Source organism: Pseudarthrobacter polychromogenes (assembly GCF_014644495.1).
GTDB classification, from domain to species: domain Bacteria; phylum Actinomycetota; class Actinomycetes; order Actinomycetales; family Micrococcaceae; genus Arthrobacter; species Arthrobacter polychromogenes.
This window is the reverse complement of record NZ_BMKU01000017.1, coordinates 1-57,671: the sequence shown is the minus strand read 5'-3', so window position 1 is coordinate 57,671 and position 57,671 is coordinate 1. Positions and strand designations below refer to the sequence as shown.

The 57,671-nt window shown below is 64.8% G+C and carries 48 protein-coding genes; 29 read left to right on the top strand and 19 right to left on the bottom strand.

The window, feature by feature from the left end; all coding sequences use genetic code 11:
• Positions 1 to 172: 172 nt before the first annotated feature.
• Positions 173 to 1,177, top strand: coding sequence for a M10 family metallopeptidase domain-containing protein (locus IEX43_RS18990; protein WP_229666545.1), 1,005 nt, complete (start codon positions 173 to 175; stop codon positions 1,175 to 1,177).
• Between the two features lie 32 nt (positions 1,178 to 1,209).
• On the opposite strand, the gene IEX43_RS18985 is transcribed toward IEX43_RS18990, so the two are convergent.
• Both IEX43_RS18985 and IEX43_RS18980 read right to left on the bottom strand, forming a co-directional pair.
• Positions 1,210 to 2,565 carry an ammonium transporter gene (locus IEX43_RS18985; RefSeq protein WP_188813600.1) on the bottom strand — a complete coding sequence of 452 codons (1,356 nt, stop codon included), beginning with the start codon at positions 2,563 to 2,565 and terminating at the stop codon, positions 1,210 to 1,212.
• A 123-nt stretch (positions 2,566 to 2,688) separates the two neighbouring features.
• The gene (locus tag IEX43_RS18980; RefSeq protein ID WP_188813598.1) at positions 2,689 to 3,393 is read right to left on the bottom strand and encodes a TetR/AcrR family transcriptional regulator; all 705 of its coding nucleotides are present in this window, start codon (positions 3,391 to 3,393) and stop codon (positions 2,689 to 2,691) included.
• Between the two features lie 171 nt (positions 3,394 to 3,564).
• Between IEX43_RS18980 and glnT the strand changes: the two genes are divergently transcribed.
• Together glnT and IEX43_RS18970 are read left to right on the top strand one after the other, a co-directional pair.
• A complete protein-coding gene (gene glnT, locus IEX43_RS18975) occupies positions 3,565 to 4,926 on the top strand; it encodes a type III glutamate--ammonia ligase (RefSeq protein WP_188813596.1) in 1,362 nt (453 codons plus the stop codon).
• A gap of 8 nt (positions 4,927 to 4,934) precedes the next feature.
• Complete coding sequence (locus IEX43_RS18970) at positions 4,935 to 5,930, top strand: alpha/beta fold hydrolase (protein ID WP_229666544.1); 996 nt, start codon at positions 4,935 to 4,937, stop codon at positions 5,928 to 5,930.
• Between the two features lie 16 nt (positions 5,931 to 5,946).
• Here IEX43_RS18970 and IEX43_RS18965 read toward each other — a convergent pair whose 3' ends face one another.
• The 5 genes from IEX43_RS18965 to IEX43_RS18945 form a co-directional block, all read right to left on the bottom strand.
• Positions 5,947 to 6,309 (bottom strand): alpha/beta fold hydrolase, encoded by a 363-nt coding sequence (locus IEX43_RS18965; RefSeq protein WP_188813592.1) that lies wholly within the window; start codon positions 6,307 to 6,309, stop codon positions 5,947 to 5,949.
• 80 nt (positions 6,310 to 6,389) lie between these two features.
• Positions 6,390 to 6,863 carry an SRPBCC family protein gene (locus IEX43_RS18960; RefSeq protein WP_188813590.1) on the bottom strand — a complete coding sequence of 158 codons (474 nt, stop codon included), beginning with the start codon at positions 6,861 to 6,863 and terminating at the stop codon, positions 6,390 to 6,392.
• Between the two features lie 184 nt (positions 6,864 to 7,047).
• Complete coding sequence (locus IEX43_RS18955) at positions 7,048 to 8,571, bottom strand: tripartite tricarboxylate transporter permease (protein ID WP_188813589.1); 1,524 nt, start codon at positions 8,569 to 8,571, stop codon at positions 7,048 to 7,050.
• Positions 8,571 to 9,218 carry a tripartite tricarboxylate transporter TctB family protein gene (locus tag IEX43_RS18950; protein WP_188813580.1) on the bottom strand — a complete coding sequence of 216 codons (648 nt, stop codon included), beginning with the start codon at positions 9,216 to 9,218 and terminating at the stop codon, positions 8,571 to 8,573. Before IEX43_RS18950 ends, IEX43_RS18955 begins: the two co-directional genes overlap by 1 nt.
• Complete coding sequence (locus IEX43_RS18945) at positions 9,215 to 10,195, bottom strand: Bug family tripartite tricarboxylate transporter substrate binding protein (RefSeq protein WP_188813578.1); 981 nt, start codon at positions 10,193 to 10,195, stop codon at positions 9,215 to 9,217. The genes IEX43_RS18950 and IEX43_RS18945 overlap by 4 nt, the downstream gene beginning before the upstream one ends.
• A 242-nt stretch (positions 10,196 to 10,437) precedes the next feature.
• Here IEX43_RS18945 and tcuA point away from each other — a divergent pair, with 242 nt between their 5' ends.
• Together tcuA and IEX43_RS18935 are read left to right on the top strand one after the other, a co-directional pair.
• The gene (gene tcuA, locus IEX43_RS18940; protein ID WP_188813576.1) at positions 10,438 to 11,931 is read left to right on the top strand and encodes an FAD-dependent tricarballylate dehydrogenase TcuA; all 1,494 of its coding nucleotides are present in this window, start codon (positions 10,438 to 10,440) and stop codon (positions 11,929 to 11,931) included.
• Positions 11,932 to 11,990: 59 nt separating this feature from the next.
• Positions 11,991 to 12,677 (top strand): GntR family transcriptional regulator, encoded by a 687-nt coding sequence (locus tag IEX43_RS18935; RefSeq protein WP_229666543.1) that lies wholly within the window; start codon positions 11,991 to 11,993, stop codon positions 12,675 to 12,677.
• 201 nt (positions 12,678 to 12,878) lie between these two features.
• Here the strand turns inward: IEX43_RS18935 and IEX43_RS18930 are convergent, their stop codons facing one another.
• On the bottom strand, positions 12,879 to 13,919 hold the full coding sequence (locus IEX43_RS18930; protein WP_188813567.1) for a metallophosphoesterase: 1,041 nt from the start codon (positions 13,917 to 13,919) through the stop codon (positions 12,879 to 12,881).
• Between the two features lie 30 nt (positions 13,920 to 13,949).
• The gene (locus IEX43_RS18925; protein ID WP_188813566.1) at positions 13,950 to 14,810 is read right to left on the bottom strand and encodes a phosphatidylinositol-specific phospholipase C/glycerophosphodiester phosphodiesterase family protein; all 861 of its coding nucleotides are present in this window, start codon (positions 14,808 to 14,810) and stop codon (positions 13,950 to 13,952) included.
• 264 nt (positions 14,811 to 15,074) lie between these two features.
• Between IEX43_RS18925 and IEX43_RS18920 the strand changes: the two genes are divergently transcribed.
• The gene (locus IEX43_RS18920; RefSeq protein ID WP_188813563.1) at positions 15,075 to 16,061 is read left to right on the top strand and encodes an aldo/keto reductase; all 987 of its coding nucleotides are present in this window, start codon (positions 15,075 to 15,077) and stop codon (positions 16,059 to 16,061) included.
• Between the two features lie 58 nt (positions 16,062 to 16,119).
• On the opposite strand, the gene IEX43_RS18915 is transcribed toward IEX43_RS18920, so the two are convergent.
• The 5 genes from IEX43_RS18915 to IEX43_RS18895 all read right to left on the bottom strand — a co-directional run bounded on the left by IEX43_RS18915 (position 16,120) and on the right by IEX43_RS18895 (position 21,468).
• Positions 16,120 to 17,253: a PQQ-dependent sugar dehydrogenase gene (locus IEX43_RS18915; protein ID WP_229666542.1), complete on the bottom strand. Its 1,134-nt coding sequence runs from the start codon at positions 17,251 to 17,253 to the stop codon at positions 16,120 to 16,122.
• 67 nt (positions 17,254 to 17,320) lie between these two features.
• Entirely contained in the window at positions 17,321 to 18,592 is a 1,272-nt protein-coding gene (locus tag IEX43_RS18910; protein WP_229666541.1) for an MFS transporter, read from the bottom strand.
• 50 nt (positions 18,593 to 18,642) lie between these two features.
• Entirely contained in the window at positions 18,643 to 19,206 is a 564-nt protein-coding gene (locus tag IEX43_RS18905) for a cyclophilin-like fold protein (RefSeq protein ID WP_188813562.1), read from the bottom strand.
• A gap of 166 nt (positions 19,207 to 19,372) precedes the next feature.
• Positions 19,373 to 20,269 (bottom strand): helix-turn-helix transcriptional regulator, encoded by an 897-nt coding sequence (locus IEX43_RS18900; protein ID WP_188813560.1) that lies wholly within the window; start codon positions 20,267 to 20,269, stop codon positions 19,373 to 19,375.
• Between the two features lie 71 nt (positions 20,270 to 20,340).
• Complete coding sequence (locus IEX43_RS18895) at positions 20,341 to 21,468, bottom strand: alpha/beta hydrolase (protein ID WP_188813558.1); 1,128 nt, start codon at positions 21,466 to 21,468, stop codon at positions 20,341 to 20,343.
• A gap of 224 nt (positions 21,469 to 21,692) precedes the next feature.
• Here IEX43_RS18895 and IEX43_RS18890 point away from each other — a divergent pair, with 224 nt between their 5' ends.
• Positions 21,693 to 22,166, top strand: coding sequence for a GNAT family N-acetyltransferase (locus IEX43_RS18890; RefSeq protein WP_188813556.1), 474 nt, complete (start codon positions 21,693 to 21,695; stop codon positions 22,164 to 22,166).
• A gap of 285 nt (positions 22,167 to 22,451) precedes the next feature.
• Here IEX43_RS18890 and IEX43_RS18885 read toward each other — a convergent pair whose 3' ends face one another.
• A complete protein-coding gene (locus IEX43_RS18885) occupies positions 22,452 to 23,309 on the bottom strand; it encodes an amidohydrolase family protein (protein WP_188813554.1) in 858 nt (285 codons plus the stop codon).
• Positions 23,310 to 23,384: 75 nt separating this feature from the next.
• On the opposite strand from IEX43_RS18885, the gene IEX43_RS18880 reads away from it, so the two are divergent.
• From IEX43_RS18880 to IEX43_RS18865, 4 genes are all read left to right on the top strand, one after another.
• Entirely contained in the window at positions 23,385 to 24,131 is a 747-nt protein-coding gene (locus tag IEX43_RS18880; protein WP_188813552.1) for a GntR family transcriptional regulator, read from the top strand.
• Between the two features lie 3 nt (positions 24,132 to 24,134).
• Positions 24,135 to 25,406 (top strand): SLC13 family permease, encoded by a 1,272-nt coding sequence (locus IEX43_RS18875; RefSeq protein WP_188813550.1) that lies wholly within the window; start codon positions 24,135 to 24,137, stop codon positions 25,404 to 25,406.
• A 124-nt stretch (positions 25,407 to 25,530) separates the two neighbouring features.
• Entirely contained in the window at positions 25,531 to 26,085 is a 555-nt protein-coding gene (locus IEX43_RS18870; RefSeq protein WP_229666540.1) for a hypothetical protein, read from the top strand.
• Positions 26,082 to 28,943, top strand: coding sequence for an ATP-binding cassette domain-containing protein (locus IEX43_RS18865; RefSeq protein WP_188813547.1), 2,862 nt, complete (start codon positions 26,082 to 26,084; stop codon positions 28,941 to 28,943). Before IEX43_RS18870 ends, IEX43_RS18865 begins: the two co-directional genes overlap by 4 nt.
• Positions 28,944 to 29,038: 95 nt before the next feature.
• Here the strand turns inward: IEX43_RS18865 and IEX43_RS18860 are convergent, their stop codons facing one another.
• Positions 29,039 to 31,918 (bottom strand): FAD-binding and (Fe-S)-binding domain-containing protein, encoded by a 2,880-nt coding sequence (locus IEX43_RS18860; protein WP_188813545.1) that lies wholly within the window; start codon positions 31,916 to 31,918, stop codon positions 29,039 to 29,041.
• Position 31,919: 1 nt separating this feature from the next.
• Positions 31,920 to 33,674 (bottom strand): L-lactate permease, encoded by a 1,755-nt coding sequence (locus tag IEX43_RS18855; RefSeq protein WP_188813544.1) that lies wholly within the window; start codon positions 33,672 to 33,674, stop codon positions 31,920 to 31,922.
• A 139-nt stretch (positions 33,675 to 33,813) separates the two neighbouring features.
• Here IEX43_RS18855 and IEX43_RS18850 point away from each other — a divergent pair, with 139 nt between their 5' ends.
• The gene (locus tag IEX43_RS18850; RefSeq protein WP_188813542.1) at positions 33,814 to 34,506 is read left to right on the top strand and encodes a GntR family transcriptional regulator; all 693 of its coding nucleotides are present in this window, start codon (positions 33,814 to 33,816) and stop codon (positions 34,504 to 34,506) included.
• A gap of 110 nt (positions 34,507 to 34,616) precedes the next feature.
• Complete coding sequence (locus IEX43_RS18845) at positions 34,617 to 35,441, top strand: alpha/beta fold hydrolase (protein WP_188813540.1); 825 nt, start codon at positions 34,617 to 34,619, stop codon at positions 35,439 to 35,441.
• A 23-nt stretch (positions 35,442 to 35,464) separates the two neighbouring features.
• Here IEX43_RS18845 and IEX43_RS18840 read toward each other — a convergent pair whose 3' ends face one another.
• Complete coding sequence (locus IEX43_RS18840) at positions 35,465 to 36,697, bottom strand: saccharopine dehydrogenase family protein (RefSeq protein ID WP_188813538.1); 1,233 nt, start codon at positions 36,695 to 36,697, stop codon at positions 35,465 to 35,467.
• Between the two features lie 156 nt (positions 36,698 to 36,853).
• Between IEX43_RS18840 and IEX43_RS18835 the strand changes: the two genes are divergently transcribed.
• The 15 genes from IEX43_RS18835 (at position 36,854) to IEX43_RS18765 (ending at position 52,130) form a co-directional block, all read left to right on the top strand.
• Entirely contained in the window at positions 36,854 to 37,912 is a 1,059-nt protein-coding gene (locus tag IEX43_RS18835) for an Ldh family oxidoreductase (protein ID WP_188813536.1), read from the top strand.
• A gap of 31 nt (positions 37,913 to 37,943) precedes the next feature.
• Positions 37,944 to 38,993, top strand: a complete 1,050-nt coding sequence (locus tag IEX43_RS18830) for a sialic acid TRAP transporter substrate-binding protein SiaP (RefSeq protein WP_188813534.1) — start codon at positions 37,944 to 37,946, stop codon at positions 38,991 to 38,993.
• Positions 38,990 to 39,604, top strand: coding sequence for a TRAP transporter small permease (locus IEX43_RS18825; RefSeq protein ID WP_188813532.1), 615 nt, complete (start codon positions 38,990 to 38,992; stop codon positions 39,602 to 39,604). The genes IEX43_RS18830 and IEX43_RS18825 overlap by 4 nt, the downstream gene beginning before the upstream one ends.
• An 8-nt stretch (positions 39,605 to 39,612) precedes the next feature.
• On the top strand, positions 39,613 to 40,893 hold the full coding sequence (locus tag IEX43_RS18820) for a TRAP transporter large permease (protein WP_188813530.1): 1,281 nt from the start codon (positions 39,613 to 39,615) through the stop codon (positions 40,891 to 40,893).
• Positions 40,894 to 40,919: 26 nt separating this feature from the next.
• Positions 40,920 to 42,224: an enolase C-terminal domain-like protein gene (locus tag IEX43_RS18815; RefSeq protein WP_188813528.1), complete on the top strand. Its 1,305-nt coding sequence runs from the start codon at positions 40,920 to 40,922 to the stop codon at positions 42,222 to 42,224.
• A gap of 19 nt (positions 42,225 to 42,243) precedes the next feature.
• Positions 42,244 to 43,731: an aldehyde dehydrogenase (NADP(+)) gene (locus IEX43_RS18810; RefSeq protein ID WP_188813526.1), complete on the top strand. Its 1,488-nt coding sequence runs from the start codon at positions 42,244 to 42,246 to the stop codon at positions 43,729 to 43,731.
• Positions 43,728 to 44,927, top strand: a complete 1,200-nt coding sequence (locus IEX43_RS18805) for a fumarylacetoacetate hydrolase family protein (RefSeq protein ID WP_188813524.1) — start codon at positions 43,728 to 43,730, stop codon at positions 44,925 to 44,927. Before IEX43_RS18810 ends, IEX43_RS18805 begins: the two co-directional genes overlap by 4 nt.
• A complete protein-coding gene (locus IEX43_RS18800; RefSeq protein ID WP_188813515.1) occupies positions 44,920 to 45,633 on the top strand; it encodes a GntR family transcriptional regulator in 714 nt (237 codons plus the stop codon). The genes IEX43_RS18805 and IEX43_RS18800 overlap by 8 nt, the downstream gene beginning before the upstream one ends.
• Before the next feature lie 37 nt (positions 45,634 to 45,670).
• Positions 45,671 to 46,423 carry an SDR family NAD(P)-dependent oxidoreductase gene (locus IEX43_RS18795; RefSeq protein WP_188813513.1) on the top strand — a complete coding sequence of 251 codons (753 nt, stop codon included), beginning with the start codon at positions 45,671 to 45,673 and terminating at the stop codon, positions 46,421 to 46,423.
• A gap of 37 nt (positions 46,424 to 46,460) precedes the next feature.
• Entirely contained in the window at positions 46,461 to 47,312 is an 852-nt protein-coding gene (locus tag IEX43_RS18790) for a fumarylacetoacetate hydrolase family protein (protein ID WP_188813511.1), read from the top strand.
• 60 nt (positions 47,313 to 47,372) lie between these two features.
• On the top strand, positions 47,373 to 48,398 hold the full coding sequence (locus IEX43_RS18785) for a zinc-dependent alcohol dehydrogenase (RefSeq protein WP_188813510.1): 1,026 nt from the start codon (positions 47,373 to 47,375) through the stop codon (positions 48,396 to 48,398).
• An 11-nt stretch (positions 48,399 to 48,409) separates the two neighbouring features.
• Positions 48,410 to 49,162: an SDR family oxidoreductase gene (locus IEX43_RS18780; protein WP_268238379.1), complete on the top strand. Its 753-nt coding sequence runs from the start codon at positions 48,410 to 48,412 to the stop codon at positions 49,160 to 49,162.
• A 67-nt stretch (positions 49,163 to 49,229) separates the two neighbouring features.
• Positions 49,230 to 49,907 carry a bifunctional 4-hydroxy-2-oxoglutarate aldolase/2-dehydro-3-deoxy-phosphogluconate aldolase gene (locus IEX43_RS18775; RefSeq protein ID WP_229666539.1) on the top strand — a complete coding sequence of 226 codons (678 nt, stop codon included), beginning with the start codon at positions 49,230 to 49,232 and terminating at the stop codon, positions 49,905 to 49,907.
• Positions 49,904 to 50,866 carry a sugar kinase gene (locus IEX43_RS18770; protein WP_229666538.1) on the top strand — a complete coding sequence of 321 codons (963 nt, stop codon included), beginning with the start codon at positions 49,904 to 49,906 and terminating at the stop codon, positions 50,864 to 50,866. Before IEX43_RS18775 ends, IEX43_RS18770 begins: the two co-directional genes overlap by 4 nt.
• 76 nt (positions 50,867 to 50,942) lie before the next feature.
• Positions 50,943 to 52,130, top strand: coding sequence for a hypothetical protein (locus IEX43_RS18765; RefSeq protein WP_188813506.1), 1,188 nt, complete (start codon positions 50,943 to 50,945; stop codon positions 52,128 to 52,130).
• Positions 52,131 to 52,171: 41 nt separating this feature from the next.
• Here the strand turns inward: IEX43_RS18765 and metH are convergent, their stop codons facing one another.
• The gene (gene metH, locus IEX43_RS18760; RefSeq protein ID WP_188813504.1) at positions 52,172 to 55,834 is read right to left on the bottom strand and encodes a methionine synthase; all 3,663 of its coding nucleotides are present in this window, start codon (positions 55,832 to 55,834) and stop codon (positions 52,172 to 52,174) included.
• 543 nt (positions 55,835 to 56,377) lie between these two features.
• Here metH and IEX43_RS18755 point away from each other — a divergent pair.
• Entirely contained in the window at positions 56,378 to 57,331 is a 954-nt protein-coding gene (locus tag IEX43_RS18755) for a DUF6414 family protein (protein ID WP_188813502.1), read from the top strand.
• Positions 57,332 to 57,671: the final 340 nt, after the last annotated feature.

Genomic DNA, 57,671 nt, shown 5'->3' with positions numbered 1-57,671 from the left:
TAGCCGGCTGTCCCCCAACAGGGAAGCGATCAGTCCAACTGGGACAGGAGTAGCGGCGCAAAACTACCATGCTCTGCAACGCTCCAACCCACCTGTGGCGGGGGCTGGAACCAGCCATTATGCTGAGCAAACCTATCTCAGGGATGGGTTTGGGGGCACAAGGGGGCAGCCGGTGGTACCGGATTTCGGCAAGAAGGATTTTCCAGGCACGCTTGTTGGTGGACGGAACATCCCGGGCGTCCGGCGTTCGCCGAGCGGGCGCATCCCCCAGTGGGCGATCGATGAGGCCCTCGGGAAGCTGCAGGATCCCGAGCCCTGGCGTAGAGTCACTGCACCAAAGGCAGGGAAAAGACGCGGCTACCGCAGGATCAAACAAGCAGGGACCCGCAAGTGGAGGTCGCGGTCAGCAACGGTCCTGGGCCTCGCGCTCGTTATCGGGCTTTACTTCACTCCCACACTTTTCGACCGGTTTGTCCTGTCCGCTGCACTGCCCCACCTGCCCGGATCAGATGTGCCTCCACCGGGGATCGAAGCTGCTTCGTCTCCGCTCGGCGTCCCGCCTGCCACCACCGGGTCTACCGCGTTCGTCCTGCAGGAGTCTCCTGACCCTGACCGACCATTTGTGGCCTACGACCCGTGCCGCCCGGTCCATTACGTGGTCCGCCCGGATATGGCACCACCGGGTACGGAGCAGCTCATCCAGGAGTCCGTAGCCGCGGTTTCTGCTGCTACCGGACTGCAGTTCGTCTACGACGGGCCTACCTCCGAGGCGCCGTCATTAGACCGCGACGCATACCAGCCTGACCGGTACGGCAAGAAGTGGGCGCCGATCCTGGTTGCGTGGTCCACACCGGGCGAAGCGCCGGAACTGGAAGGGAGGGTTGCGGGGACCGGCGGCAGTTCGTCGATCCAGGTGCCAGGCGAGCCCTACGTGTACGTCAGCGGCCAGGTCCTCCTCGACGCACCGGGCCTCGCGGAAACGCTCGCCTATCCCGACGGGCCGGCCCTGGTTCGGGCTGTCATCATGCATGAGCTGGCGCATGTCGTCGGGCTGGACCACGTCAACGACCCCACCCAGCTGATGTACGAAGAGAACAGCGGGCAGCTGGACTTCGGCGCCGGCGACCGCGCCGGCCCGGCATTGTTGGGGACCGGCGAGTGCGTCCCGCGGATCTGACAGCGGGCTGATCCGCCGGTCCCCCACAGGTTTTAGCGGGCGGTTGGCGCCGGCTTCTCCTCAACCGCTGCTTGGCCCACCAGATGGTGCAGCTGTTCGGCGTGGCCGCGCGGGGCGTGAGCCTTGTCTTCACCGTTTTCGTAGGCGTTCTCGGCGTGGAGGCTGATGTCGAGTCCTTTCGCCTCCACCGGCGCCGCAACCCGGATGCCCATGGTCAGGTCAAGGACCTTTGCGATCACCCACGTGACCGAGAAGGTGTAGGCGAAGACTGCCAGGATGGCCAGGGCCTGGCGGCCGAGGAGCTCGAAGCCCCCTCCGTAGAGCAGCCCTGCCCCGCCGCTGGGTGCCTCCGGAGTGGAGAGGATGCCGATCAGGAGGCCGCCCACCACACCGCCAATGAAGTGCAGTGCCGTGACGTCGAGGGCATCGTCGAAACCGAGCTTGTACTTGAGTGCAACGGCGAAGTAGCAGACTGCGCCGGCGGCTCCGCCAATGGCCAGGGCAGCGAGCGGGGTGACGGCACCGCACGACGGCGTGATGGCCACGAGGGCGGCGATGGCGCCTGAGGAGGCACCAAGGGTGGTGGGGTGGCCGTCCCGGATCTTCTCTACGAGGAGCCAGACGACGACGCCCGCGCAGGTGGCGGCGACGGTGTTGAAGACTGCCACGGCGGCATTGTTGTCCGCAGCGCCCAGCCCGCTACCGTCGAATCCAATCCATCCCGTGAAGAGGAGCCCGACGCCCAGGAGGGTCAGAGGCAGGCTGTGGGCCTTGGGCTGCACGGGCCACGTGCGGCGCTTGCCGAGCACAAGAGCCAGGGCCAGCGCGGCCACACCTGAGTTCACGTGGATGGCCGTGCTGCCGGCGTAGTCAATGGCGCCCAAAGTGTTGGCGATCCAGCCGCCCCGGACCGAGCCGTCCGCCGAGTCGAACGCGAACACCCAGTGCGCCACCGGGAAATAGACCAGGCTCGCCCAGATCCCGGCGAAAGCCAGCCAGGCGCCAAACTTCATCCGGTCTGCCGCCGCTCCTGCCACGATGCCGGCTGTCAGCCCCGCGAACATCAGGTGCAGAGCCGCCAGCGCGAGGGGCGGCAGGGCGGCGTCGTCAGGGGCGGTCAGAAGCTGGCCCAGCCCGGCGAACTCCAGCGGGTTACCCAGCAGGCCCAGCCCGCCGATGGAATTTCCGAAGACGGCGGAGTAGCCGAAGGCGATCCAGAGAACGCCAACGACGCAGAAGGAGCCGAACACCATGAGCATCATGTTCATGGCAGTCTTGCGGCTGACCATTCCGCCGTAGAAGAGCGCCAGGCCGGGCAACATCAGCGCGACTGCAATGACGGCGGTGAGCACCCACGCCGTATTGCCGGCGATAGTGGCAGTGTCCATACGAATCTCCAAGGCTAGGTGACGGGCACGCCGCCCGGGGAGCGGGGCACCAGCGTTTCGATACGCTATCTAAATTCTTGGAGCCGACGTTTTCGATGCCATATCGAATTCGTTTCGGATGGATTAACTTTCGGCAGAAGGGTTCCACCCGGCAGTAAGATCCGCAGCCTCCGCCCGGACAGCGGCCAACTTGCCAGGGGCCGCCAGCAGCCGGGCGAGGGTGGTGTCTGCGCTGAGCCCGGAGACCTGTTCTGCGGAATACGAGCGCAGGCCCGGCAATGGCTGGCGATAGTGACGCTGGAGGCCCTCGTTCAGACCCAGCGCGGCCGTGGCGGCATCTTCGGACTCAACAGCCTGGAACTCGCCCGACTCGACACCCTGCCGGACAATTGATGCCGTCAGCCCGTGCAGCGCGGCGTAGTCGTCAAAGAATGCGCCGAAGTTCTGGGGCTGGGACCGCGCCACCCGCTCGAACTCGTAGAAATCCAGGGGCGCCGAGCACAACTGCATGGCATCGGCGTGCAGGACGGCATACAGCCGGGGTGCGGCCGGACCGGACCGCCCCTCCAGCGACGCAGCCAGGGCCAGGGAGCTGCGGTTTTCCTCGAGCAGGGCCTGGAGGATGTGCTCCTTGCGGGCAAACCAGTAGTAGAGCGAGGACTGCCGCAGCCCGGCACTGCGGGCAATTTCACTCATGGTGGTTTCCGCGTACCCTTTTGCCACGAACAGCGCGGTGGCCTCACGGATGATGTCCTGCCGCGGGGAACCCGTGGGGGCGCCGCTCAGCCGCGGCCGGCCTGCAGCCGATGGTGCAGCATCCTTTGTCATCTCATACCCCTGCTCCCGCTTTTCCTGAACCTACCCCAGAGCTTATCTGCGAATGATTTACGGGCGTGAAACAATTTCGACACTCTATCGAAATTGCCGGTGGACAGACTTTCAATAACTTATCGAAAAGGCGTCGGCCAGGATGCCGAAGCGAACGAACAAGGAGACACCATGAGTGTGGAATCAGCACAGGCCGCAGTTGAGACAGTGCAGCAGAAGCTCCGGGAAGCTGGGGTCAAATACGCAATGTCGAGCTTCGTCGACCTGCACGGCAACATCAAGACGAAGTTCGTTCCGCTCTCGCACCTGCCGCAGATGGCCGCCGGCTCGGAACTGTTCACCGGCGCCGCACTGGATGGCCTCCCCCAGGACATCAGCGACGAGGAGCTCTCGGCCATTCCCGACCTGGACAGCGCCGTACAGCTGCCCTGGCGCAAGGAGGTGGCCTACTTCGCCAGCGACCTCTACACCGAGGGCAAGCCCTTCGAGGCGGCCTCACGGAACATCCTGAAGCGGCAGCTTGAAGCCGCCAAGGAGCTGGGATTCACCTTCAATCTGGGTATCGAGACCGAGTTCTTCGTCCTGAAGGACACCCCCGGGGGCCCTGTTGAGGTCAGCGACCGGGACAACCTCAGCAAGCCCTGCTACACCGCCCCGGCAGCGCTGGACAACTTCGACTGGCTCACCGAGATGGTCGAGGCAATGAACGACATGGGCTGGGGCGTCTACTCCTTCGACCATGAGGACGCCCAGGGACAGTTCGAGATCGACTTCAAGTACTCGGATGCCCTCACGATGGCGGACCGTGCAGTGTTCTTCCGGCTCATGGCCAACGAGATGGTCCGCAAGCACGGGTACTTCGCCACGTTCATGCCGAAGCCCTTCGCCGACCGGAGCGGCTCCGGCGCCCACTTCAACATGTCCCTTGCCGACGCGGAAACCGGCGTCAACCTTTTCGAGACCGACGACGACCCCCGCGGCTGCGGCATCTCGGAACTGGGGTACAAGTTCATCGCCGGCGTCCTGAAGCACGCACCCGCCATCTGCGCCGTCATCGCCCCCACCGTCAACAGCTACAAGCGCCTGGTCCGCAAGGGCAGCATGTCCGGCTCCACGTGGGCGCCTGTGTTCGTCAGCTATGGCAACAACAACCGCACCAACATGATCCGCGTGCCCCTGGCGGGCGGCCGAGTGGAGTGCCGCGCAGCGGACATCAGCTGCAACCCCTATCTCGGTGCTGCCATCATCCTCGCGGCAGGGCTGGAAGGCATCCGCGAGAACCTCGATCCCGGGGCGCCGCACACCGAGAACATGTACAACTACACGGAAGCAGAGATCCTGAAGAACGGCCTGGGCCTGCTCCCCCGGAGCCTTGGCGAGGCCGTCGAGGAGTTTGCGGCGGACAGCCTGTCCCGCGATGTGTTCGGCGAGTCGATGTACAACGCCTACATCGATTACAAGGGGCAGGAGTGGGACGAATACCAGGCCCACGTCTCCGAATGGGAGACCAAGCGGTACCTGAAGTTCTTCTAAGGGGTCCCGTGCACCAGGAATTCGCACTCGGCAGGTTCGGGCTGGTCTCCGGCCCGGACCTGCCGGACGCCAAGCTCGCCTATAAGACCTACGGGGAACTCAACGAGGCACGGGACAATTGCGTACTCCTCCCCTCTTACTACACCGGCACGCACGCAAGCTACGAACCCTGGATCGGCCCGGGCAGGATGCTGGACCCGGAACGCTGGTTCATTGTCGCCGTCAACATGTTCGGCAACGGACTCTCCACCTCCCCCTCCAACGCCTCCCCCGGGATCAGGGGTGCGGCTTTTCCGGATGTCGACATCGCGGACAACGTCATCGCACAGCATCGCCTGCTCACTGCTCTTGGGGTCCGCCACATCCGCATGGTCGCCGGCTGGTCCATGGGTGCCCTGCAGGCGTACGAATGGGCTGTCCGTTACCCAGGGATGGTCTACGGCATCCTTCCGATTGCCGGGGCAGCCCGGTGCTCACCGCACAACTTCGTGTTCCTGGAGGGTGTGAAAGCGGCGCTGGCCGCTGACCAGGCGTACGACGGCGGCCGGTACAGTTCCCCGCCTGTCCGCGGCCTGCGGGCCTTTGGGACGGTGTATGCCGGCTGGGCGTACTCCCAGGAGTTCTTCCGAAAGGGAATTTACCGGGAACTCGGCTACCGCGACGTTGACCATGTGCTGGACGACTGGGCGGACGATCACGAACACATGGATGCCAACAACCTGCTGACGGGACTGGGCACGTGGCAGCGGGCCGACGTCGGGTCGTCAGCACGGGGCGGGTTCGAGGCGGCACTGGGGCGGATCCGGGCGCGCTGCATCGTTATGCCCAGCACCTCCGACCTCTATTTCCCCGAAGCGGACAGCAGGATCGAAGCCGATATGATCCCCGGCGCAGAATTCCGCCCGCTCCAATCCAACCTTGGGCACATCGCCGGACGGCCCGGAATCCGCGGGGCGGAAACGGATCAGATCGGCGATGCCATGCGACAGCTTCTTGATGGCTGACGAAATGCCAGTACTACTACCCGTGGGCGAAGAACTCCGAAAGATGGAAAATCAGCGTCCGGGGCGCCCTGTCCAGCGCACCGTGATCCGCTCCAGGCACCGCCGTGCAGCGGCCGTCGAACAACTGGGCGGAGATGGCCTGGGCTATCACCGCATAAAATTCGTCGCTGTCGGAGCCGTAGAGCACAAGCACGGGAACGGAAATTCCGGCGTAGCGCTCTGCGGGAGGCCGGTGGGCGTCAAGCAGGGCCAGTTCATTCACCGCGCTGTGCACTGTGCTTTTCCACGCTCGGCCCTTGCGCGGGGAAATCGCCAAGGCATGGACCACCGCCTGGAAGGCAGGGTCCGGAAGCGGTCTCTTGCTGAGTTTGATGGCCATCGTCGGATGTTTCCACTGTGTGCTGTCGCATGACTGGCTGCGACGGCGGGAGGCACCCGCCGTCGTCCGCTTTCTGTTTGTTAGAGCTGCCCGGCGGGGCCGCTGTCCTTGACTTCACCTCGCCAGGCACCGGTTTCGGTGCCGCGCGATTCGATGAATTCCTTGAACTTCCGCAGGTCGGCCTTAACCTGCATCTCGTCGATCTGCAATGCGGCGCCCGCTTTTTCAGCGGCGGTTTCCGGCGCCCATTCGAAATGGACTTTGACCTTCGTATGGTTGGCATCCAGCGGCGTGAACCTGATGATGCCGGCATGGGACTTGCCGTCGGTGCTGCGCCAGGCGATCCGGTCGTCAGGCTCCTGGTCAACTATTTCGGTATCAAACTCCCGCTGTACGCCGCTAACCTTGGTGACCCAGTGGTTGGTGGCGTCAGTCAGCTGAGTTACGGATTCCACACCGGACATGAACTGCGGAAAGGATTCGAACTGGGTCCACTGGTTGTATGCGGTCCGCACCGGTACTGCTACTTCAACGGTCGCTTCTACGTGTTCCATCTGCTGCCTCCTCATGACGGACGGCCGCAACAGCGGACCGGCAGAGCTTGCCATCCTGCCAGTCAGGCAGCCGCCACTCCTGCACGATAAGTCCGGCGGCTGCCTGTGTCCAGAGCTTCGGGATTCGCAGGCATTGACTTCGCTGTTGGGCCGTTGCAGCGGCCGGGACCTACGGAGCCACTCGCTATGGAACCAACACTGCCTGGCGGTTGGCCCGCCGGTGGCGGAGATGCTGGATGGCGCTGAGGACCAGGGCGGCGGCCAGGACCGCATAGAGGGTGACGGTGATGGGACTGCCAACCAGGATGCCGAGATCCCCTTCGGATACTGCCAGGGCGCGGCGCAGTTCGGTTTCTGCCATGGGCCCCAGGATCACTGCGATCAGTACGGGTGCCAGCGGAATGTTGTAGCGGCGCATCATGAATCCAATAAGGCCGATGGCGATGAGGAGCCACAGGTCCAGGATTGCTGAGCTTACTGCGTAGACGCCGAGCATTGAGAAGACTGTGATGCCGGCGTAGAGGTAGTGCTTGGGGATGCTCAGGAGTTTGGCCCAGACGGAGGCGAACGGCATGTTGATCATCACCAGGATTACCAGGCCGATGAAGAGTGAGGCCAGCAGGGCCCACACCAGGTCGCCGCTTCGTTCGAACAACAGAGGTCCGGGCTGCATTCCGTATTGCTGGAACGCAGCCAGCATGATCGCTGCGGTGGCCGACGTTGGCAGTCCAAGCGCCAGGAGGGCGCCCATGGCTGTACCTGCGGTGGCGTTCGCTGCCGCCTCCGGTGCGGCGAGGCCGCGGATGGAGCCGGTCGTGCCGAATTCGGGGTCGTTGCGGCGTTTCGCCAGCTGTTTTTCGGTGCCGTAGGCCAGAAAGGTGGGGACTTCTGCACCGCCGGCGGGTATCAGGCCGAACGGGGCACCGAACGCGGTTCCCCGGAGCCAGGCGGGAAGGGCTTTCCTGAAGTCCGCCAGGTTCAAGCGGGCCCTGCCCTTGGCTTCGATCTGGGTGGCGGCGGGGTCGCGGTGTATGCGGGATGCAATGTGGAAGACCTCGCCGAGCGCCAGGAGACCGACAGTGATGACGATGACGGAGATGCCGTCGAAGAGCTGGGGCATGCCAAGGGTGAACCGGGAGGTGCCGCTGGGGCCGTCAATGCCGACCAGGGCCAGGGCGAGGCCGATGCCCAGGGCTGCGATGCCGCGGATCACGGACTCGGAAACGACGGCTGAGATGGCCAGGAATGCGAAGACTGCGAGGGCGAAGTATTCGGCTGGGCCGAAGACGGTGGCCATCTTGACCAGGGTTGGGGCGAAGAACACCACGAGGGTGGTGGCTATCAGGCCTCCGATGAAGGCTCCGATGGCGCAGGTTGCCAAGGCCTTGGCGGCCTGTCCGCTTTTGGCCATGCGGTGACCTTCGAAGGTGGAAGCCATGGCAGAGGAGTTGCCAGGGGTGTTGAGCAGGATGCCAGAGGTGGAGTCACCGAAAAGTCCGCCGAAGTAGATGCCGGCGAACATGATGAACGCCGCTGTGGGTTCCAGTGAAAAGGTGACGGGCAGCAGGAGTGCGACTGCCATTGCTGAACCGAGTCCGGGAAGGACACCGACGGCGGTGCCCAGGACGGCGCCGATCAGCACCCACAGGAGGTTAATGGGGGTCAGGGCGTTGGCGAAGCCGCCCATAAGGAGTTCGAGTTGTTCCATCAGAGTATCCCTCCTATGAAGCCGGAGGGCAGGCTGAGGCCCAGTCCGGCGCCGAAGGCCAGTTGAGTTATTGAGGAAAAGAGCAGGCCCACGCCGGCATCGAAGTACGGGCGGCGGCTGCCGAGGGCGTGGGCAACAACCCAGAACAGCATCGCGGCACTCATGATCCAGCCGAGCGGGTTCAAAACCAGGACAAAGGCCACGACGCCGGCCAGCATCAGGCCGACGGTCCGCCAGTCCGTGTAGGTCTTCCAGGTTCTGGCGGGTGTCCGCGATGGTCCGTCGCTAAAGGCAGCGTCTTCCTCCTTGCCCAGGTGGCCCAGGTCGTGCAGCATGTCGGCGGAGAACTGGCCGTGTCCGGGGTGGATGGAATGGTCAGGTACTTTCGGTGAGCGGAGGATCTGGATGGCCAGCAGGGTAGCCACCAGGTAGAGGACGATGCAGACCAGGATGGGGAAGAACTGCGGGCCGGGTGCCGACTTGCCCTGCACTTTCATCGTGACCGTGCCTACGGTGAGGAAGATGGCCAGGGCGTAGAGTACGGCGACGACAATGAATTCGCTGCGGCCCGTTCCGAAGCCGGGCCTGGGGTTGCTCCGCGTCTCCTTGGCGGATCCTGCTTCTGGCTGGTGCTGGGTGATGCTCATAGGCCGAGGTCCTTTACGATTTCTTGGGCCGTTGCAACTTCGTCTTTGATGAACTGCTCGAATTCTTCGCCGGTTGAAAAGGTGTCCGTCCAGCTGTTGCGCTTGAGGGCTCCCTGCCAGTGGGCCGTGCTGCGCATCTCGGCGACGATCTCGATGAAAGCCGCCTTCGTTTCGTCCGTGGTTCCGGGTGCCGCTACGAATCCCCGCCAGTTGGACATTGACGCCTCAACACCTTGTTCCTTGAACGTGGGAACATCTACGCCCTCGAGCCGCTCGTCCGAAGAGATGGCCAGGGCGCGAACGGTTCCGGCCTCGATCTGGTCCCGGACCTCGTTGTAGCCGGACATGCCGGCGGCGGTGGTGTGGGACAGCAGGGAAGTGAGCGCCTCACCACCTCCGGAGTAGGCGATGTAGTTCACGTCCTTGGGATCGATGCCCACGGTCTTGGCCACCATGGCGCTAAGGAGATGGTCGATCGAGCCCAAGGACCCGCCGCCGATCGAGGTTGCCCCCGGATCCTTTTTCCAAGCTTCCAGGAAGTCATTGAGCGTCTGGAACTTCGAGTCCGCAGGGACTACCAGGGCCGCGTAATCATCGGCCATCCTGGCAATGGGGACAACGTCCGCCATGGACTCCGGGTTGTCGCCGAGCTCGATGGCCCCCACCATCACGCCGCCAGTCACCAGGAGCGCATCTTCGCGCCCCGGCGTCTGCACGAACTGGCTCAGGCCAATTGTTCCGCCGGCTCCCGGGACGTTGACCACCTGGACGTTGTTGACGACGCCGCCGCTCTTGAGCGCCTGCTGCCCTTCACGGGCAAATCCGTCCCAGCCACCACCAGGTGCAGCAGGGGCGATCAGGGCCAGTTTGTTCTTTGCGGTGCTGGTTTCGCTGGCGGTGCCGGCATTGATGAACGCAAGCGCAGCGATCACGGCTACGGCGGCGCCGAACAAAGCATTGCGTAGGGGCTTTTTCATATCTCTCGTTCCGTAACGACGTTGTTGGGCGGTGCGAAAAGTAGTGTGCCGTGAGCCGCCTCAGCTGTGGAAGCCGCGCAGAGGACTGGCACGTATTCGTCGGAATACCTTTGTACACAATGAAGTACAGTTATACATGTGATGACTGTCACCGGCAAGTCCTCACCAGCAATTACGCCTATTGCGCAGTTGCATACGTTTGTATACAGTTGGATTCACTGATCCACTGAAAGGACTTACGAATGTCTATTGGTAATGAAGCCACGCCCGCGAGCACGGACAAAGTCGACGTGATCGTGGTGGGCGGCGGAAACGCCGGATTCACGGCAGCGCACGCAGCCGCTGTCCGGGGGCGGAAAGTCATTCTGCTCGAAAAGGGCAACGAGGACATGGCGGGCGGGAACAGCTTTTACACCGCCGGTGCAACCCGGATCGCCCACAATGGGCTCGCTGATCTCCTGGACTGGGTGGAGCCGGATGAGCGGCACCGGTGCACCGAAGTTCCGCCCTACTCGGCAGACGAATACGCCGCTGACCTGGCCAAGGTCACCGAAGGCCGAAACGACCCCGAACTGACGAAGGTTCTGGTCGAGGAATCCCAGCCAACGCTTCGCTGGCTCAACAGCCTGGGCCTGAAGTACCGCCTGATGTACGAACGCCAGGCCTTCGAACGCCCGGACGGCTCCTTCCTCTTCTGGGGCGGCCTGCACGTGGGCAACGTGGGCGGAGGCGAGGGACTGATCGCAGACCACACCCGGGTAGCGGCCGAGCTGGGGATTGATGTCCGCTACGGCCACGCAGCGCAGAACCTCATTGTCGAGAACGGACGCGTTACCGGCGTCGTCACAAATTCGCCCTTGGGTGAACTGTCATTGCGCGCCGAATCAGTCATTCTCACGGCAGGAGGTTTCGAAGCTGATCCCCAACTGCGCAGGGAGTACCTTGGGGAAGGCTGGGAAAACGCCAAGGTCAGGGGCACCCCGAATAACACGGGTGACATGATCGCTGCTGCGCTACAGGTCGGTGCCGCCAAGGGCGGCGACTGGAGCACGTGCCACAGTGTGCAGTGGGACGCCTTTACCGCCACGAACGAGAGCAACCGGGAACTTACCAACAGGCTTACCCGTCAGAGCTACCCGTTCGGAATCATCGTGAACACCGAAGGCAAGCGTTTCCTGGACGAGGGCGCAGACTTCCGGAACTACACCTACGCCAAGTACGGCAAGGAAATCCTGAAGCAGCCCGGATCCGTTGCCTACCAAATCTTTGATGCAAACCTCCGTCCCATGCTGCGGACCGAAGAGTACGACATGCCAGGCATCTCCGTGGAAGTTGCGGACACCCTGGAAGAACTGGCAACCAAGATCGGCATCGACCCCGAAAAACTGTCAAAGACCGTGAGTGACTTCAACAACTCAATCGACCGCGGCATCACCTTCGATCCCAATATCAAGGATGGTCGCGCCGCCGCCACAGAGCCGGCAAAAAGCAACTGGGCTGCCCCGATCGAAACTGGCCCCTTTTACGCCTACGGTGTCACGTGCGGAATTACGTTTACGTTTGGCGGCATCAAATCCGACACCCACGGCCGGGTTCTCGACAGCGAGGGAAAGCACATCGAAGGCCTGTACGTGGCGGGCGAAATGCTCGGCGGCCTCTTCAGCGCCAATTACCCGGGAGGCAGCGGGCTTGCTGCGGGATGTGTTTTCGGACGACGGGCCGGCGTTCTCGCGTAAAGTTCCCTATAAGAGAAGCGCCCAGCAGTAGCCATTCCAATGCCTCAAGGACCAGCCACGTGACGGACACAGCAACCGCCCGCATCGACGGAGAAAGCATCTTCCAGACCCTGCGGAGCGAAATCCTGTCCGGAGTCCACCAGCCTGGTACTGCTATTCGGGAAACATCGCTTGCCCAACGTTTCGGCGTCTCCCGGACCCCCGTCCGGGAGGCGCTGTCCCGCCTCCAGCAGGAACGGCTGCTTGAGCGCGTCGACAGGGGCCTGCAGGTACCCCAGGTGGACCCGCAGCAGGTCATCCAAATTTACGACATGCGCATCCTTCTCGAAGAGGAAGCTGCGCGCCAGGCAGCACGGTCAAGGCAGTTCCCGGACCTGATGCGGCTTGAAGCGCTGCTGCAGCGCGACCGGCAACTGCAGGAACCGGATGACCACACCAGGATCACCACCAACCTGGAGTTCCATGCTGCCATCTGGAATTGCGCGCACAATCCCGTCCTCACGGACCTCTTGAATAGGTTGTCGACGCACCTGATTCACGCTCCCCGGTCCACACTTTCAACAGGAAACCGCTGGACTGAGTCCTTGGACGAGCACGAAACCCTGGTACACGCCATCGAACAGCAGGACAGCGACGCCGCCGCAAGAATCGCACGTCAGCACATGGAAACAGCGCGTACCCTGCGTTTGCAGCTTCTCCGGGAGACGGCCCTGCAACATCCGCTGACAAATCACTCCCGCCGGTAATTTCACCCGGCCAACCACTTCATCTACCGCCGGATAAAGTTCCGGTTTTGCGTGAGCTCCGGCCTGCATGCCTTCCGCAACAGCACCCCGACAGACGGGCGCAGGACGAGGCCAACGCAAGGGAGGCGGGGGTGAAATCCCCGCCTCCCCCACAGAAGACGACGGCGGGAAAGCACCGCCGTCGTCCGCTTCCGTTAATGCCTAGGACCTGAAGGGGACCTTTTCCCAGCTCAGGACGTCCGCGCCGGGGTCGCTGTTGCCCGCGACGGAGAAGCGCACATAGTTCGTGGCGTTGGCGGAACCGTCAACAGTGATGCGCTGCAGGTTGTCCGCGGCAGTCTGACCATAGACCTCCAGCCAGGGTGAGCCGGCGGCGAGCGGCTGGTTCTCGGCGAAAACGTGGCTGTCGCCGTTGATCAAGTACACCGGCGCATCGAAGCTGTTGGTCTCCTCGATGATGGCCGCCACGATCTCGCGGAACCCGGACATGATCTCCGGGTTCACGGTGGCCGCGGCGAGCAGCGAGGGGTCGAACATGTCGGCCTGCGTCATGAGCACCACGGCGCGGTCGTTGCGGCGCTCGGCATCGGCGAACGTGCCGCGTATCTGGTCCAGTGCGGCGTCCGTCCGGGCGTCCACTTCGGCGAGTTGCTCCGGCGTGGCCGTGGTTTCGCCGAGGCCGGTCCATGGCTGCAGGGAGTTATTGCTGCCCTGGATGTTCAGCACGGAGAAGGCCACCCGGTTCTGGGTGAAGCGGACGTTTTCGGGCAGCCCACGCTCCTCCTGGGTCTTGACCGGCATGGTGGCGCCCAGGGTCTTGCCGGGTTCGTTGAAGAAGACCTCCCGGAGTTTGTCCAGCCGTTCCAGCGGGTTGTAGGCGCCGTTGTTGGTGCGGTGGCAGTCCACCCACTCGTTGTCGCCCGGGGTGAAGACCAGCGGGTGTGTGAACGTGTCGAACTGGGTGCGGATGGTGCTGAAGTACTCGTCCGAGCAGACCGAGGAGCCGTTCTTGATGTCGCCAACGTGGGTGACAAACTTCAGGTCCTTATCGGCGTTGATGTCCTGGATGCGGGCAGGGAACTTGGCGATTTCAGCGTCGCCGTAGGGGATGTCGCCGATGACGCCGAAGGTGAACGCCTCGCCGTTGGAGGAATTGTTAACCGCGTGGGCGGGCTGGGACGCAAGGAGGCCCAGCGCCAGGACGGCTGCCGCCGTCGTCGTTTTGATGGTCTTTGAAGGCATGGGTGTGTTCCTGTTTCTGTTGGAAAGGGCCTAGGCGGCGCGGGCGGTGAGGAACTGCTGCAGCGCGGGAAGGTCGTCGGTGTTGATGTGGTCCACGCTGGCGTCGGCGAGTTCGGTCCAGATGGCGTCCCGGGCTGCGCCGGGCTGGTCCGGGGTGGCCCAGAAGCGGACGCGGTAGCCGTTGGCGTGGGCCTCGGCCACGTAGGCCGTCAGCTTGGTGCGCTCGGCTTCCGGCATGGGGCCGACGCCCTGCCAGGTGAAGAGTTTGGTCCAGTTGTCGCTGACCAGCGGCATGAGGGCGGCGGCTTTGCCGGTGGTGAGGTCGGCTGAGCGGCCGTCGTAGAAGCTGAACCGCTTCTCCTGTGCCTGCATGGTGGCGAGCGGGCGGTTGCCGCTGATCACGGCGGTGACGGGGCCGGTCTTGGCGGTGCCGTTGGTGTAGCGGCTCATGATGTCGCGGTGCTCGGCCAGTTCCTGCTCGATGGCGGCGTAGGTGGCTTCGCCTTCGCTCTTGATGTCGATCAGCAGCTGCAGGCTGCCGTCCCAGTGCGGGTAAACGCCGTGGCCGGGCTGGCTGCGGACCAGGTCCTGGAGCGGATCAAGGTAGAGGCTTTCGAGCGTGACGCCGGGCTGGACATCCTCCAGGTCATGGGCCACCAGCAGCTCGCCGTCCACCAGCCACACGTCCGCTTCGACGCTGGTGAAGCCGTGCTCGAGCGCGTCGAACAGGGGACGTTCATGCTCGTAGTCGTTGTGCGCATGGGCCTGGGCGAGGGGCTGGCCGACGACGACGGGAGCCGGCTTGGCTGCCTCGGCTTTGGCCGGAGCTGCCGCTGTTCCCGCCAGGGAGGCGAGGACAACGACAGCGGCGAGGGTGCTTTTCACGAACACGGAGTACTCCTACGTACAGCTGGAATGTCCGCCCGGCTGTTTGGCTGCCGGGCAAAAGGTGGCGTGAAAAGACTGCTGGTTGCGGGAGAACGCTTCGGGGCCGGCGGGTTGCTGGCAAGTGAACTGCGAGGGACATGGCAGGGAGAGGGTGAGGCAGGCCCTGCCAGTACCCGTTCCACCAGACACTCCCTCAACCGTCCAATAGGCCGTTGACTGGAGGAAGACCGTGCACAAACGTGCCAGCAGATAAACAAGGGAGACTTCATGCATACGCGAACACTCGGACAGGGGCTGCGGGTTTCGGCCGTTGGCCTTGGCTGCATGGGCATGTCCCAGGGCTACGGACCCAACCCCGGGGACCGCCAAGCAATGATTGGCGTACTGCGCGACGCCGTCGGGACAGGAATCAATTTCTTCGACACAGCGGAGGTATACGGCCCCTTCGTCAATGAGGAACTCGTCGGCGAAGCACTCGCCCCGGTCCGCGACGAGGTCGTCATAGCGACCAAGTTCGGGTGGCGGATCGAGAACGGCAGGTCCGTGGGGCTGGACAGTTCGCCGGACCGGATCAAGCGCGTCGCGGAGCAGTCCCTGCGCCGGCTGCGCGTAGACACCCTCGACCTTTTTTACCAGCACCGCGTCGACCTCAACGTGCCGATTGAGGAGGTTGCCGGTGCTGTGGGTGAGCTCGTTGAGGCTGGCAAGGTCCGCCACTTTGGGCTGTCAGAGGCCTCCGCCGCGACCATCCGGGCAGCCCACGCCGTTTTTCCGGTGACAGCCGTCCAGAGCGAGTACTCCCTGTGGACACGGGACCCGGAGCCGGAGGTACTGCCCGCCCTGGCTGAGCTGGGGATCGGGTTCGTGCCCTTCAGCCCCCTCGGCAAGGGCTTCCTCACCGGAACCGTCGATACATCCACGCAATTCGCCGAAGGCGACATCCGCGGCACCATCCCGCGCTTCACCCCCGAGAACCGCGCCGCCAACCAGGCACTGGTGCAGTACGTGGCGGAACTCGCCGTCGCTAAGACCTGCACCCCCGGGCAAATCGCACTGGCTTGGCTCCTGGCACAGCAGCCGTGGATTGTGCCGATCCCCGGAACCCGTCGCCGCGAGCGCGTGAAGGAGAACGCAGCGGCGTCCACCGTCGCGCTGTCCGCCGATGAAGTCGCCGATCTTAATGCCCTTGCCAGCCGAATCGGAGTGCAGGGAAACCGCTACAACGACCTTCACATGGGCCTGGTGGGGCGTTGACCCGCCTGGTGTCCCGTTTGTAGGGCTGCCGATTCGCCCGGCAGCGTGGGCATCTCGACTACTGCCGGGTCAGCTCCACGCTGAGGATTCGGTCGTCACCAGGACCGGGCCTGCCCCGGCCATCGGTGTTGTTGGTGACCAACCAGAGCTTCCCGTCCGGAGCCTCCGTGACATCGCGGATGCGGCCGAATTCGCCGTCGTAGTAGGTGGTCGAGGTGGATGGATCGGCTACGGGAACGGCCCGGAGGACCTGTCCGCGCAGGTTGGCGATGAACAGCGTCCCGTCAATGTGGGTCATTCCGCTGGGGCTGGCCTCGGTGGGCTCCCACTGCTGAACGGGGTCGGTGAAGTCCCCTGTGGTGGCTATCCCTTCAACGGTCGGCCAGCCGTAGTTGGCGCCCGCGGTGATGATGTTCAGCTCGTCCCAGGTGTTCTGCCCGAACTCGGTGGCGAACATGGTGCCGTCCTCCGCCCAGGCCAGGCCCTGGGGGTTGCGGTGCCCGTAGCTGTAGACGAGCGAGTCCGGGAAGGGATTGTCGGCGGGGACGCCGCCGTCGGGGGTCATTCTCAGGATCTTCCCGTTCAGGGATTCGAGGTCCTGTGAACTGTCGCGCCGGCCCGCATCGCCAATCGCGACGTAGAGCATGCCATCGGGCCCGAAGGCGATCCGGCCGCCGTCGTGATAGCTCGCGGAGCCAATGCCGTCGAGGAGCATTTCGGCCTGTCCCAGCGCCAAGGATCCCGGTTCTCCGGTGACGTCGAAGCGCTGGAGCCTGTTTCCGTCCGTCCCGGTGGAATACACGTACAGGCGGCCCTGGCTGTCCACGGCCAGGCCCAGCAGCCCGCCTTCCCCCACAGCCGCCACGCCGGGAATGTCTCCGATGGCGCGCGTGGTGCCGTCAGGGCTGAGCTCGAGGATCCGCCCGCTGTCCCGCTCACTGACCAGCGGGGTGCCGTTGCGGAACACCACGGACCAGGGAGCCTCCAGCCCGGTGGCCACGGCCTGGGGTGTGCCCGTCGGGGTGGCATTTCCCGCCGTCGCCGATGTCCCTGCTGAGGAGGGGGACGGGGACGGAACCGGCGTTGAGGCCGGGGTTGGGGGTGCTGCGGGCGGCGTAGTGGTGCAGGACGAGAGCAGCAGGCCCGCTCCGATGGTGAGTGCAAACAGGACTGGCGTGCGGGTGGCTTTCAAGGCTTTCTCCTGATGCGTTTGAGGATGTTTGTTGGCAGTAATGCTGCGGCAAGCGCCGCTTTGCTGGCTACCTGGGAAATGCCGTGCGGCGTCCCGCAACAGAGATAACAAGCGCGACGGCGGCAAGTCCCACCAGGGCGGCCGGCAGGACCATCCCGTCAAGGCTGCTGATCACCACGGCGCCCGCCACACCCGCGGCGAAAATCGCCAGGTTGAACGCGACGCCGAGCATTGAGTTGGCAACATCGGCGTTTTCCCCGCTTGCAGCGCTGATGGCCGTTTGCAGCTGTGCCGCCGCGCCGCCGAAGGCGATGCCCCACAGGACGATCGCGGCGAGGACTGCCGCCAAGGACGCGTGGCCAACGATGAAGATCGCACCGGCCACCAGGAAGCTTCCGAGGCTGAGCAGGACCAGGCGCCGGAGGCCCTTATCGATCACCGCGCCGGTGATGGCGATCCCCGCAATCGCGGCCGCACCGAACGTCATGAGCGCGATGTCCACCGGGAGATCAAGGCTTGCCCCGCGGAGGTAGGAGCCAATGTAGGTGTACATGATGTTGTGCCCAAGCATCCAGCTGACGATGACGCCGAGGACAACCGCCACGCCCGGGATGGCGAAGACCCGTGCCAGGGATGCGCGTGACCCGGGCCGTTGTCCGGGCGCGTCCGGGACCAGGAAGACCGCCAGCAGGAGGGTGGCCACCGTGAGGACTGCCAGCACGCCGAAAGACCAGCGCCAGTCGAACGTCGTACCCAGCCAGGAGCCGAAGGGCGTCCCCACTGCCAGGCCCACCGGGGTTCCAACAGACGCCACGGACAAGGCGCGGCCGGCCTGGTGCGGAGCGGTGATACGCCGGGCATAGCCGGCAGTCATCCCCCACAGCAGTCCGGAGAACGCACCGGCCAGGAGCCGGGCTCCCAGGGAGAGGGCAATGTCCGTGGAGAATGCCGTGATGAGGTTCGCGGCTAGAAAGCCGAGAATCCCGACGACGAAAACAGGCTTCCGGCGCAGGCCACGGGTCAACGCGATGGCGGGCATGGCCGCAACGACTGTTCCCAAAGCGTAGGCACTGACAAACTGCCCCGCGGTTCCCTCGGTGACGGCGAGTCCAGAAGCGATCTGGGGCAACAGGCCGGCGGGCATGGTCTCGGTGGCAATCAGGAGGAATCCCATCAAGGCCATGACCAGCAGGGCCGCCCAAGGGAAGCGTCCGGCAGGTACGGCAGGATCGCTTGCCGGGGCCCAATCCTTTGTTTCTTCAGTAATGCTGATGTTTTCGGAGGGCAGGGCGTCGATGGGCGCTTCGCGGGCGCCATCCTCAAGGGTTGCTCGAGTCAAAACGGTTCCGTTCTTTTGTGGAAGATTTCGGAGCAGCCGTGTCATCCCGCTCAGTTAGCGGGAGCCAGCCTGGCGGTAAAAGAGCCTGTTTGGTCCCGGATCGCCGCGAGGTCATCGAACGATCCGATCCGCACAATTCCGCGGGAGTACCCGACGCCCTCGTAATAGAGGACCAGGGCCTGATCGGGCGCGTAGTAGCCGATGGCCAGTGGTTCTGCGCTGTCGCCGGCGGGAACGCCGTCGAGCGAAAGCGCCTCCGGCAGCTCTGCGATCTTTTCCTGCCCGCCGTAGTCCCTGAAGGAGAGCGTCAAGGGAAGCTGCCCGATCAGGGAGCGTGCAGTGGCGTTGCTGGAAAGGGTCCCTGTCACGGTCTCGCCACCGACGTCGATGGTGATCGGGGTGCTGTCTGCAGCAGCCGCTGAGGACGGGACCGGTGAAGGCTGCGACGACGACCCGCCGGCCGCCGTCGAAGTTTCCAGCGGGGAGGACGGCGGCTCAGTAGTGGAGGACGGCGGTTCAGTGGTGGAGGCCGGACCGTTCGAAGGGGTACTGCATCCGGCCAGGGGCAACGCCAGTACGCACATCGCAGCCAGGGCCAATGTCTTCAGGTGCATTGCAGATGGTCCGTTCCACTCACGAAAATTTGGTCCCTTCCAGCAAAGCAGCTGGCAGAGAAGTGCAGGAGCCCCTGTTGTGAGGGGTACTGGGAGGGACCCCTACGCGACCCCCGCGGTGAGGCCCGCCGTCGGCCGTTCTTTCGTTCCTGGTGGCCGGCGCCCCTCAGCCGTCCGTCCCGGTCTTTTCGGATGCAGCCCGGACGGAATGTCCATACTCGCTGGCCGCCCATGAGGCGAGCAGCTGCATGCGCTCAGCCGACGCCGACCCCGGCTCCGCGGTGTAGATGGTGAGAGTCAGCCCGGGTTCGGCGGCCATCTCCAGCCCCTCGAAAGCGAGAGTCATTTCGCCCACAACCGGGTGGTTGAAGGTCTTGAACCCGGTGCCGTGATGGCGGACATTGTGTGCACCCCAGCGTCGGCGGAACTCGTCGCTGCGGGTTCCCAGCTCGCCAATGAGGTCGTGGAGTTCCTTGTTATGGGGGTCCCGGCCAGCCTCCGTCCGCAGGATGGAAACGGTCACCTCGGCGAAGGCATCCCAGTCCGGGTAGAACTGCTGGGCACGTTCGTCCAGGAACGTGAACCGGGCGATGTTCGGTGACTGGCCGGGCATGTCATAGCAGTCCTTGTAAAACGCCCGGGCCAAGGGATTGACCGCCAGCAAATCCATCCGGCCGTTACGAACGAACGCGGGACCGGCCGTGATCGCATCAAGCGCCCACTGCAGGCTCTGATGCGGCACGTAGGACTTGGACGTCCGGCGCCGCGGCGGCCGGGCAGCCGGGCTGGCCGCGCTGGCGAGGTTGAACAGGTGGGCCCGCTCGGCGTCGTCCAGGCGCAAAGCCCTGGCGATGCTTTCCAGCACCTGGCCAGAGGCGCCGCTGATCGCGCCGCGCTCCAGGCGCGTGTAGTACTCAACGCTCAAACCGGCAAGGATTGCTACTTCGCTGCGGCGTAAACCCTTCACGCGCCGGTTCGCCCCGGCAGGCAAGCCAACCTGCTGGGGTGAAACCTGGGCGCGTCGCGAAACGAGGAATTCGCGTACTTCTGCTCGGTTGTCCATGCTTTCCACGCTAGGCCAAGCTTTGCAGGTGAGGGAGTCCCTTCCAGTACCCCTCCCCCGCAGCCCCCTTCCTAGAGCTGGGTACGGAAGAAGTCCGTGAGCTTGTCGAAGGGGATCAGGCCGGTGCGGTCGTAAAGGTCCACGTGGCCGGCTCCGGGAACCCAGAAGAGTTCCTTGGGTCCGGTGGCGAGCCGGTAGGCCTCTTCGCTGAACTCCCTTGAGTGCGCCTGGTCACCGGCGATGAACAGCAGCGGCCGCGGTGAGACCAGGTCCAGATCGGTAAACGGATGGAAGTTCATGAACTTGGTGTTGGTGGCCAGGGCCGGGTGCGTGGTGGTGTTCGGGTGGTAGCCGCGGGCGGTCCGGTAGAAGTCGTAAAACTCCCGGTCCACAGCGGTGGACTCTGCCGTGAGCTCATCCGGTGTGCCGCCGGTGTACTCCATCGCGCCGCCGGCGAACTCGACGTCGCGTTGGGCAGCTGCCGTGGCGATGAAGGCCTTGCGCTGTTCCAGGGTCACGGATTTGTTGAGTCCGTCGCGGTTGGCGGCGCCCATGTCGTACATGCTCACCGTGGCGATCGCCTTGATCCTCGGATCGATCTTTGCCGCGCTGATCACGAAGCTGCCGCTGCCGCAGATCCCGATGGCCCCGACGCGCTCCTTGGCAACGAAGGCCTGCGCCCGCAGGTAGTCGACGGCGGCGCTGAAGTCCTCGGCATAGATGTCAGGCGAAACCGAGTTGCCGGGCTTGCCGGCGCTCTCTCCCCAGAACGAGAGGTCGAAGGAGAGCGTCACGTAGCCCTGCTCCGCCATCTTGGTGGCGTAGAGGTTGGCGCTCTGTTCCTTCACGGCGCCCATCGGGTGGCCTACCACCAGTGCCGGGTGGGTGGCCCCCCGGTCCAGGTTGTTGGGGACGAAGAGGTTGCCGACGACCTTCATCTCGTACTTGTTCTTGAACGAGATCTTCTTCACCGTGACCTGGTTGCTGGTGTAGAAGTTGTCCGCGCCGTTGGAGGTGTCGCCCGGTTCGAGGTCTTTGCGCGAAACAGTCGGTGCTGCGAAGGCCGGCCCGGCTCCTGCCGCGCTGGAGAGCCCGATGGCCGCCGCGCCTGCACCTGTCAGCTTGATGATGTTGCGGCGCGACACGCCAGCCTGGATTCCCTGAGTCGTGGTGTTGTTTCCGTTGCAGTCCGTGCTCATCGTCTTCATCCTTGGGATTGTCGGTTACGTATGTGGTTGGACTTCGTTGTCCTTTCGAGCACACCACGGCCGGAACGGCCAACGGGAGTCCCTGCTGAGGCTGGTTCTGCCAGAGCCCCCATGGGTACTCGCGAACTGGTCACTCAACGAGAGAGGCCCTGCCGCGAACCGAACGTGGTTGGTGGCGTCACGGAGTCCGCCGCTCAGCCGGTACATTAGAGCCGATGATTTCCATTGACCGGGACGACCCCGCACGCGGCGACGTCCATCAGCTCCTCAGCGAACACCTGGCGGATATGTTCGCCACGTCCCCGGCCGAAAGCGTCCATGCCCTGGACCACTCCGCGCTGTCCGTGCCGTCGATTACGTTCTGGACCGCCCGCGAGGACGGCGGGCTGCTGGGATGCGGCGCACTCAAGCTCCTGGATTCCGCTTCCGGCAGGCCGGTGCACGGCGAGATCAAGTCGATGCGCACCACGGCAAGCGCCCGCGGACGGGGCGTAGCCACCCTCATGCTCCGCCATATCCTCGACGATGCCCGCGCCCGGAACCTCGAGCGTCTCTACCTTGAGACAGGAACCGAGGACTACTTCGCTTCCGCTCGCCGCCTGTACGCCCGCAATGGTTTCACTGAGTGCCCTCCGTTCGCTGGCTACGTCCTGGACCCCAACAGCGTCTTTATGGAGCTCCGCCTGTAGGAAGCACTCGTGTGGGCGCCGCGGAGACCGAAAAGACAGCGCGGAATGTCAGGCGGCACAGCGGTCAGGCATGCGCACGTGCTGCCAGCCGATGGCGCCGGCCTGTAGCGCATCAAGTGCCGCAGCAGGGACGTGGTCAGCGCGTGGGTTTCTCCAAGGCGGACGGATGCTGCGCGTTCGCCGATGGTGAGCGCGCATGCGACTTCCGGCACATTGGACACTTCGACGTCGTCCGCGTCGGTTGGATGCTGCTCTCCTGCAGCCGTTGCCGCCCCGCCTGCCCTATCAGTCGCGGGGGCCTTGGAGCGCCGGTTCAGCGCGGCGGCAAGTGGTGGGATCAGCCCACCCGAAGAGTGTTTGGGCGTTAGTTGTCATCATCCGGTCAAAAAGCTCCTCACCTGCCAGCGTCCGGCCCCATTCAAGAATGCTGCCGTAGGCCTGGTCTTCGTGCCGCGTAAAGGGCCAGTCACTGCCGAAAACCAGCCGGTCCGTTGAGCCATTCCTTACCAGCCTGGCGAACATGTCGGCGGCCTCCTGCGGTGAGGACCGGTAGGGCCCTGACACCTTGACCCAGACGTGGGCCTGGCTGAAAAGCTGCAGTACAGCGTGGATAGCCCCGGGGTTCTGGGCGTGAGGCAGACCGAGATGGTCGATGACGATCTTCGAGGGCCAGTTACTGAGCGCGGCCGCCAGGGCGGACCATTGCGTCCCCGAGGCCTGAACTTCCAAATGCCAGCCATGCCTGGCCATTGATTGGCCCGCGGCTTCCCATTCAGGGAGATAGAGGTCCGGCAGGGGCTGTCCGATGAGATTCAGGCGGACCCCCCGGACCCCGGCAGCGTCCAAGTCACGCACTCGGCTGGGGGAAAGATCGGCATCCACCCGGTCCGGCGAAACTACAACCACTCCCCGGAGTGCAGCCGGAGCTGAAGCCAGTGCTGCCAAGAGGTAGCTGTTGTCGGAACCGAGGAAGCTGGGTTGAACCAGAACGCCTCGTGCCACACCGTTGGCGGCCAGGACGGCCAGGTACCGGCTCAGGGGAGCGGCATAGGTCGGCACGTAGCGCGCACCTGCAACAGTAGGCAATCCAGGCTCAAAAATGTGGGCGTGGGTGTCAATCCACGCGGCGGGCAGTTCATTCATGCATTTACCCTACCGGAAACCATTAAACCTTTATAGGACTAGACCTATAAAGGAATTTGTTCTACGCTGTGAGGCATGACACAAGCTTCCAGCTCCCCGGCTTTGGCTCAGACCGATCAGCGGCTGCCTCTTCATGCACGGGTCAAAGACGACCTGATCCGGCGCGTCCGGGCCAACGAATGGGGAAGCACCACACCCCTGCCGCCCGAGTCCGCGCTGGCGGAGGCCTACGCCATCTCCGTAGGCACGCTGAGGCGTGTCCTTGCCGAACTCGCCGCTGACGGGATTCTGGAACGCCATCAGGGCCGCGGCACGTACGTGCGCCGCGCCACCTTCCAGCACTCGCTCTTCCGTTTCTTCCGGATGCAGGGAGGGACCGGGCAGACTCCCGGAAGCCGCATCCTCGAGCGGAACACGCAGAACGCGCCCGCCCACGTCGCCGCTGCCCTGAACGTCAAGGAACATTCTGCGGTCTTGCACCTGCACCGTCTTCGTTTGTGGCAGGACACCCCTTTCCTGATCGAGAACATCTGGCTCCCACTGCCGCAATTTCAGCCAATCGCTGAGATTAGCCTCGATGAGCTGGGCAGCCTGCTGTATCCGGAATACGAAAAGCGGATCGGGCTCATCATCGGCTCGGCAACCGAGGAACTTTCGGTCACCCAGGCAACCGACGGCCAGGCCGTACTCCTGAACTGCATAAGCGGGGACCCCCTCGTCAAAATCAACCGCACCGCGCGCACCCACACCGGCGACGTCGCCGAGTACCGCGAGTCCCATGGGCTGGCGTCCTCATTCCGATACCAAGTGGAGATCAACTAAGCCATGCAAGAACTCGTGGCCGTATCCGGCCTTGTCCTCATCTTCGGCCTCTCAATGTGGCGGAAAATCAACATGGGCGCCGTCGCCCTGGTTGTCGCCTTCCTCCTCGGCGTCCTGTATTTCGGCCAGACAGCCTCCGGAATCGCCTCCGGATTCCCAGGCAGTCTCCTCATCACACTCTTGGGCGTGACCTACCTCTTCGGCATGGCCCGGGCCAACGGCACCATCGACCAGATCGTCGGAGGCGCTGTGGGTGCCGTGCGGGGACGGGTTGCCCTGGTCCCCTGGGTATTCTTCATCCTCGCCGCCATCATCACCGGATCCGGCGCGCTCTCCGCAGCCACCAACGCCATCCTCATCCCCGTGGGCCTTGCCTTCGCCCAGCGCTACAGGATCAACCCGCTGCTCGTGGGCCTGTGCATCATCAACGGCACCAACGCCGGCGGATTCTCCCCCATCGCCGTCTACTACAACATCGTGGACGGCGTCCTGGACAAAGTCGGCATCTCAGTCGACGCCGGCCAGCTCTTCCTCTGGACCTTCATCGCCAACGTGGTCATCAACGCCGTCGCGTTCATCCTCCTCGGAGGACCCGAACTGATGCGCCGCGGACGCGAAGAGGAGACCGCGGACCCCACCACCTCCTACCTCGGCGGCGGGACCGCAACCATCACAAAAACCGCTACCTGGACCGGCCAAAAAATAGTCACCGTAGTGCTCATGGCCAGCATCCTTGTCGGCGCCCTGGGCTTCAAGCTCGACGTCGGATTCCTCGCCCTTGCCGCCGCGGTGACACTTTCGGCCCTCTACCCGCAGCACTCCAAGGAAGCCCTCGGGCACATCGGCTGGAACGTCATCCTCCTCATCGGCGGAATCGTCACCTACATCAGCATGCTCGAAACCGCAGGCGTCATCAAAGAACTCGCCAACTCCGTCGCCGGGATCGGCACCCCCCTGCTGGCAGCGCTCATGATGCTGGTCGTGGCAGGGGTGGTATCGGCCTTCGCCTCCACCAACGCCATGTTCGTTGTGCTCGTCCCCCTGGCAGCACCACTGCTCACCACCGGTTCCGTTGGTGTCCTGGGCTTCGTCATCGCCCTCTGCATCGCAGCGTCAGCCGTCGATTCCAGCCCCTTCTCCACCGGCGGCGCACTCGTCGTCGCCAACACTGAGGAAGAAAAGCGCGAACAAACCTTCCGCGGCATGATGATCTGGGGAATGTCCATGATCGTCGCAGCACCCTTGCTGGCCTGGCTCCTGTTCGTCGTGATCTAGCACCCCGACACACTGCAGATACAGGAACGACGGCGGGACTCCCCGCCGTCGTTCCTGTCGACGGATGGCGTCACAAAACGCGGCCGCCTCCGGATCCTGCCGGGCAACGCCCTACCCTTAACAGGTGACTTTGACTAAGATGCGCACCGCCGCCGCGAGCTCCCTCGCCGCCGCCGGTCTCCTGTTTTCCCTCGCCGCCTGTTCCGCGCCGGCCGCCACCCAGCCAACCTCCTCCGCGCCGTCGCCGTCGGCCGCGACCTCCAGCGCCGCCGACGCTCCCTGCGATGGCGTGAAGGTCATCGTCGACTCGGGCGCCCTGAAGCAGGAAGCCGCCGACACCACCGTGTGCGTGCCCGTGGACGAGCCCACGGTGGCTGCCGAGATCCTCGAAGAGGCGGACGTGGAAACCGAGGGCACCACGCAGTACCCCACCGAACTGGTGTGCCGGGTGAACGGTGTGCCCGCCGCGGACTTCGACATCACCCACAAGGAGGGCACGTACCGCGAAGAATGCGGCAGCATGCCCGCCGCTTTCGCCTACTGGGCGCTCTGGGTCAAACCGGCCTCCGGTGAGTGGGCCTACGCCCAGGAAGGCCTCGCCACCCTGAAGGTGAGCCCCGGCGAGAGCCTGGAACTCCTCTTCACGGTCGACGGCGAACCGGCCGCCCCCGCGGCATGACCTTCCGGCCCGCGCCATTACGCGCAGCGGCGGCTCTCGCCGTCGTCTTCATCGTGGCGCGGGTCATCTACCGCATCCTTTTCAACGGGGCGGGCATCGGCGAGCCGGTCCTGCTGGACCTGCCGGCGATGCGCCTGCCTGCCCCGTACGCCCATGTGGTTTTCCTCGGCCCGGTAAGCGGACCCGGACTGTGGGCGGCGGTCCTGTCCGCCCTGCCGATTGCCGCGATGTTCCTGGGTTTCGGCCTGCTCAACGCCTTTGTGGACGTGGCCCGCGGGTTTGTGCATCTGGCCCGCCGCGGCCCCATGCAGGGCATCGGCCGGATGCTTGTGGTGGCCTGGGCGGCGCTCCCCGCGCTGTCCGACGCCGTGACCTCCGTGCGCCTGGCGTTCCGCTTGCGGGGCGAACGCTTTGGACCCCGCGCCCTGGTGCCCATCCTCGAGCACACCCTTGAGCACGCGGGCAGGGTTGCCGCCGCCCTGGAGCTGCGCGGCTTCGGGAGCCGGGCGGAGCACCGTTCCAAGAACGACGACGGCGGCCCGCTTCTGGTGCGCGACGCCCAGTTCCGCATCCGCGACGCGCAGGTCAGCGTCCCGGACTTTGCGCCGCGGAGCGGGTCCCTCACGGTCATCACCGGACCCACGGGCTCCGGCAAATCCACCATCCTGCGGGGCATTGCCGGCCTCCTCTCGCACGTTGATGGGGGCGACATTTCCGGGACCGTGCGCGTTGCCGGCATGGACCGAGCCGCCACCCCGCCGCGGCATACCGCCCGCGTCGTCGGCGTCGTCCTGCAGAATCCCCGCGCAGCCTTCGCCACCACCAAGGTCCGGGATGAAATCTCCCTGGCACTGGAACTGCGCGGCGTGGCGTCCGGGGCCGCCAAGGCCCGGGTGCTGGAGGTCGCCGAACGCATAGGGGTTTCGGCGCTGCTGGACCGGAACGTCAGCACCCTCTCCGCGGGCGAGGCAACGCTCGTGGCCGTCGCCGCCGCGGTGGTGGAAGATCCGGGCCTGCTCCTGGTGGACGAGCCCCTGGCCGACCTCGACACCTCCGCACGCGGGCACGTCATCGCCGTACTCCACGACCTCGCCCGCGACGCCGGCGTTTGCGTCATCGTGGCCGAGCACAGAGCGTCAGCGCTCGTCCCCGTTGCCGACTCGTGGTGGACAATAGACGACGGCACATTGATTCCAACTGCAGGGGTTCCGGCTGCCGCCCCGTCAACTTCGCAGCCTGCCGAGGCTCAGCAGATCCCTTCTCCGCCAGCTGACATCGCTCCGGTGCTGACGGCGACTAACCTCGCCGTCCACCGCAAGGGCAACACCCTGGTGCGCGATGCATCCCTCACCCTGCACAGCGGTGAACTGGTGGCCCTGGTGGGCCCGAACGGAGCCGGGAAGTCCTCCCTCCTGGTTGCCCTGGCTCTGGGTGAAGGAACGGGTGGTGCGACCATGCTCGACGGCGGCCGCGTCGCCTTGGTGCCGGACGCCTCTGACGATCTCTTCACCAGGGATTCTGTGGCGGGCGAGCTGCGCGCGGCCGAGCGTCGCCTTGCCCGCCGAAAGAACGGCGGACAGCCCGCACCCGGCTTTGCCGCGTCGCGACTGGCCCGGCTGCGGGGCGACGTCACGATCCCCATCGGCCACGAACATCCGCGGGACCTCTCTGCCGGCGAGCGCAGGATCCTGGCCATCGCGCTGCAGACCATGGACGATCCCCAGGTGCTCCTGATCGATGAGCCCACCCGCGGGCTCGATCCTTCGGCACGGGCGGCAGTCGCGGCGGCACTGCGTGCGGCGGCGGACTCCGGCGCGGCGGTCCTGATCGCCACCCATGACCACGACTTTGCCCACGGCCTCGGTGCCCGGATCCTGCCAATGCGTGACGGCGTCGCACCTTCATCCGAAGCGGCACCGGCCGAAGAACCCGAGCTGCCCCTCCCGCTCCCCCGGGTTGCAGCCGCCGGACCGGAACCGAGGGGCAGCGAACCAGAGACCCACAGCGCAGAACGAAAGCCCCAACGCATCCGGCTGCCGCGCGGCGCCGAACTCGCTATCCTCGGCGCGGCAAACCTCCTGGCCCTCGCCGCCTTCTGCTGGCCGCTACTCGCCGCGGCCCTCCCGCAGGACGCAGCCGCCGCCCTCCCCTACGCGGCGCTGGCCATCGCGCCGCTCGCCGTCGTCGCCGTCGTCGTGTCCCTGGACGGCTCGGTCCGCTCCGCTCACACGGTGGCGCTGCTCGGCGTCCTGGCAGCGGTCGGTTCGGCGGTGCGGTTGGCGAGCACCGGCGTCGGGGGTGTGGAGGCTGTCTTTATCCTGCTGATCCTGGCGGGCCGGGCGTTCGGTGCCCGGTTCGGCATGCTCCTCGGCGCCGCAACCATCGCCCTCTCAAGTGCCTTGTGGGGCGGCATCGGGCCGTGGACACCGTTCCAGATCTTCGCCTGCGCGTGGGTGGGAGCCGGGGCCGGACTGCTCCCCCGCCGGGTGCGCGGCAAGGCAGAACTGTGGATGCTGTGCGGCTACGGTGCCGTGGCGTCCTACCTGTTCGGCCTGCTGACCAACCTGTGGTTCTGGCCGTTCGCGGTGGGGGCCGGCACCGGCATCTCCTACGTGCCCGGCGCGCCGCTGGCCACCAATCTGAGCAGCTTCCTGCTGTACTCGCTGGTGACGTCGACGGCGGGCTGGGACACCCTGCGAGCCGTCACCACCATCGTTGGCATCGTTGTGGTGGGGCGGGCCATTCTCGCCGCATTCCGGCGGGTGAAGCCGGTCTCCAGCGCGGGTGGAGGCGCCGGCGGGCGCGCCGCGCAGCAACAATCCGACCCGGCCAGGGACCGGCTGCACCTTAGGGTCTGAGCACACCGGCAGCTCACCCGCACGCTGCGGGAAACACAAGGCGCTGCTCGCGGACCTCAAGGTCGGGGCGGTTTGTCCTGCCCAGGAAAGACATCCTACGCACCCGTTGAGCTGCGAAATTCAGGGATCGTTACAACGCCTTCCCCGGGCCGCGTCACTTCCTCCAGCAGCTCCAGCACGTGCCGGTACTCAGCCCCGGTTGCCCTGGTCATCCCGAGCTCACAGGTGCGGTTGCAGGACGCATGGGCTGACGCGCCCAGCTCCGCGACCTCCTCCCCCTGCTTCCACGTGGCCGACTCCGTGAGCTCCGGGTGGAGCATGCCTCGGTCCCCCGCGAAGGCACAGCAGCCCCAGTTCGCGGGGACGTCCACCTTCTCCGCCACTGCACCGGCCACCGCATCCAGGGACGCATTGATCCCCATGCGCGTAGACGAGCAGGTGGGGTGCAGTGCCAGCGAATCCAGCTTCTTGTGGTCCGGGAGCCTGGGCAGGATGCGTTCGGCCGCGAAATCCACCGCGTCCACAATCCGCAGGGGACGCTGCCCCACCAGGGGAACATCCGATTCCACGGCCTGGCGCAGGCCCTCCGTGCAGGACGACGCGTCGCAGATGATGGCCAGTTCGCCGTCCCGGGTGGCTTCCCGCAGCGCGGCCAGGGTCTTCTCCTGCATGGTCGCCTGGCCGGCCACCATGCCCTTGGATGACCAGGGGGTGCCGCAGCACAGGCCATCGATGCCCTGCGGCACCAGCAGGGTGATCGCGGCCCGTTCGCACAGCTGCTCGAAGCTGTACTGGACTCCCGGCCCGGGCGTGCCGGACTGGTCCGCACCAGCCGGCCCGAACATGGTCCCCACGCATGCGGGGAAGTAGACGGCGTCCGGTGCCCGGTCCGGCGTCGGACGTTTCCGCACGGAACCGCCGCCCGGCAGCTCCGCCGAGTACAGCGGAACGGTGTCCGTGCCCAGGACCACCCTGGCGGCCTTGTTGGGCGGGACCAGCGCGGCGGCCGGCAGCTTGTTGACCACGGTGAGCGCCAGCGAAGCGCCGCGAGTCACCCCTTCCCAGTGCTTGGCAGCCGCGTTCCAGGCGCCGTTGGCAACGGAACCGGCGTCGGAACGCCTGATCCGCTTGACCAGGAGTCCGGTGTTGATCTCCACCGGACAGGCCGTCTGGCACATGCCGTCCACGGCGCAGGTCTGCACCGATTCGTAGTCGTAGTCCTTCTCCAGCTGCTCCACCAGCGCCGTGTCGCCGGCCAGGCGCGCGGCCTCGATGGCACGCAGGGTGACGATGCGCTGCCGCGGCGTCAGCGTGAGGTCCTTGCTGGGGCACACCGGTTCGCAGTAGCCGCAGGAAACGCAGCGGTCCACCTCTTCGGCCACCGGCGGTGCCGTTTTGATATGCCGGAGGTGCGCCTCGGGATCGTCGTCCAGGATGACGCCGGGGTTGAGGATCCCGCGCGGATCGAAAAGCTCCTTGATCCTGAGCATCACGCCGTACAGCTCATCCCCGTACTGCCGCCGCACATAGGGCGCCATCACCCGTCCGGTGCCGTGCTCGGCTTTGAGTGAGCCGCCCTCCCCCAGCACCAGGTCCACCATGTCCTCGGTGAACGAGCTGTACCTGTCCAGCTCCTCGGCGGTGGTGAACCCGTCCGTGAGCATGAAGTGGACGTTGCCGTCCTTGGCGTGGCCGAAGATCACGCTGTTGCTGTAGCTGTACTTGTCGAACAGCCCGATGAGGTCCTGGCAAGTGCGGCCGAGCACGGGAACCGGGACCACGATGTCCTCCAGCAGGGCGGTGGTCCCCTGCGGCCGGGCGCCCGCCACCGAGGCATACAGGCCCTTGCGCAGGTGCCAGAGCCCCGCACGTTCTTTGGCGTCACCCGTGAAGTGGGCTTCGGCGGAGAGGCTCAGCTCCTTGAGGATGCTTTCACCGCCCTGCTGCAGCTCCGCGAGCTGGTCCTGCGCTTCGGCCGAGTATTCAACCAGCAGGGCAGCGTGGTCCCGCACCACCAGGTCACGTACGACGGCGGGAGTCCCCTTCAGCGCCTGGCCCACCTTGAGGGACAGCGCGTCCATGAGCTCCACCGTGGCCGCACCGGTGTCCACCAGCGCGGGCAGGGCGGCGTTGGCCGCCTGCAGGTCCGGGAAGACGAGCAGTCCCGTGGCGGCGTGCTGCAGCCGCGGGATGGTGCGGAAGACGGCCTCGGCCACGAAGCCCAGGGTTCCCTCGCTGCCGACGATCAGGTGGGCCATGATGTCCACCGGGCTGCTGAAGTCCAGCAGCGTGTTGAGGCCGTAGCCCATGGTGTTCTTCATGGCGAACTGCTGCCGGATCCTGCGCACGGACTCACTGTTCCCGCGCACCCTGGCCGCGAGTTCCGCCAGCCCCTGGTAAAGCTCCGGCTCCAGCGCGCGCAGCCTGGTGTCCGCGTCCGGGGCGCCGGTGTCAATGACTGTCCCGGACGGGAGCACGACGGTGAGGGACTCGAGCGTACGGTAGGCGTTGTCCACGGTGCCGCAGTTCATGCCGGACGAGTTGTTCGCCACCACACCGCCGATGGTGCACGCGGCCTCGCTGGCCGGATCGGGCCCGAACTTCCGGCCGTAGGGTGCCAGCCGGGCATTCAGCGCCCGCACCGTGACGCCGGGCTGCACCCGGACGCGCGCACCGCCGTCGAGCACTTCAACGTCCCGGAAATTGCGCCGCACATCCACCAGCACGCCGTCGGTGACGGCCTGTCCGCTGAGGCTGGTCCCGCCGGAGCGGAACGTGAGCGGCACGCCCTGGGCGGCACTCGCGCGGAGCAGCCCGCCCACGTCGACTGCGCTTCCGGCGGTGACCACGGCCTGCGGGATCAGCAGGAAGTGGGAGGCGTCGTGGGCGTTTGCGTGCAGGTCGATGGCCCGGGTTTTGACGTGGGCGGGATCGGTGACGGCGGAGCGGAGGGCTGCGAGGTCCAGCGGTGCCATATCAGGGAACCATCCAGCCGAGGACGGGCGTTGACTGCAGGAAGATCAGGACCGTGATGAGGGCCAGGAGGCCCAGGCTCCAGCCGATGAGCTTGCGGAACAGGGTTCCCTCGGCACCGTCAAGACCCACCGCAGCCGAGGCCACGGCCAGGTTCTGCAGGGACAACATCTTGCCCATCACGCCGGCGGAGGAGTTGGACGCAGCCATCAGCACGGGTGAAAGTCCGGTCTGCTCCGCTGCGGTGGCCTGCATCTGCCCGAACAGCGAGTTGGAGGAGGTGTCCGAGCCGGTGAGTGCCACGCCGATCCAGCCGATCAGCGGCGAGAGCAGGGCGAAGAAGCCGCCGGCGGAGGCCAGGGCGAAGCCCAAAGTGGTGGTCTGGCCGGACAGGTTCATCACGAAGGAGAGGCCCAGCACGGCGGTGACGGTGACGATGGTCCAGCGCAGCTGCACCACGGTGTCGCGGTAGATGCGCAGGCCCTGGGATGCACTGATTTTGTAGAGCAGCATGGTGAGCAGGCCGGAGAACAGCAGCAGGGTGCCGGTGGCCTTGAGGTGGTCCAGCTTGAACTTGGTGGCCGCCACCGGCTTGCCGGCCGAGTCCGTGATGTCCAGGCCGGGCCAGGCGAACGTGACGCTGCCAACCTGGGTCAGCCAGGCCTTGACGATCGGGATCTGGGCCACGGAGAACACCGCAATGATGATCAGGTAGGGCGCGATCGCCATCCAGATCTGGCGCGGCTCGGGCCGGGAGTTGTCCGTGGGGATGGCGGGGTCTGCAGGCGGGGCGCTGCCGCCGCTGCCGCGTGCCGCCGTCGTACCTTCCTGTGCCGTACCTTCCTGTGCCGTACCTTCTTGTGCCGAGGAGCCGCCCGTTCCGCCGGCGCTGACGACGGCGGGGACGGCAGCAGCCTCCACGGCACCGCCCATGCCAACGGTTTCCTTCGGCTGCCAGACCTTCAGCATGAGCAGGACTGCGGCCACGGTGACGACGGCGGCGACGACGTCCGTGAGTTCCACGGCGAAGTAGTTGGAGGTGACGAACTGGGCCAGGCCGAAGGCGGCGCCTGCCACCAGTGCCACGGGCCAGGTCTGCTTGACGCCGCGGCGGCCGTCCACGATGAACACCAGCAGCAGCGGGACGATCAGTGCGATGAACGGCGTCTGGCGTCCGGCCATGGCGGACAGCTCATTCAGCGGCAGGCCGGTGACGCCGTTGAGGGCAATGATGGGTGCCGCCATGGCGCCGAACGCCACGGGAGCGGTGTTGGCCAGCAGCGAGACAATCGCGGACTTCAGGGGTTTCATGCCAGCGGCCATCAGCATGGCGGCGGAAATTGCCACGGGTGCGCCGAAGCCGGCCAGCGACTCAAGCAGCGCACCGAAGCAGAAGGCGATGAGGATGGCCAGGATCCGCAGGTCGTTGGAGATGGAACGGATGGTGCGTCCCAGAACCTCGAACCACGGCGTGGCCACGGTGAGCCGGTAGATCCAGAGCGCGTTCACCAGGATCCACAGGATGGGGAACAGCCCGTAGAAGATGCCGGCTGCCGTGGCGCTCAGGGCCTGGTTGACCGGCATCTGCCAGCCGACGATGGCCAGCACCAGTGACAGAACCAGGCCGGCCAGGGCGGCGAAAGGTGCTTTGACCTTGAAGACGCCAAGGAGGACGAAAAGCAGGACGAGGGGAAGAGCCGCGCAAAGGGCTGAAATCACGAGGGACCCGGCGATGGGGTCGAGGATCTGCTGAAACATGTGTCTCCAGATTGTGTGAGGCGTCACAACACCGTGGCGCCCTTCGATTGTCTAACAAGTACACATGTTGGTCAAGTATCGATGTTGTTCTGTCTGGCAAGATGAAGTAACTCGGAAAGAACCTTGGGAGGGAACGCACGTGCCCGGTCGCATTGCAGCAGTCTCCATCGTGGAGGCGATCGCCGCAGATCTGCGGAGCCGCGTCTTCTCCGGTGAACTCGGTTCCGGGGAGGCGCTCACCGAGACGGACGTCGCTTCCTCCTACGAGGTGGCCCGCCCCACCGCCAAAGCCTCCATTGAAAAGCTCGTGGCCGAAGGGCTGCTGGACAGGGGAACGCATAAGACGGCACGCGTGGTGGATCTGGGACCGGAGTCGGTCCGGGACATCTACCTGGCCAGGGCCTACCTGGAAAGCGAAGTGCTCCGACGGCTTGCCTCCGGCCGGACCGTTCCGGCCGGTGCCGTGCAGGCGAACAAGGACATTGCCGCCGTGAAGAGCGGTGCGCCGCTGGACGTGGTGGAACCGGACATGAGGTTCCACACCAGCCTGATCGATGCTGTGGGCAATACGCGCATCAGCAAGATGTACCGGTCGCTCGTTGGGGAAGTCCGTCTGTGCATGTCCCGTGTACAGTCGCTGCACCTCCTCGACACCGCCCTGATCCAGGCGGAGCACCAGAGGCTGCTGGAACTGATTGAGCAAGGCCGGGGCGACGAAGCCGCCGGGCTGCTCGACGTCCATTTGGGGCGCGCTCGTGAACGGCTGGTCGCTGCAATGGGTGGCGAGGCCGGACCTGAAGCCCAGTTGCCGTCCGACTTGGTAGCCGAGTAAAGAGCCTGGCTATCTCACCACGAAGGTCATAGTGGGAGGATTCCTAGGATTCGCTATTCCCCGTGGATAGTCTGGGACAGGACGCCACCCGACGGAGGGTCAGTGAGGACGTGAGCGAAGCAGCTGCTGCCGTAATCGGCCGGAACAACGTCACCATATCCGGCCGGGATGATGGGCCCGTGATGATGTTTGCCCACGGTTTTGGCTGCGATCAGGCGATGTGGCGGAAGCTCCTGCCCTATTTCGCTGATCATTACCGGCTGGTGCTTTTCGACCATGTGGGTGCAGGACACTCGGATATCAGCGCCTATGACTGGGAGAAGTACGGGACCCTCAACGGGTACGCCTCGGACCTGCTGGAGATCTGCGCCGCCCTTGAGCTGGAGGACGTCATCCTGGTGGGCCACAGTGTCAGCACGATGATCGCCGTGTCCGCCGCCGTGCAGGACCCCAACCGTTTCTCCCACCTGGTCCTGCTTGCTCCTTCACCCCGTCATACGGATGACCCGTACGACGGTTACGTGGGCGGGTTCTCGCGGGAAGACATCGAGGGCCTGCTGGCATCCCTGGACAGCAACTATTTCGCCTGGGCCGCAGCCTTGGCGCCCATGGTCATGGGCAACCCGCAGGAGCCGGAATTAGCGGAGGACCTGCGGGCCAGTTTCTGCCGGACAGATCCGACCATCGCACGGCATTTCGCCGGGGTAACCTTTTTCTCCGATACCCGGCCTGAACTGAGAAAGGTGCGCACCAACTGCCTGATTCTGCAGTGCTCGGACGATCGGCTTGCCCCGCCGGAAGTGGGCGCCTACCTGCACAAGAATCTGGAACACAGCACCCTGGTGCAGCTTCAGGCCACCGGGCACTGCCCCCACCTCAGCGCTCCGGAGGAAACGGCCCGGGCGATTCTGCAGTACCTCGACACCCGCTCGTGACAGGCGAGCTGCAGGACCTGGGTTCAGGCCAGTTTGGTTACCTGGTAGGTGTGGCCGGCGGCACGGAGCCGCTGTATGAGCACGTTGCCGAGTGCAGTGGCCGGTGTCAGCGACCCTTTAGCGGCGGGCAGCCTGTCACCGTCGAGGGCAAGAGCAAGTGCACTCTCCCCTGCCATCACGGCGGTGGCGGCATAGCCGGGATCACCGGGGCCAGCAGCAATGGCCTGGTAGCGCTGACCGGCTCCGGTCCGGGCGGTCACCTGTGAGTGGAACCAGCCCGCGCGCTGCGTGCCGGTGCTCGGGCCCGTGCCTGGTGCCGGAAGAAAGCGATCGAGCACCCTCCGGCTGGGTGGGAACGCCATGGCGCCCATGAATGACCGGAGCCCGAGTGCCATTGCCCTGGCGGCGACCGCTCCTGCCGGTCCGGGTGCCACCCCCATCACCTCGCCGTACTGAAGGGAGCGGCCGTAGGCCCAGCCCTGCAGTGCGTTGCTGCGGCGCACTATTCGGGTGTTGAACGGGGCCATGATGAACGGCGCAGTCCAGGTGCCGTCACCGGAACGGTGCACGGGGCCGGCGTCAGGCGGCTGTGGCGTAGTCGGCTCCCGTGTACGGTCGGGGCTCAGGGCGTAGGGGTCCGCAACCAGTGACCTCAGGGCGGTGTTTGATCGCATTGCGTCGAGCTGCCCGCGCATCGACTCGAGCGTGCCTCCGCTGATGCCGGCCTTGGCCGTCGCAATGAGCTGGACCTCGGCTAAACCGCCAGCGGCATCGGCTTCTGCCGCCTGATGAAGCAGCAGCACGGCGAGGTCGGACGGCACGGAGTCGTAGCCGCACGAGTGCACGATCCGGGCCCCGTTCATCTTGGCCAGATCGTCGTAGCGGTCGATAGCCTCCCGGATGAAGGACACCTCACCGGCAAGGTCGGCGTAGTGGGTGCCGGCCCGTGCGCAGGCCTCGACGACGGGTAGTCCGTGTTTCGCGTATGGACCGACGGTTGTGAAGAGCACGCGTGTGCCCGCGGCTAGGGCGGCGATTGAGTCCGCGTCCTCCGAGTCGGCTTCGATGAGGGCCCAACCGTGCGCGGCGGCCGGCAACTGCGACCGAACCGCCGCGAGCCTGGACCTCGACCGGCCCGCGAGTCCGACCCGCATACCGGCCGGTGCATGTTCCGCAACGTAGCCGGCAATCAGTCGGCCAACGAAGCCCGTCACTCCGAAGAGAACGAGGTCATGGTCCCGCGGTGAGTTGTCCATGACTGCAGCCTTTCACAACGGCAACTCCAAGCGGACGCACGGCTCCTTGCCTTGGTCCTCGGAACAACCTGAACTGGCTGAATCCTGGAGGCACTTGTGGCCTGCCCCACAATACATATAGGATTCTAGAGATTCCTATATGAAGGGCGTTCGACGATGAGTACCCAGCAACTCTTCCCACAGCCGGACCTTGTTCGCTTCGCCACAGAAGCGTTGGCTGCCCGCGATGTTCCACTCACGGACGCGGACCTCACGGCCCGCTCCCTTGTGCAGGCGGATCAGCGCGGCATCTACTCCCACGGACTGCTCCGCCTTCCCTTGTATTGCGAAGCGCTGCGGCTCGGAGGAATTAATCCGCGGCCCAGCCTGAAGTTCTCCAAGGATGAAGGCAGCGTGGCAGTACTCGACGCCGATGCTGCGCTGGGGCAGGTAGCAATGCAGGCTGCCGTGGAACGGGTCATCAGCGTCGGCCGCGCGCAGGGCATCGCCGCTGTCGCCGTTCACAACAGCAGCCATTTCGGGGCCGGCGCCTTCTGGAGCGATCTGCTCGCCGAGGCAGGCTTTATGTCCTTTATTACCTCGTCGACGGGACCGGTAGTCGCACCTCATGGGGGAACATCAAAGGTCCTCGGTACAAACCCGCTGACGCTCGGTGTTCCCAGCTCTTCAGGATGGCCACTTACCGCTGACCTGGCCACCAGTAACGGTGCCTACGGCAAGGTGATCGCTGCGAAGAACGAAGGCACCCAACTTCCGGAGGGCTGGGCCGTTGACGCCCACGGAAACCCAACCACTGACCCTTTCGAGGCGGAAAAGGGATCGATGATCCCCTTCGGCGGGCACAAGGGCTCAGCAGTTGCCGTCCTGCTCGAAGCCTTCGCAGCGTCCCTGACTGACGCAACTTATGCGTTTGAAACCATCGATATCTGGTCCAATCCAGCATCCCGCATGAACAACGGCCATCTGGTCATCGGCCTTGATACTGCTGCCTTCGGGGGAAGCGCCCATACGGCATCGCGCGTGGCAACACTGCAGGACCGCGTGCGTTCGTCGGGTCCGGGTGGCCAGCCTGTCGATGCGCCGGGAGACCCGGAGCGTCGTCGCCAAGCAGACGCCGCGGAAGCCGTCCCCTTGCCGGCATCGACCGCCAGCCAACTGGACGTCCTGGCCCAGGAGCTGTCCCTCTCGCCCCTCAAAACCCACTCAACAACCTAACGACCAACTCGTTTTTCGGAAGGATTCAGCAATGAAGCTTGAAACTAACCCCATCAGCAACGTGGCAGCTCCCCGTGGCAAAGGGAAGCTCGTACTAAGCGTTGCCGCCGCGGCGGCTCTGCTGCTGTCCGGTTGCAGCGTCGGTACACCGGTGGACCGCAGCAAAGTCGAGTCCGTTGACGCTAACGCGAAAACCCTGCGCCTGGCCCACGTTTATGACGCCGGCCATCCCGTGGAAGAGTGCGGCGTCGCCACCATCAAGAAGGAATTGCAGGGAAGCGGCCTGCAGGTCCAGAGTTTTCCGTCCGCGCAGCTGGGCAACGAATCCGAGTTGCTCGAACAGGTCGCCTCGGGCAGCCTCGACATGGCCGTGGCGGGCCCGTCCTTCCTGGGCGTCTGGGAGCAGAACGCAGCCGTCCTCGATGCGGCGTACCTGTTCCAGGACGTGGACCACTTCGTGGAGACTGCAAACGGCGAGCAGATGAAAGCCGTTTTCGACGACCTCTATGAGTCCTCGGACATCAAGGTACTTTCCAGCTGGTACTACGGGACCCGCCACGTGACGGCGAACAAAAAGATCAGCACCGCGGCGGACTTTGCCGGACTCAAGATTCGCACCCCCAACGCACCCCTCTACCTGGCTAACGTCAGCGCGATGGGCGGAACCGCAACCCCGATGGCGCTCGACGAGGTGTATCTCGCCCTGCAGCAGGGCGTTATCGACGCCCAGGAAAACCCCATTCCCACCATCGCCACCGCCAAATTCAACGAGGTGCAGGACTACATCAACCTCACCGGCCACATGATCCAGGGCGTTCAGCTGAACACCGGACGGGCGGTCTATGAGGGCCTCTCGGATGAAGAACGCACTGCACTCGAGGAAGCGATGCAGGCCGGTGCAGAGGCCACGCGCACCTGCGTCGAGGAGCAGGAGCAGTCCATCCTCGAGGAATGGAAGACCGGCAGCGGCATCCAGGTCAATGAGGATGTGGACCGCGAGTCCTTCGCCGCCGCTGCAGGCGAAGCCATGCGGCAGCAGCCTTGGGGTGACCTCTACAACCAGATCAAGTCCGCCCGATGACTGAAGCTGTCGGTGGGCAAACGTACCGGGACACTGAAAACAACATTGCGACGGGGCTGCGGGTCCCGCAGGAACCCGATGACCCTGATTTCGCTGAACAACGGAACGCCCCCTACCGGTACCTGGTGGTCACGGAGAGGGTCGCGGCGTGCACGTTCCTCGTGGGCACGCTCGGCCTGATCATTCTTCAGGTGGTGAGCCGATACGTCTTCAATACGCCCTTCACCTGGACTGAAGAGCTTGCACGGTTCGCCCTGCTGTGGTTCACGTTCGTCTCCGCCGGTTTCGTCATGGCGCGCCGCATCCACATCGCAGTGGACCTCCTCGCCAGCAAACTGGGGCGTAAGGGGACCATCGTCCTGGATACCTTCGCTTTGGCCATGGTGATCATCGCCTCGGGAATGATGGCATTCGCGGGGGCAGAATTCGCAGCCGGCGCGGCGCGCCTTCAGGCCCCCGCGACGTCACTGCCCATGAGCCTTGTCTACAGCTCGGCCGTAGCAGGATTCGCGCTGATCTGCTTCCACGCCCTGGTGCACATGTACCTCAACATCCGCCATCCCGAACTAGTGCCTGATGCGATGGAAAACCTCGAACGGGAAGCGGTCTAGGAACCAATATGACACTCCTCATCATGGTGATCAGCCTTCTGCTGCTGCTCGCCCTCCGCGTCCCTGTCTCAATTGCACTGCTCATTCCGTCCCTCGGCTATGTCCTCATGGACCCGTCCGTGCGTCTCGGCACAGCCGTCCAGCAGACGGTCTCCGGTGTCGACAGCTTCTCAATCCTCGCCGTTCCAATGTTCATTCTGTTGGGCAACCTGGCCAATGTGTCCGGTGTTACGGACAAGCTCTACGACGCCGCGGTGGCAGCCATCGGCCACCTCCGGGGCAGCCTGGGCTACGTCAACGTCGCCACCAGCTTCGGCTTCTCGTGGATGAGCGGCGCCGCTATCGCCGACGCCGCTGCGATGGGCCGGGTCCAGGTGCCGGCCATGGTCAAGCGCGGCTACAAGCAGGAGTTCGCGCTCGGTGTCACAGGCGCTTCGAGCCTGATTGCACCCATGATCCCGCCGAGCATTCCAGCAGTCATCTACGCGGTCACGGCTGGAGTGTCCGTCGGTGCCCTCTTCATGGCAGGGATCGTCCCCGCGTTGATCCTCGTCGGCGCACTATGCGCTACCGTGTGGCTGCTCATGCGGAAGAAGAACGAGCTCCGCCTGCCCAAAGCGACGTGGGCCACCCGTGGCAAGACGGCCCTCGGTGCGGTTCCGGCGCTCGGTTCCGCAGTGGTCATCCTGGGCGGCATCCTGAGCGGCATCTTTACCCCGACCGAGGCCAGCGGAATCGGCGTCGTCTACATCGCAGTCCTCGCCGTTGTCTACAAGGCACTCACGTGGCGGAAGGCGTACCGCACGCTGCTGACTACTGTCGAGACCTCGGGCTCGGTGCTCCTGATCGTCGCCGCGGCGGCACTCTTCGGCTGGGTGCTGGCCAGGGAACAGGCTCCGCAGGTGGCTGCAAACCTGATCCTGGATATCACCAACCAGCCGATCGTTTTCCTGATCCTCGTCAACGTGCTGCTTCTTCTCGTTGGCTGCGTGTTGGAGCCGACGGCTGCGATCCTGATCCTGGTCCCCGTCCTCCTGCCCGTGGCAGAGACCTTCGGGATCGACCCTGTCCACTTCGGAATCATGGTCATCTTCAACCTGCTGATTGGACTGATCACCCCACCTGTGGGGCTGGTGTTGTTCGTCCTTTCCAGTGTTACCAAGGCACCGGTACCGGTCGTTATCAAGGGAATACTGCCGTTCTTCGTCCCCATGGTCACCACCCTGCTGTTCATCACCTTCGTTCCCGCCGTCACGCTTGGCCTCCCCGTACTGCTCGGCTTCCTCTAAACCGCTGACCTGCAAGGAAAACACTCATGTCAAAAATTCAATCCGTCCGCACTACGGACGTCCGCTTTCCCACCTCACTCGAACTTGACGGCTCAGATGCCGTCAACGTTGACCCGGACTATTCGGCAGCCTATGTCGAGATCACCACTGACGACGGCGAGAGCGGCAACGGTCTCGTGTTCACCTGCGGCCGCGGCAACGAGATCATCACTGCCGCGATGGACAGTTACGGTGAACTCCTCGTGGGACGGGACACCGACGAACTCGTCAACAACCTTGGAGACTCTTCCCGGCGGCTCATCCACGACTCGCAGATGCGCTGGCTCGGCCCCGAAAAGGGAGTGTCCCACATGGCGGCCGGCGGGCTCATCAACGCGCTGTGGGACATCCGGGCACGGCGGGAGCAGAAGCCGCTGTGGCTGCTGCTGAGCGAAATGCCTGTGGAAGAAATCATTAGCGCAGTGGACTTCACCCACATCCGCAACGCCCTCACCCCCGAAGACGCCGCGGACATCCTCAAAAAGGGCCAGGTGGGCAAGGAAGCGCGCATCGCCGAACTCAAGGAACACGGTTACCCGGCCTACACCACCACTCCAGGCTGGCTCGGTTACAGCGACGAGAAGCTTGTGCGCCTGTCCAAGGAGGCGGTGGCCGACGGCTTCGGCATGATCAAGCTGAAGGTCGCCGGCAGTATCGAGGACGACCGACGGCGCCTGTCCCTGGCGCGCGAGGCGGTAGGGCCGGACGTCCGCATCGCCATCGACGCCAACCAGCGCTGGGAGGAGCAGGAGGCCATCGACTGGGTCAACCAGCTTCAGGACTTCGAGCCATACTGGATCGAGGAACCCACCAGCACGGACGACATCCTGGCCCACGCCGCCATCCGCAAGGCTGTCCACCCCATCAAGGTGGTAACGGGCGAAGCCGTCCACAACCGCATCATCTTCAAGCAGATGCTCCAGGCGGGGGCAATCGACATCATGCAGATTGATTCCACCCGCGTGGCCGGCGTCAACGAGAACATCGCCAACCTGCTGCTGGCGGCCCGCTTCGAGACTCCCGTGTGCCCGCATGCCGGCGGCGTCGGGCTGTGCGAGCTGGTGCAGCATTTCTCCTTCTTCGACTATGCAGCCATTACCGGCACCATGGAGGACCGCGTCATCGAGTTCGTGGACCACCTCCACGAGCACTTCACCGAACCGGCAGTAGTCTCCAACGGGCGCTACCAGGCACCTAAGCTGCCCGGTGTCGGCGCCAGGATGCTGCCCGAGTCCACCTCACGCTGGTCCTACCCGGACGGTGCCGTCTGGCAGGAACTGAATGCCCGCTGAGCTTCCGGAAGGATCTCCCATGCACATGACCACCCTGACCATCGCCACCACTCCCGAACAGGTGGACCAAGCCGCGCGGGAAGCCCACGCGGCGTTCCTGACCATTGCCGATGAGTCGCCTGCGACACGCGCTGCCCGGCTCAATGCAATCGCCGATGCCCTTCGTGCCAACGCGGACGAACTGGTGGCGTTGGCGGCCGCTGATACGAACCTCGCCGAGGCCAGGCTTCAGGGAGAGCTGAGACGGTCAGCTTTCCAGCTGGACCTGTTCGCCGACGAGGTGCGCACCGGCATCGCCTTCGATGCCACCGTGGACCACGCCGATCCGGACTGGGGCATGGGCCCCCGCCCGGATATCCGCAGGGTCAACGTGCCGCTGGGCGTGGTGGGCGTCTTCGGGGCTTCCAACTTCCCCTTTGCGTTCAGTGTCATGGGTGGGGACAGCGCCTCGGCTCTCGCTGCCGGGTGCGCTGTCCTGCACAAGTGCCACTCCGGGCACCAGAAACTCGCGGTGAGGACGGGGGAAATCGTGGCCGAAGCGTTGGCCGAAGCCGGCGCCCCTTCGGGGCTGTTCGCGCTGGTGGACGGCCGCTCTGCAGCTGAGGCCCTGGTGGATCACCCGCTCGTCAAGGCCATCGGATTCACGGGCTCCACGGCCGGGGGCCGGGCGCTCTTCAACCGCGCCAGTGCCCGCCCCGTGCCGATCCCCTTCTACGGGGAGCTGGGCAGCATCAACCCGGTCTTCGTGCTGCCCAAGGCCTGGAACGCCCGTGCTGAAGAGATCCTCACCGGCTACGCGGAATCCTTCACGGCGGGCATGGGACAGTTCTGCACGAAACCTGGCTTGCTCTTTGTCCCGGCTTCCGCCTCCGAGGAACAGCTGCTCAGCACTTTGGACGCCGCACTCAAAAAGGTTCCGCTGACCAAGCTCCTCACTCCCGGTCTCAGGGAGTCGTTCGGCAAGGCGCGCGGAGAGGTCGCTTCGATCGACGGCGTCCAGGCCCTCGTTCCGGGCTCTGATGATGAGGTGCCCGCACCCACAGTCCTGCTGGTCGATGCACGAACCGTCGCGTCAGATCCTGAAGTGCTCCACCGTGAGATGTTCGGTCCGGCAACCGTGGTGGTCCGGTACAACGACGTTGCCGACCTGCCAGCGCTTGCTGCGCAGATGGAGGGCCAGCTGACGGCCACCGTTCAAGCAGACGACGGCGATCCGTCCGGTGAGCTGCTCTCCACCCTTACGGGTATCGCCGGCAGGGTGCTCTGGAACGGCTGGCCCACCGGCGTCACGGTCTCCTACGCGCAGCATCACGGCGGGCCCTACCCGGCCACGACGGCACCGGGCACAACCTCGGTGGGCACGGCCGCGATCAGGCGTTTCATGCGCCCGGTCGCCTATCAGAACGTTCCCGACCCCGTACTTCCGCCGGCGCTCCAGGAGGCGAACCCCTGGGGCATAGCCCGCCGGGTGGACGGAAGCCTTGAACCTGCAGGAGAACCCCGATGACACGTTTAGAACCGGAAGCAATTCTTCCCCAGGACGCCTCGGCCGCCCTGCTCATTGGCCGCCTGTGGGACCCGGAAACCCAGGGTCCCCGCCCCGTCCTGTTCCACGAAGGCGTACTGCTCGATCTCTTCGACCATGCGCACACCGTGTCCGCGCTGCTCAATCACGACGACCTTCACGGCGTGCTGGAGGATGCGCGGCATGACGGGGCCCGCAGCTGGGACCTGGAGAGCGTCCTGAACGGGGGAAGAAGCCAGGACGAACCCCATCTTCTCTCACCGGTGGACCTGCAGGCTGTGAAAGCCTGCGGCGTGACCTTCGTGGACAGCATGATCGAGCGGGTCATCGAAGAACGTTGTGCCGGTGACCTGACACTGGCGGAGCAGATGCGCGCACAGGTTCTGGAGTCCATCGGTGGAAGCCTGGCAGGGGTGCGTCCGGGCTCCGAGGAGGCCGCACGGGTAAAGGAAGTGCTGGTCCGGGCGGGCTTCTGGTCCCAGTATCTCGAGGTTGGCATCGGGCCGGACCCGGAGGTGTTCACGAAAGCCCCTGTTCTCTCGGCGGTAGGATGCGGCGAGGACATCGGCATTCCCTCCTTTTCCTCCTGGAACAACCCCGAACCTGAACTGGTGCTGGTGGTGGACAGGGAGGGGCGCGTGCGCGGCTGCACGTTGGGCAACGACGTCAACCTGCGCGATGTCGAGGGGCGGAGCGCACTCCTGCTTGGTATGGCCAAGGACAACAACGGCTCAGCCGCGCTGGGCCCCTTCATCCGCCTGTTCAACGATTCCTACACCCTGGACGACGCCCGCCAGGAGACGATCCGGCTGACAGTACGTGGAACCGACGGATACACCCTCACCGGCACCAACAGCGTGCAGCGGCTGAGCCGCCCCTTCGAGGAACTCGTGGGCGCGGCCTTCGGCCCGCACCACCAGTACCCGGACGGCTTCGCACTGTTCACCGGAACCCTTTTTGCCCCGAACGAGGACCGAAAGGCGCCTGGCATGGGTTTCACCCACGAAACCGGTGACATCGTGCAGATCAGCAGCAGCCGCCTCGGAACGCTCACCAACACGGTGAAACCAACGGAGAAACTCGAACCGTGGAGTTACGGCATCGGCAACCTGCTGGAGTATGTATTGAAGATGAACAATCCCGCCGCCCGAGCACACCTGCCGGCACACCATGGCTGAGCAATCCTCCGACCCCGGATCCCGGGCGCGGCCTGCCGTGGACGTCTACGCAATGTTGCGTGCCAGAATCCTTGACCTTCAACTGCCGCCCGACGAGAAGGTGAACATCGATGCCCTCGCCCGGGAGTTTGGAGTGTCCCAAACACCCGTGCGGGAGGCGCTGAGCCAACTCGAGGGCGACAACCTCATCATCAAGACTCCTGGCAAGGGTTACCGGACAACGCAGCTGCTGGACATGGCTGAACTCCGCGAGCTGTTCGAATTCCGGCTGATGGTGGAACCGTGGGCGGCCGGGGTGGCCGCACTGAACCGGTTAAGCAACCCGGCCCGGATGCTGCAAAAATCACTCTCGACCTTCGAAGCCGGGACGGAGAACGCAACCAGCGTCAGGCACCTCCTCGTGGCGCACGATACCCACTTCCATGACAGTATCCTCAGCGCCAGCAGCAACCAGTTTGCACTGCACGCCTACCGTGCCACGCACTGCCACCTGCACCTCTTCCGCCTTCACCGGGCGGACGACAGGGGGAAGCAAACGGTGGACGAGCACCGCAGCATTGTGAATGCGATTGCGGCCTGCGACACCGATGCAGCCGAAGCCGCCATGCGCGCCCATCTGATCGGGGCCTACCACCGCTTTGCTGAGGCATTTTCGCAGGACGGCGGCAGGGGTTTGCGGGTGCCGCCACCGGCCCAGCTCTGCTGACAGTCCGCCTTCACTCATTACCTTTTAGGGGTGCTTTATGGGCTCATTTTCAGGCGTCCGCGCCATTGTCACCGGTGGGGCGTCCGGCATCGGTGCCGCCGTCACCGCCGCGCTCCTGGACGAGGGAGCGCGCGTCGCCGTCCTTGACCTCGAACCCGCCGGCCTTTCCGACGGCGTATTGGGCCAGCAGTGCGACGTTGGCAACCGCGGCTCCGTCGACGCCGCCGTGGAAGCCGTAGCGCGCACGTTCGGCGGCATCGACGTCGTCATTAACAATGCAGGCATCGGGGCCACCGGCACCGTGGCCGACAACGATGATGAGGACTGGCTGCGCGTGCTGAACGTAAACGTGGTGGGCATGGTGCGCGTATCAGCGGCCGCGCTGCCGCACCTGAAACGCTCAAAAGCCGCAGCGATCGTCAACATCGGATCCATCGCGGCGACGCACGGGCTTCCGCAGCGCGCCCTCTACTCGGCAAGCAAGGGAGCAGTAGATGCCCTCACACGCGCCATGGCCGCGGACCACCTGCGTGAGGGAATCCGGGTCAACTGCGTCCATCCCGGCACAGCGGATACACCCTGGGTCGGCCGTCTGCTGGGCGCAGCGGACGATCCGGAGGCAGAACGCCGGGCACTGGAGGCCCGGCAACCCCACGGACGCCTGGTGTCCCCGGACGAAGTCGCCGCCTCCGTGCTGTTCCTGGCAGATCCCACAAACGCGTCCACTTCCGGGGTCTCTCTTGCGGTCGACGGCGGCATGCACAGCCTCCTCCTGCGTCCGTCCACCTGAACCACCACCTGAACCCACTTGAGCTAGGAGAACGCCAATGGAATTGATGAGACTGGGCGAGGCTGGCCAGGAAATACCGGCTGTCCGCGAAGGAGACGCCTACTACGATTTGCGGGAGATAACAGCGGACATCACCGGCCCCGCCATCGGCGCCGGCTTGATCGAACAGGCGCGCGCTGCCCTTCAAGCCGGCTCCCTGCCTGAGCTGGCAGACGCCAGAAGCATGCGGGTGGGTCCTCCGGTCACTGGGATCGGTGCGGTCATCTGCGTCGGTATGAACTACGCCGCGCATGCCGCCGAAACCGGCGGCACACCACCCGCCGCGCCCATCATCTTCTTCAAGCACCCGAACACCGTCGTCGGCCCCGACGACAACGTCGTTCTCCCACCCGGCACGCAGAAGGTCGACTGGGAAGTGGAGCTTGCGGTGGTCATCGGCAAGCGTGCCTCCTACTTGCGCAGCCACGAGGAGGCGCTGGATTGCATCGCCGGGTACACCATCAGCAACGACGTGTCCGAGCGGGACTTTCAGCTCCAGCACTCCGGCGGACAATGGTCAAAGGGCAAATGCGCCCCCACCTTCAACCCGCTCGGCCCGGCGCTGGTCCCCGCCGCCGATGTACCGGACCCCCAGCAATTGCGGCTGTACTCCTGCGTGAACGGCGAGGAAAGGCAAAACTCCACCACCGCAGACATGGTCTTCAGCGTCGCGGAAATCATCCGCGACCTTTCCCAGTACATGGCCCTCGATCCAGGGGACATCGTGAACACCGGCACGCCCCAGGGCGTAGCACTCTCGGGGCGGTTCCCGTACCTCCGCCCCGGGGACACCATGACCATCGGCGTCGAAAGGCTTGGCGAGCAGCACCAACAGGTGACGGCGCAATAACCGGCAAAGTGATCCACCCCAAGCCAGCCAGAAACCAGATCTTCCACCAGGAGCGACACCATGACAGCTGCCATGTACACCGGCGAACGGACCTTCACGACGGCGGTTCCCACCCTTGGGCCCCCTGAGGCCGGGCAGGTGCAGATTGCCGTTGCCTACACAGGCTTGTGCGGCACAGACCTGCATATTTTCCACGGAGACATGGATGCGCGGGTAGCCACGCCTGCGGTAATCGGCCACGAGATGTCAGGCACCATCGCAGCAATAGGCGATGGGGTTTCAGGATGGGCAGTCGGTCAACCCGTCACGGTCATGCCCACCCTCTCCTGTGGTTCATGCCATGCCTGCCGCAAGGGGAACAGCCATATCTGCCACAAGTTGAACTTCATCGGCATCGACTCCGAGGGCTCGATGCAGAGCACCTGGAACGTCCCGGCCGAGGTCCTCGTTGCCCTGCCCGAGGGACTCGCTCTCGATGAAGCAGCGCTCATTGAACCGACTGCGGTCGCAGTGCACGACGTCCGTCGTTCAGGACTGACCGCGTCAGACTTCGTCGTTGTGATCGGCGGCGGGCCCGTGGGTCAGCTCATTGCCTCCGTAGCCCTCCGGCAGGGCGCCCGTGTGGTGCTGGCAGAGCCCGATCCAGGCAGGAGGGAAACAGCAAAGGGATTCGGCATCACCACAGTCGATCCGCGCGAAGAGAACCTCGTGGACTATGTCCTGCGGGAGACAGACGGGGCAGGAGCGGACGTGGCCTTCGAAGTTTCCGGGGCAGCGGCAGGGGTCAGCTCCGCGGTTGAGGTTCTGACCACCAGGGGACGGCTCGTCATGGTTGCAATCCACCCCAAGCCGAAGGAGATTGACCTCCACCGGTTCTTCTGGCGGGAACTGGAGATGTTCGGTGCCCGCCTCTACCAGCGGGAGGATTTCGAGGAAGCTGTTCGCCTCGTGGCTGACGGTGCCATCCCCGCCCGCCAGATGATCTCTCGGGTTGTGTCCCTTGAGGATGTTGAGCAAGGGTTCCTTGCCCTTGAAAGCGGCGGAGCCATGAAGGTCCTGGTCGACTGCCGGGCGGCGGCCTCGTGAGAACTCCGGGGTTGTTTGACCTGACCGGAAAGACCGCCGTCGTTACCGGAGCCCGGAGAGGCATCGGCATGGCGATGGCCGTAGCCCTCGCCGAAGCCGGAGCCGACATCATCGGGGTCTCCGCTAACCTCGAAGCCGAAGGCAGCGCGATCGAACAACGCGTCACGTCGCTTGGGCGCCAGTTCACGGCAATGAGCGCGGACTTCGCAGATCGCGCCGCGGTGCGCGAACTCGCCGCCAACCTGGTTGCTGCGGGGCCCATAGACATCCTGGTCAACAACGGAGGCACGATTGCCCGGACGCCTGCGGCCGAGCACCCGGACGACATGTGGGACCAGGTCATCCAAGTGAACCTTTCCAGCCAGTTCATCCTGAGCCGGGACGTCGGACAGCAGATGCTCGCCAGGGGCAGCGGGAAGATCATCTTCACCGCATCTCTCCTCAGTTTCCAGGGCGGCATCAACGTCCCCGGCTACACTGCGTCAAAGTCCGGCATCGCGGGTCTGACAAAGGCCCTCGCCAACGAGTGGGCAGTGCGCGGCGTCAACGTCAATGCGATAGCACCCGGCTACATTGCCACTGACAACACGCAGGCATTGCAGGAAGACCCGGATCGTGAACGGGCGATTCTGGGGCGCATTCCCGCCGCGAGGTGGGGGCAGCCGGAAGACCTGGGTGGTGCCACCGTCTTTCTCGCCTCCGCCGCGTCAGACTATGTCAACGGAATAGTCCTTCCCGTCGACGGCGGATGGCTGGGCCGGTGATGTCACGGCACCTTTGTTGCCGCATTAACCAACGTCCACACCAGCGCACCAGTTGAAGGAATAAGCCGTGCCTCCACCAGAACAGCCACCAGCCGTCGTCGAACGCACTTCCGCTTCGCAGATAGTGCGGGACACCGGAACCATAGCGGTCCTGCGTGCTTCCCATGCACGTGCCTATGCCCCCGTTGTGGAAGCACTGGTCCACGGCGGGGTGGCCAGCATCGAACTGACCCTGAGCACCCCCGGGGTCTTTGAGGAACTCCCCCTGCTGCAGGATCGGTTCGGCAGCGCGGCCGAATTCGGTGTGGGCACTGTAACCACGGTCGACGAAGCGGTTCAGGCCATCGAAGCCGGAGCAACCTACCTTGTCACTCCCGTGACCGACGGCGCCATTATTTCGGCAGCAGTTCAACGCGGCGTCGCTGTCTACCCGGGTGGGCTGACTCCCACGGAACTGTTCAAGGGGTGGAGGGCAGGGGCGACGGCGGTCAAGGTTTTCCCCGCGTCGGTCGTCGGTCCCGGATACGTGTCCATGCTGCGGGGACCGTTTCCGGGCATAGAAGTAGTCCCCTCGGGAGGGGTAAGCATCGACGACGCCGCCGAATGGGTGGCGGCGGGAGCACTCGCCGTCAGCCTGGGCGGACCGCTGCTCGGCGATGCCTTCAAGGGTGGAGACTTGCGCAAGCTCACAGAGCGCGCGCGCCGCCTGCGGAACGTCGTCGACGAAGCCAGGGCAGCGCTGTGAGCACGGCGGTAGCGGCACCTTATCTGGTGACAATCGGGGAGACTATGGCCCTCCTCACCGCCCAGCATCCCGGGCCACTGGCCCACGTCTCCTCGATGGGCCTCGGCATCGGCGGTTCCGAATCCAACGTGGCCATCGGTGTCCAGCGGCTCGGCGGCAACGCGGTGTGGTGCGGCCGGACAGGGGCCGATTCCCTCGGCCAGCTCGTCCGGCGCGAAATTCGTGCCGAGGGTGTCACGGTCCGAAGCATCGAGGATTTGTCAGCGCCGACAGGGCTCATGCTCAAGGAACGGCGAACGATGGCCACGCAAAAGGTGAGCTACTACCGCGCGGGCAGTGCCGGTTCAAAGCTGATGCCGGAGGACCTGGATGCTTCGCTCATTTCGGGAGCCGCGGTTCTCCACGTCAGCGGCATCACGCCCGCGCTTTCAGCCACTGCAGCTGCGACTATCCGCGAGGCCATCGACATCGCCCGGTCACAAGGGGTGACCGTCTCGTTCGATCTTAACTACCGGGCGAACCTCTGGACCACAGAGGACGCTCGATGCGCCTACCAGGAGCTGATTCCCCTCACCGACATCGTCTTCGCCGGCGACGAGGAGGCGGCGCTTGCCATCGGACCTGCACACGAGCCCACCGACCTGGCCCAACGCCTGGCCGAACTCGGCCCTTCACAAGCGATCATCAAACTGGGAAGCAAAGGTGCCGTGGGGTCCATTGACGGCGAGATCTACCGCCAGCCCGCTGTAGCGATCGAACCCGTGGACACCGTCGGGGCCGGCGATGCATTTGTCGCTGGCTACTTAGCGGACCTGATGGCCGGGAAAGCCCCTTCGGACCGGCTCGAGCTCGCCGCCAAAACCGGAGCGTTCGCCTGCCTCGCCTACGGGGACTGGGAGGGACTCCCAACACGCGCAGAGCTTGCCCTGCTGCACCAAACAGAGTCAGTCACTCGGTGAAATGGCGCCGCCCTGAAGGCCCCGTAGGATGCTGAAGGGGCGCCCGGTTCCCTCGTCCTTCGCGATAAAGGAATCAATGGAACAGCCACGCCTTGTCCACTTCAACCCGGTGCGCAAGCCGGACCTTTTCTGGATGACCGCCTACGCCCTGATCCTGGGCACGGGTGTCCTTATCGGCGTCGGACTGGCTGTCACCCCGTTGGTGCTGGTGATGATGTACCCGAGCGCCTGGCTCCTCGTAACGCTGGCCGCGGTGCCCTTGGGCCTGTGGATGGTTGCCCGGCTGGTATCCGCTGGCCGTAAACTTCGGCTGCGGTACCGGCAGCTACCCGAGTACACGCTGTTTGAAGACCGGGTGGAGTCCGTGGAGTGGCCTAATCCGCTGGAGAAGGGCGTCCGGTTCGACAGGAACACCGCTCCGACCCGGCGCTCTGTACGCCTCGACCAGATCACGTCAGCAGTGGCGTCCTTTTGCATCGTGCGGGAAACTTACAACCGATATGCAGGCCGCGTATCCGAAACCGCGCCCATCCTGTACGTCCGCTACCGCTCCGGCGGCCGGAATGAACTGCTGAGTATCCCCTTCCCGTCCCACCAGGATCAGGGAGTCGATATGTGGCTCAGGCACCTGAGCGGCGAAGGCATCCCGCTTCTCTACACTCCTCAAGTCCTGTATCGGCACGACAAGCAGATACTGGACGATGCTGAGAGGCTCCGGCTTCTCGGCGACCTTGGCAAACTCGTCCCGTACCGGTTTGCCCGCGGCTGGCAGGCCGACGAGCAGGATCTCCGCGCCCGGTGGTCGGCTGTAGAGCAGGTGGAACGCGACGCCGAGGAGGCCCGGGATCCGGCGCTGAAGCGTGCCCGGGCGCGCCACCCCGTCACGGCGTGGATCATCCAAATGCTGGTCTTCGTCTGGCTGGGCATGACAGTCTTCTTGCAACAGCTTGCTTGGGCCGGCCGCCCCGCGGAACGGGCCAGCCTCATCATCAGCTTCGCAGCGGTTCTGCTCTTCGGCCTGCTGTTCTTCTTCTTCCTGCGCAGCTACCTTCGCTGGCCGTATATCTTCATCTACTCCGGCGGCGCGCTCCTGACGGGGTTCATGACAGTAGTTGCCAGCACCGGCCTGTCTGACGCCGATCAGAATGTCGCGGCAGCATTCTTCATTGCAACAGTCCTTTTCCAGCCTCTGTGCTGGGTTCCCTACCTGATAGTCAAGAGGCTTTCCGCCGGTTCGAAAAAACGGCAGCAGGTTGCGGCATGACAGCCTGAGTGTGGGCAGCCCACCCCTGGGCCACCCCAGGCTCACACCTTGAAGTACTTCGCCTCCGGATGGTGGAACACGAACGCGTCGGTGGACTGTTCGGGGTGCAGCATCAGCTCGTCGCTGAGGACCACGCCCATCCGCTCGGGCTTCAGCAGCTCCGTCACCTTGCGGCGGTCCTCCATGTCCGGGCACGCGGGGTAGCCCAGGGAGAACCGCGCACCGCGGTATTCCAGTTTGAAATACCCGGCCGTGTCCTTGGGCTCCTCGGCCGCGAAGCCCAGCTCCTTACGGATGCGCGCATGCCAGAACTCCGCCAGCGCCTCGGTAAGCTGCATGACCAGGCCATTGAGCTCGTAGTAGTCGCGGTACTGGTTGGCGGCGAACATCTTGGAGGTGAACTCCTCGATCTTCGAGCCGGCGGTAACCAGCTGTACCGGCAGCACGTCGATCTGCCCCGACTCGCGGGACTTCACGAAGTCGGCCAGGCACAGGTGCCGGTCGCGGCGCTGGCGCGGGAAATCGAACCGCAGACGGTCGGTGCCGATCGGGCCGCCTGAACCACCGTCGGGGGCGAGCAGTCCCGCGGTGCCCAGGACGCCGTCGCGGTCCTCCCCGTGGTGCAGCACCACCACCTGCTCCCCCTCGGAAACCACCGGGAAGTAGCCGTACGCGACGGACGCGTCCAGCATGCCCTCGGCGAGGATGCGGTCCAGCCAGTAGCGCAGGCGCGGCCGGCCCTCGCGTTCCACCAGGTCCTCGTAGGAGGCGCCGTCCTCGCCGCGGCCGGGCTTGAGCCCCCACTGCCCCATGAACGTGGCACGCTCGTCGAGGAAAGCCGCGTAGTCGTGCAGCGCGACGCCGCGCACAATGCGCGTGCCCCAGAACGGCGGCGCGGGCACGGGGTTGTCGGAGACGACGTCGGACCGGCCGGGCATCGCTTCCGGCTCGGTGACCGTGAACTTCGCACCGCCCTTGTGGATGCGCTTCTTCAAAGGCGGCAGGCCGACGTCGTCCGGGGACGCGCCGCGGGCCACCTTCACCAATGGTTCCATAAGGGCGAGGCCCTCGAAGGCGTCCTTGGCGTAGCGCACCACGCCGTCAAACTGCTCCGCCAGGTCCTGCTCCACGTAGGCGCGGGTCAGGGCTGCGCCGCCGAGGATGATGGGCCACTTCTTCGCGAGGCCGCGGGACTGCAGCTCGGCGAGGTTCTCCTTCATCACCACGGTGGACTTCACCAGCAGCCCGGACATGCCGATCACGTCGGCGTTGTGCTCCTCGGCCGCGGCCATGATCTCGGCGATGCCCTGCTTGATGCCGATGTTGATGACCTTGTAGCCGTTGTTGGTGAGGATGATGTCCACCAGGTTCTTGCCGATGTCGTGCACGTCGCCGCGCACGGTGGCGATGACCATGGTGCCCTTGCCGGAGGAGTCCGACTTCTCCATGTGCGGCTCGAGCAGCGCGACGGCGTTCTTCATCACCTCGGCGGACTGCAGCACGAACGGCAGCTGCATCTCGCCGGCGCCGAAGCGTTCGCCCACCACCTTCATGCCCTCGAGTAGGTGGTCGTTGATGATGCCGAGCGGGGTCATGCCCTCGCTGCGCGCCAGGTCGAGGTCCTCCTCGAGGCCCTTGCCTTCGCCGTCGATGATGCGCCGTTCCAGGCGCTGGCCGGTGGGCAGCGCCGCGAGTTCAGCCGCGCGCTGGTCCTTGAGCGCTGCGGTGTCGACGCCGGCGAACATGTCCAGCATGACGGCCAGGGGGTCGTAGGTGGTGTTGCCGTCGGCGTCGTATTCGCGGCGGTCCCAGACGAGGTCCAGCGCCACCTTGCGCTGTTCTTCCGGCAGGGAAGCGAGCGGCACGATCTTGGCGGCGTCGATGATGCCGCTGGTCAGGCCCGCCTGCGCGGCCTCGTGCAGGAACACCGAGTTCAGGACGACGCGCGCCGCGGGGTTCAGGCCGAAGGACACGTTGGAGACGCCGAGCGTGGTGTTGATGCCGGGGTACTTCGCGGTGATCTGGCGGATGGCCTCGATGGTTTCGATGCCGTCCCGGCGGGTTTCTTCCTGGCCGGTGGCGATGGGGAAGGTCAGGGCGTCCACGATGATGTCCTCGACGCGCATCCCCCATTCGCCCACCAGGGCGTCGACGAGGCGGGAGGCGATGGCCACCTTGCCCTCGGTGGTGCGGGCCTGGCCCTCTTCGTTGATGGTCAGGGCGATCACGGCGGTGCCGTGTTCCTTCACCAGCGGCATGATGCGCGCGAAGCGGCTGTTGGGGCCGTCGCCGTCCTCGTAGTTGACGGAGTTGACCACCGGGCGGCCACCGATGAGTTCGAGCCCGGCCTGCAGTACGGGCGGTTCCGTGGAGTCGATGACCAGCGGGAGCGTGGAGGCCGACGCAAAACGCGAGACGATCTCCTTGATGTCCGCGACGCCGTCGCGCCCCACGTAGTCGATGCAGACGTCCAGCAGGTGCGCGCCGACGCGGACCTGCTCGCGGGCGATGTCCACGCAGTCGTCCCAGCGCTCCTCGAGCATGGCCTGGCGGAACGCCTTGGAACCGTTGGCGTTGGTGCGCTCACCGATGGCGAGGTAGGCGGAATCCTGGTCGAACGGCACGTGGTGGTAGAGGGAGGCGATGCCTGCTTCCCTCTCAGTGGGGGTGCGGGCGGGCTGTGTCTTGCCGTCCCCGGTGGCGACCGTGTTGGTGCCTTTGGCTGCGTTGCGGAAGGGCGCAAGGCGTTCGACGACGGCGGCCATGTGCTCCGGCGTCGTACCGCAGCAGCCGCCCACCAGTCCCAGGCCGAATTCCCGCACGAACTGCTCGTGGGCGGTGGCGAGTTCGGTGGGTGAGAGCGGGTAGTGCGCGCCGTTGGGGCCGAGGACCGGCAGGCCGGCGTTGGGCATGCAGGCGATGGCGACGGAGGACTGCTTGGAGAGGTGGCGCAGGTGCTCGCTCATCTCGTCCGGGCCGGTGGCGCAGTTCAGGCCGATGGCGTCGACGCCGAGCGGCTCGAGCGCGGTGAGCGCGGCGCCGATTTCGGAGCCCATCAGCATGGTTCCAGTGGTTTCGACGGTCACCTCGACGAAGATGGGGAGCCGGACGCCGCGGGTGACGATGGCCTGCTTGCAGCCGTTGACGGCGGCTTTGGTCTGCAGGAGGTCCTGGCTGGTTTCGATGAGGAAGGCGTCCGCTCCCCCGTCGATGAGGCCCTCGGCTTGCAGGGCGAAGGTCTGCTTGAGGTAGTCGTAGGTGGTGTGGCCGAGGCTGGGGAGCTTGGTGCCCGGGCCCATGGAACCGAGGACCCAGCGCATGCGGCCGTCAGCTTTTTCTGCCGCTTCCGCGCGTTCGCGGGCGATCTCGGCGCCCTTGCGTGCGAGCTCTTCGATCCGGTCGTCGATGCCGTAGTCCGAGAGGTTGGACCAGTTGGCGCCGAAGGTGTTGGTTTCGACGGCGTCGATGCCCGTGGCGAAGTAGGCGTCGTGGATGTCCGCGAGGACGTCCGGGCGGGTGTCGTTCAGGATTTCGTTGCAGCCTTCGAGGCCCTGGAAGTCTTCCTCGAGCGACAGGTCCCGGCCCTGCAGCATGGTGCCCATGGCGCCGTCGGCAATGACGACGCGGTGGTTCACGGCGTCCAGAAGCTCCTGCGCGCGGGCAGGGCGGGGAACGGACTCAATATCAAGCACAAAACGAGGCATCTAAACAGGTTACGTGTGGGGGCCGGAACGTTGCGCTGTGTGTCCGTGTGCTACGGCGGGGTGGAGCGGCAGCGCTGGCATGCGCTGAGGCCAACGGCTGATGATGACGACTAGGGCGATCTTCCTATTCAGCGACTACACCGACTTTAGGATACGTCGGGCAAAAGAACATCTAGAAGACCGAGGAAAATGCCGCGGCGTGGTATCGTCGCGAGGCCCCAGAAGCCGAGGCGGACCTTGCCAAAGCCAACGGCCTGGAAACCACACTGGAAGAGACTAAGGGCTACCATATATACAGGCCATCGTTTGCAACGAGGTATATTCTGCTCCGGTTGTGCGATGGGATGCGAGTCCTATTCAGCGTTCTCCCGGACGGCAATAACCTTAAGCCAATCGCGCGTCCGCACTTCAACCGCACACAGATTTAGGCTCAAGAGCGACCAATGCCACGATTACGGCGTCTAGGACCATGAGAATCCTTCCGCGCTTCATGCCCGGAACCTAACAGTGCAACCTTGAGGGTCCCACCGGTATCCTTCCCACATGGCCGAAAAGCGCGAGCACCCGCTAGAAGTAGATGACCTAGACCTCTACACCATCGTGATATACCAGAACACACCCTTCGTGGAAGGGCTTTACCAGCAATTCATTGGTGGCAGGCCCACCCAAATGCAAACTAACGACCAGTCCGACGTGACTGACGGCCTCAAGGGAATCGCGGACGTTGGCGGCAGCATCCCAGGAATTGTCAATCTGAAGGGCTCAGGAGAAGGTTCCCGTCAGTCCAAGTCGGCAACTGGCAGCGCAACAACGATGACGTTTGACCACGCCTACCTTCTTCATGGCGTTAGACAAGCACTCCGCGAGAAGGACTTGGTGACGGTCGTAGACGATCCTGCAGCCTACCAAGGTTTAAAACCTGGAGATTTTGTGGAATACCGGGCCACTTTTGAGCCAAATTTTATCGTAAGCGTGCTCGACGTACTGACGGCAGACATTGTTCAGAAGTACGCGTATGCCAGCAATCTCAAAGAGGCCATAAGCCCCGAAATGACTCCGGAAGAGCTCCAGCACGCAAATAATGAGGCCACTCTCAGCAGCAATCAAGCGGCAGCGATTTTTGAAGCTGCCCAGCGTGAATTCAGGAACGGCACTTCTCTAGAGTTTTACGGCAAGGTCGTTCCTGCCCCTGGCGCGGAATCACTCAACGTCCACGCTGTGACCGTATGCGACCGCGCGATGTTTAGCGGCGGCGATACAGACAAGCTAGTTGACGGCGAGTTCCGCGTCCTCGGCAAAGTCATCCGAGTCATGAACTACGGGTACACCCTAATGGACCGCAACAAAATTCTCAGCCGGCTAAAAGACAACGCATTGGACGAGTTACAGGAGAAACTCAGGGCTGACGAGAGAGTAGCCGAATACATAAACCTTGACCTTGGGCTTAAGGAGGATGCGGCGGCATTTAAGGTTATCCCCATAACAGTCTTCGTCTAGGATCCAAAAGCCACTGAACTGGAGGGCGTGACTCCGGTTCGCGGGTGCTAGGTCAAGCCTCGACCTACCCGATCAAATGCCCAGCTTTCCTTCGTTACACCAATGGATCCTTTCCGCCATCGTCTAGGGCCCCGCACCTTGAAGATCCCCGCAGACGGACCCGCGTCTGTGTACTTCAAACTGACGCTTCGATCGGCGAACCATCTCCTCTTAGCTCTGTCCGGTGGAGGGCAGGACACAAGACCGTCTGCTCCACGCTGCCCCTTATGTGAATATTCGCTCTTTTGGGGTCCACCCGTCGTGTGTTTGGGGGCCGGTGGGCAGAGCGCGCAGTAGCGGT

Coding starts and splice junctions, on each gene's coding strand:
- IEX43_RS18985 (WP_188813600.1), bottom strand. CDS start 2,565: ATGGACACTGCCACTATCGCCGGCAATACGGCGTGGGTGCTCACCGCC.
- IEX43_RS18980 (WP_188813598.1), bottom strand. CDS start 3,393: ATGACAAAGGATGCTGCACCATCGGCTGCAGGCCGGCCGCGGCTGAGC.
- glnT (WP_188813596.1), top strand. CDS start 3,565: ATGAGTGTGGAATCAGCACAGGCCGCAGTTGAGACAGTGCAGCAGAAG.
- IEX43_RS18965 (WP_188813592.1), bottom strand. CDS start 6,309: ATGGCCATCAAACTCAGCAAGAGACCGCTTCCGGACCCTGCCTTCCAG.
- IEX43_RS18960 (WP_188813590.1), bottom strand. CDS start 6,863: ATGGAACACGTAGAAGCGACCGTTGAAGTAGCAGTACCGGTGCGGACC.
- IEX43_RS18955 (WP_188813589.1), bottom strand. CDS start 8,571: ATGGAACAACTCGAACTCCTTATGGGCGGCTTCGCCAACGCCCTGACC.
- IEX43_RS18950 (WP_188813580.1), bottom strand. CDS start 9,218: ATGAGCATCACCCAGCACCAGCCAGAAGCAGGATCCGCCAAGGAGACG.
- IEX43_RS18945 (WP_188813578.1), bottom strand. CDS start 10,195: ATGAAAAAGCCCCTACGCAATGCTTTGTTCGGCGCCGCCGTAGCCGTG.
- tcuA (WP_188813576.1), top strand. CDS start 10,438: ATGTCTATTGGTAATGAAGCCACGCCCGCGAGCACGGACAAAGTCGAC.
- IEX43_RS18930 (WP_188813567.1), bottom strand. CDS start 13,919: ATGCCTTCAAAGACCATCAAAACGACGACGGCGGCAGCCGTCCTGGCG.
- IEX43_RS18920 (WP_188813563.1), top strand. CDS start 15,075: ATGCATACGCGAACACTCGGACAGGGGCTGCGGGTTTCGGCCGTTGGC.
- IEX43_RS18905 (WP_188813562.1), bottom strand. CDS start 19,206: ATGCACCTGAAGACATTGGCCCTGGCTGCGATGTGCGTACTGGCGTTG.
- IEX43_RS18900 (WP_188813560.1), bottom strand. CDS start 20,269: ATGGACAACCGAGCAGAAGTACGCGAATTCCTCGTTTCGCGACGCGCC.
- IEX43_RS18895 (WP_188813558.1), bottom strand. CDS start 21,468: ATGAGCACGGACTGCAACGGAAACAACACCACGACTCAGGGAATCCAG.
- IEX43_RS18890 (WP_188813556.1), top strand. CDS start 21,693: ATGATTTCCATTGACCGGGACGACCCCGCACGCGGCGACGTCCATCAG.
- IEX43_RS18885 (WP_188813554.1), bottom strand. CDS start 23,309: ATGAATGAACTGCCCGCCGCGTGGATTGACACCCACGCCCACATTTTT.
- IEX43_RS18880 (WP_188813552.1), top strand. CDS start 23,385: ATGACACAAGCTTCCAGCTCCCCGGCTTTGGCTCAGACCGATCAGCGG.
- IEX43_RS18875 (WP_188813550.1), top strand. CDS start 24,135: ATGCAAGAACTCGTGGCCGTATCCGGCCTTGTCCTCATCTTCGGCCTC.
- IEX43_RS18865 (WP_188813547.1), top strand. CDS start 26,082: ATGACCTTCCGGCCCGCGCCATTACGCGCAGCGGCGGCTCTCGCCGTC.
- IEX43_RS18860 (WP_188813545.1), bottom strand. CDS start 31,918: ATGGCACCGCTGGACCTCGCAGCCCTCCGCTCCGCCGTCACCGATCCC.
- IEX43_RS18855 (WP_188813544.1), bottom strand. CDS start 33,674: ATGTTTCAGCAGATCCTCGACCCCATCGCCGGGTCCCTCGTGATTTCA.
- IEX43_RS18840 (WP_188813538.1), bottom strand. CDS start 36,697: ATGGACAACTCACCGCGGGACCATGACCTCGTTCTCTTCGGAGTGACG.
- IEX43_RS18835 (WP_188813536.1), top strand. CDS start 36,854: ATGAGTACCCAGCAACTCTTCCCACAGCCGGACCTTGTTCGCTTCGCC.
- IEX43_RS18830 (WP_188813534.1), top strand. CDS start 37,944: ATGAAGCTTGAAACTAACCCCATCAGCAACGTGGCAGCTCCCCGTGGC.
- IEX43_RS18825 (WP_188813532.1), top strand. CDS start 38,990: ATGACTGAAGCTGTCGGTGGGCAAACGTACCGGGACACTGAAAACAAC.
- IEX43_RS18820 (WP_188813530.1), top strand. CDS start 39,613: ATGACACTCCTCATCATGGTGATCAGCCTTCTGCTGCTGCTCGCCCTC.
- IEX43_RS18815 (WP_188813528.1), top strand. CDS start 40,920: ATGTCAAAAATTCAATCCGTCCGCACTACGGACGTCCGCTTTCCCACC.
- IEX43_RS18810 (WP_188813526.1), top strand. CDS start 42,244: ATGCACATGACCACCCTGACCATCGCCACCACTCCCGAACAGGTGGAC.
- IEX43_RS18805 (WP_188813524.1), top strand. CDS start 43,728: ATGACACGTTTAGAACCGGAAGCAATTCTTCCCCAGGACGCCTCGGCC.
- IEX43_RS18800 (WP_188813515.1), top strand. CDS start 44,920: ATGGCTGAGCAATCCTCCGACCCCGGATCCCGGGCGCGGCCTGCCGTG.
- IEX43_RS18795 (WP_188813513.1), top strand. CDS start 45,671: ATGGGCTCATTTTCAGGCGTCCGCGCCATTGTCACCGGTGGGGCGTCC.
- IEX43_RS18790 (WP_188813511.1), top strand. CDS start 46,461: ATGGAATTGATGAGACTGGGCGAGGCTGGCCAGGAAATACCGGCTGTC.
- IEX43_RS18785 (WP_188813510.1), top strand. CDS start 47,373: ATGACAGCTGCCATGTACACCGGCGAACGGACCTTCACGACGGCGGTT.
- IEX43_RS18765 (WP_188813506.1), top strand. CDS start 50,943: ATGGAACAGCCACGCCTTGTCCACTTCAACCCGGTGCGCAAGCCGGAC.
- metH (WP_188813504.1), bottom strand. CDS start 55,834: ATGCCTCGTTTTGTGCTTGATATTGAGTCCGTTCCCCGCCCTGCCCGC.
- IEX43_RS18755 (WP_188813502.1), top strand. CDS start 56,378: ATGGCCGAAAAGCGCGAGCACCCGCTAGAAGTAGATGACCTAGACCTC.